Here is a 57671-nt window from a genome sequence, read left to right on the forward strand (position 1 = left end):
TTATTTCAGTGTTATCAGTGCCAACAGCCACATTACCGCTACCCGTCAACTGTGCGGTGAGTAATCTGCTGGCATCAAGTGCGCCTTGCGAGGTTAAGGTTAATGTCTGACCAGAGATCAATGCTAATTTTGTCAGTACCGAGGTAAGGCTTAAGCCGCCTCCTACACCAGATAATGCGTAGTTATAGATGGCTTGCGCTACAGTGTTTGCGTTTTGAGTCACATTCACGGCGGTATCAGTGCCAATGCTATTGCCTAAGGTATCCCGTAATGTCAGCTGCGCGAGTTCTCCCGCCGACAACGTATTAACGCTGCTAATTAACCGAGATGAACTGCCGGTATCTTGATCAAGTAAATTCCCGCCGGTCGTGATGGTGGGATCGACTCTGACGGTACTGTTACTCGTTACCGCCAGCGTACCCGTACTTATTAAACTGCCGTTGACAAAACCAACAGTTCCGCCGTTGAGGGCAAAGTTACCTATCACCTGATTACCGCTATCAACCCCGACCGATGCACCGGTGGACGCGATAAACGAAGCATTGCGCAATGCGCTGGTATTATTGCCGTTCAGAGAAAAGTTACTGTTCCTCATATCAACCGTACCGGCAAATGCCGTGCCGGTGGTGCCGCCAAAATTGAACGTGTTATTGGCGTTATCGATATTCAATAGCCCGTTGCCGGTCAGCGCATTATTCGATGTTGCTACACCGTTCAAGTTTAACGTGCCGTTCAGCGCAATAGTTGTTGCACCCAGCTGATTACTGTTGCTGGCTGTCAGGGCTCCCCCCAGATTAATCTTCCAGTCGCCAGCAAAAGCATTGGCCTGATTTAGTGTTACGTTAGCGCCGTTATTAACGATAGCTGAACCATCACCACCAGCAACATGGCCTAGAGATGCATTCAGGGCGCTATTAAATGTGCTACCAAAAAGCAGCTCACTGCCGCCATCGATATTAATGACACCACTACCCACGTTAGTGCCAGAAACCAATGTTATATGGCTGCCAGTAAGATTGATATTAGCGAAACCTTGCAACGATGTGCTCGCAGCCAGAGCATCGGTTGAGGTATTGAAGTTTAAGGTGTTAGTACCAGAACCGGCATTCAAAGAACCTAAATAAGTGCTTCCTACCGTCATGTTATTGATGTTAAAAGTATCATTACCGGTACCCGTGGTAATGGATGACACTTGAGCACCGTTCTGGATAGTCACGTTATTGCTGCCATCACCCAGATTAATCGAACCGTTACTTTGTGACGTGCTGCCAAGAACCAAAGAGTCATTACCCGAACCGGTGGTTAATGTACCATTCAATATCCCATTGTTATTAATAGTCTTATCAGCAGTTCCGGCAAATATGACCGCACCATTCAGAGTACCGTTATTGTTTAATGTTTTCGCGCCGGTACCGGTGAAGTTGATGGCTGTCGCACCCGCTGCATTGATGTGGGTATTGGCCCCAATCGTGGTAATAGCAGTACCATCGGTTATCAGCAACCCAGTGCCACCGCTGTTAGTGACATTAATATTGAGATTTGCACCTGAGAAATCTACCCCACCGCCGCTGGCGTTTATTCCTGTACCCGCACCTGAAACATTTATATCTAATGCTGCCGGATTCAGTGCGCTCAGAGCCGTGTTAGTGGTGGCAATCCCGGTGCCAGTGCCGGTGACATTAATGGTATTGCGGCCATTAGCGCTACTGGCAAATGTCAGCCCCGCCAGCGTATCTAACGCCGTTCTGTTCGCGGTATTGAGTGTGACGTGGCTTAGCGTCAAATTGGTCGCAGCGGCTTTAGAAAAAGCAAGCCCTGTACCGCCCAGATTGATGATCAAATCAGCCAGAGCATGATTACCGGTGCCCGCGAAAGTTAAGCCATTTGCGGCGTTAGTGATATTGATAGTGCCGCCAACCATATTTAACAGCGCATTCGTCAGAACATTAATACCGGTTCCTGCGGTGGCATTAATTACACCGCCGCTATTATCAACATTAACGATTTGCGTTGAGCTAGAGGATAATGCAATCCCGGCGGTGGTGCTGTTAATGGTGCCTTTGTTCGCAACGTCGATAGTCGCGGTGCCGGTATTGGTCGCTGATATCCCGGTTACCGATGTAATGTTACCCGCGGCTTTATTTTCTAATAGGATCTTACCGCTACCGGCATGTGAGGCTGAAATACCCGCAGTAGCGGCATTAATAGCGGCACCAGAGCTGATATAAATCCCACTGGCATTGCCCGCATTTTTGGTCGCGACAATACCAGAGCCGGTCGCCTGTAAAATAGAACCACCGGCCAGGTTGTAAATCACATCTGTAGTACCCGCAGCACCATTATTGATACCCGCAGTATTCGTGGTGGCGTTATCAATCGCATTACCTGAAATAATACCGCCGCCAGTCGCCCGCGCCTGCAAGATAATTTTTGCGCCAGCACCGAACCCAGTTACAGCATCGTAACTGCCAATTTTCAAGCCTCTATTCGTATTGGTTCCACTGAAAACGTTCTGATTGGCAATGAGTTCGAAGGCAGAATTATCGGCAAAATCGTAGGCAAAGGCATTGGTACCTGTATTTGTCAGGTTTGCAGTTGACCCCGTTCTATCAATTTTGACATCCGCACCACTGAGGAAATCCATGGTTGAGGTATTACTTGCTCCGCTGGCGTTTTGGAAAGATATAGCTCCGCCTAAATGCGTGACATGAAACCGGCCGGTATACCTAAGTTTATTAACTTCACCAATTTCCTGGCCTCTATCGTTAACAACCACATCTGACAAGATATTGCCAAACGTCATCACACTGTTGGTAACCCCACCATTACCGCCCATAAAAATGAGCTGTGACGAGCCAAGATAGCCAATGTTGTCATAAACCACGTTGACCGCAGTACTGCCGCCCGTCAAATAGACCATACTGTAATAGTTAGCAGAATCAATTTTGGACATATTTTGGAGCGTTAATGTCCCAGTACCGGATGATACCGCCAAGCCATTGGTTACGGTATTGGCAACCGTCAAACCGTACAGGCCATTACCATCAATCACGACATTTTGACTCGCCATGTTGACGGTTAATACTTGGGTAAGCGCAATATCTGCACCCAGAATAATCTTATCGTAACTACCATTGGATAAGGCTGCTGAAAGACCGGCTTGGTCTGTGACCGTAATATCCAAGGCAAACGCTGAATGCATTCCAAAGAAACCGAAACTACCTATAGATATGGCTAAAAGATTTTTTCTGAAATTTTTCCAGATTGCATCTTGTTCAACGACGCTTGATTGCCCAGCATTAGTCAATGAATTGCCAGCACTTCTGGTTTTCACTATGCCTTTAGCCAACTCACTCACAACAATCCATGTGTTTAAGGTTGAGTTCCAAATTACTTTAAAAATTGCATTCATATATATACCTTCAATGGAGTCACATATTAATTAAAACGTTAATTATTAGCAAGATTAGCGCTATACAGATTTAGATAGCGAACCCAATGTTATTCACTAATCACTTAATGAATCGCGCCCCATTAAAAAAACGAGCTATCATTAATCATAGTGGCAAGTTGTACTGTCGGTGGATTTTTATATTAATCAATATGATAGCCATCTGAACACATTTAAATAATGATAAATAAGTATCAAAGCACCTCAATTAATTAAGTGGGATTTATACTCATTTATTAATATTAGACAAGATTTATCCGATGGTCGAATATCTTGAACTAATTAAATTAAACAGAATTAAAGACTACAAAAAACATAAAAAGAAAATAAAAAAACCAATAAAATAAGAAAGTAAACACAAAACACCTGAAACAGCAAGGATTGGCAGGCATATATCTTATTTCTTATTACAATCAAAAAAAGAACTCGCCTACAAGATGGTGGGATAAATCCTACAAAATGCGTTATGCAGTCTTAGCTTAATCTCTCATTATAAGAAACAAAGGAGGCACCGAAGCAAATACGGCATTTAGGATTTTTTGCAAAAAAACTAATGGTACTTTTATAGACTGAATGACCGTAATAACACAACGATAGCACCAACTGTACTTACCTGAGTCATGCGAAACTCATTAATTGTTAAAGACTAATATTATTAATCTTTAACTTTATTAATCTACTAGCCTACGAAACGATAATCATTACATTATTTTAATGTTTCGTATTTAGCCCATAAAAAAAACCAGCCGTTAAGCTGGTTTTTTATGGGCTAATATTCACTTATTTTTTTAATTTCAGTGTTGTCATGCAGGTTTGGCTTTCTGCGTGAGTCGCAAAGGGTGACGTAGCTGTCAGCCCTTGGTAAGTCACTTCAAGGGTTCCTTCAATATTGCGGGGCAACCACACGCCAATAAAACCGTTCTGATAGCTAGTGATCTTATCTTGCATAATGATTTGCCCAGTTTTATCAGTAATCTTCACATCGAAAGCCGCATTTGCCAGCTCGCCACGGCATCCAGACAAACTGTGATTAAAGCAAGGATGCGTTTGGTTCACATAGGGGGAAAATGACAAATAGAACTTATCGCCTAGCGGATAAGAGAATACCTGCTGCCCATCAGAGAGTTTTAATTCTGTGCCTGTGACTGATGCGGAATAAGCCAGAGGGCGCTCCTGCTTCGATTGATCGATGGTATCAACCATTTGTTCAGTCGTTTTTCCCACCAAGCCATGTTGAGTCAGGAATTCAGTTTCAGCAGCAGAGATGGGCTGCGCTGAGGCAAACTGGCTGAAGGTGGCTGCGGCCAGAGCAATAATTGCCAGCCGTGCCGCCGATGCGAATATCTTATTCATTGTGATGGTATCCTTTCGATAAGAGTAATAATGTCTATAGAAATAGGAATAATTACGCATAAATGTAAACCCTCCCCTTAGGGAAGGGTCAAAGACAGATTTGAATAGAAAGGTAAACCATTGTATAGAAATACATTTTATTGATCTAAATCAGATTAGAACCAAGCGATGCCCTCCAATCCTGATTAGTTAATGTCAGGATGTTGGGCCGTCAGATTCTTCCTTTTCTTCTCCAGATCCGCTATTTGTTGATCAATATCTTCAATATTCTGTTCGATATGGTCATGGTGCTCCTGCAGTATTTCTTTTGCTTCTGCCCGGTCAGATGCTGCTGGCGTAGCCCCTTTTAGTGGCCTGTTTGCCGTCTCTTTCATAAATATGCCGGTGACTAACCCAATCACTGCGACCACCATCAGATAATAAGCAGGCATATACAGATTCTGTGTGGTTTCAACTAACCATGCCGCAGCGGTGGGGGTCAACCCTGCCACCAGTACAGAGATATTGAAAGCAATAGCCAATGCACTGTAACGAATATGTGTTGGGAACATCGCGGGTAATATTGAGGCCATCACACCGGTAAAACAGTTCAGCAAAATTGCCAGAATTAGCAAACCACAAAATATCAGACCAATAATGCCGCTGTTAATCAGAATAAAGCTAGGAATAGCAAGTAGGAATAGCCCCACACTACCAACAATAACAAAAGGTTTTCGACCAAATCGATCACTCATTAGCCCCATAACCGGCTGAACAAATAACATACCCAACATAATGGCAAGAATGATCAATACGCCGTGATCTTCAGAGTAATGCAGGCTATGCGACAGATAGCTCGGCATATAGGTCAGTAGCATGTAATAGGTGACATTAGTGGCAATCACCATCCCCACACAGATAGTCAGATTCTTCCACTGGTTGGTTAAAATTTCGCGGAAAGAGACTTTCGGGGGCTGGGCAATATTATGGCGTGAATCACTATCAATTTGATCTATATGTTGCTGAAAGGTGGGAGTTTCTTCTAACGCATGACGCAAATAGATCCCAATTAATCCCAATGGGGCAGCAACGAAGAACGGAATACGCCAGCCCCATTCAAGGAAACTCGCTTCACCGAGAATACTGGAGATGAGCAGAACGACCCCAGCCCCAAGGACAAAACCAGCAATCGAACCGAAATCCAGCCAACTTCCCAGGAAGCCACGTTTTCTATCTGGTGAATACTCAGCTACAAATATTGCCGCGCCAGTATATTCACCGCCAACAGAAAAGCCCTGCGCTAGTTTAGCCAGTAACAGCAAGATGGGGGCCCAGATACCTATCGAGGCATAAGAGGGAATTAAACCAATACAGAAGGTGCTGACCGACATAATAATAATCGTGACCGACAAAACTTTTTGCCGCCCATACTTATCACCCAATGCGCCAAAGAATATACCGCCCAACGGCCTGACCAAAAAAGGAACGGAGAAGGTCGCCAGTGCTGCGATCATCTGAATACCAGGATCGGCTCCGGGGAAAAACACCTGGCCCAGTGCGAATGCGACGAAACCATACACACCAAAATCGAACCACTCCATCGCGTTACCCAACGCGGCTGCGGTGATTGCTTTCTTTAGTTTGGCATCATCAATGATAGTTATATCATTGATTTGCATTGGTTTAACACTCTTTCTTCGTAGTCCCATTTTCTCTTCCTTATGTGCTCAATAGCTCCACTGCATAAAGCTTAAAATGATGACGTGCAGTCATACCCGTAATACGTTCAAATTTAGTGAGATATTTACATGAATAGTTGTAATACGGGGAGGTGTGTAGACCAAACTGGCCTACAAACATTAGATATACTAACTGAAAACACTCAATAAATCATATTTACGTGGATAAACCCTGTAAAAAAATTCGCTATTTGCATGATTTTTATATTTAAATTCAGTTATATGTAAAATTAAAACAAACCCTGTTTCAGCCAGCATAAGTGCAGCTTAATATGAGATTTTCTGACATCACTCCCCTTAACCAGCACATGACCGAAATAGCGAAAATCTCGTAGTCGCCAACGAGTCTTTTATGTTCAGGGCTTAATTAAGATAGGGTTTCATCAAGGCAGGGATTAACCATACTCTGGTGCCACGTTAATGTTTTACGGACAAAAACGCCGATTACACCTAATGACCAAAATAATTAATTGAGGTAATAATCTGCGACCATCACCACAAGAGCCAGAGAGAAGGTGGCACTGCCAGGTAATTCAGCGCGTAACTCTGATGATATGATTGAAATCAATCGATATAAGTTTTTAAACTCGCCATAAATACGAAACTGAGTGTAATCATTTATACTTACATTTCAGACAGGATTGGCCGTCGTGGTGGTCATACCTTCAATCCTTATCGTATAGAAATCACTAGTTACTCGGTTATTTAGCCTAAGCTCAGATTATAACTAAACAGATCTATGGTAATTTATATGGCCTCAGAGTCTCACTAACTGCTGATTAAACAGAGACTAAGTCTATCCGGTGTATCAGCCCAATTATGCAAGCGCTAAGGGAATTCACGATGACCGACGCCAACCAGCCAGAAACAACGTCACGCGTGAGAAGGGAAAATCTTTTCTTTGCCAAACGGACGTTGCAGGCTATGGCCTTGCTGATTGGGATTACTATCATGATTGCCGCTATTGGCATTATCTTTATTGCTTCGCAATTAAACGAACAAGCACTATCACAAAGCCGCTTTTTAGTCGAAAAAGCTTGGCACATGCGTCAGGACGCGATAAAAGCCAGAATTAAAGATAATGCTTTTTGGGGCGACGCTTACCAGCACCTCTCTGTCACCGTCGATACTGACTGGGCCTATGTCAGCCAAAACCTGGGGCCATCACTTTATAAAGATTTTAGCTATGAAGGCGTTTTCGTTATTGATGGACGGGGCAATACCCGTTATTCCGTTATCAACGGGCAACTGGTACATACTGACCTGCAAAGTTGGCTAACCCAAGATATTACGCCATTAATTGACACGGCACGCCAGCGCACCTCGATGCAATATATCGCCACACAAACGCTTATGATTTCAGGCCAGCCAACCTTAATTGCCGCAGCGAAATTAACCACTGGAGGCGATCCGCGGGTACAGAATGTTGCTGGCACCGATTCCGTGCTGGTCTTTGTCGATATCCTGACGCAGCCTGAGCTGGGGGCATTGGGCGAAGGTTATGGCATCAATAACCTGCATGCCCAGCAAAACAACAACGAGACCTCGTCAGGTGCCTCAATACTGATTTCTTCCAGCGATAATCGTATTCAGCGTTTAGGTTGGGATCAGAACATGCCTGGCGCGCAACTGCTCCATCTTCTGTTACCCTTATTAGCGCTGATTGCCTTGATTCTTGGGCTGACCGGCTGGCGGGTTATCCGCCGCGCTATCGCTGAGGCTCAGGTCGCGGATGACAATAAAACGGCACTGACCGCCAGCGAAGAGCGTTTTCGCCATGTCGCAGAATCCGCCACTGACTGGTTATGGGAGACGGATACCGAGCTGCGTATCACCTATCTGTCACAGCGTTTTTTAATTATCACCGGGCTGAGTATCGAACATTGGATGGGGCGCAATCTCGACTCACTGTTAAATTGTGACATTATTCCGCTACGATCCTGGTTACAGCACACGCATCTGGCGGAATCCCGCAATGAACTGCAATGCACTTACTTTTCCGCCAAAGGCGACCGACGGATTTGCCGGATTTACGCTAAACCCATTATCAATAATGATGAAACTATCGGCTATCGTGGCACCGCATCGGATATCACCAGCGAAATAGAAGCGCAGGAACGTATCCAGCACCTTTCAATGCATGACGCGCTGACCGGTTTACCCAACCGAATTCGGATGAAAGAATTCCTTGAGAACAAACTGCGAAATCTGTCAGTGGCGCAACATCCGCTGGTAGTCCTAAATGTTGATCTGGATAAATTTAAACCAGTCAATGATACCTATGGTCATGTCACTGGCGATACCGTGCTACATCAGGTGTCCGAACGTTTAAGAAGCTGTTTACGTGATCAAGATATGGTCGCTCGCCACGGTGGGGATGAATTTGTTCTGATTATTACAGGTCTTTCATCAGTGAAAGAGATAGAACAGTTGTGCGCCAGAGTGATTACCCGCATCGAAGCGCCTTATGTGGTAGATGCTCAGGACATCTATATTGGTGCCAGTATTGGCATTGCGCTGGCACCTCAGGACTCCATACAGGCTGAGGAACTATTGCGTTTCGCCGATATCGCCATGTATGAAGCCAAGAGCAATGGCCGTAACTGCTGGAGCTTCTATTCCAGTGAGATGAACGAGCGTCTGATGCAACGCAGTGAATTGGAGCGTTTTTTGCGTCAGGCCGTAAAAAACCGTGAATTCAGTCTTTATTATCAGCCGCGCTATCGCATAGAAGGCATACAACTGACCGGAGCAGAAGCGCTGGTACGCTGGAATCATCCAGTGCTCGGGCTACTGATGCCAGACCAATTTATCGCATTAGCGGAAGAGACGGGTCTTATCACCTCAATAAGTGATTGGACCATGTTGCAGGCATGTAAAGATGCCATTACATGGCACCCTTCTTTGATTGTTTCAGTCAATATTTCTGCCGTTGAATTTAGGAGTCAACACCTGATAGAAAGGGTGCGTCAAGTATTACGACTGACCGGCTTACCCAGCCATCGATTGGAACTGGAAATAACGGAACGCATTATGATTGAAGATGCTGATGGCGCGTTCAAAATCATGACCGCTTTGAAAGCACTTGGTGTCCGTCTGGCAATGGATGATTTTGGTACTGGCTACTCTTCCCTTAATTATCTGCGCCGTTTCCCATTCGATGCACTGAAGATTGATAAAAGTTTTATCGATGAACTGGCCGAATCACACGAAGGTCAGTCAATTGTTGAAGGTATTATCAACCTCGGCCATGCACTCACCATGACGGTCACCGCCGAAGGTGTTGAAACAGCAGAACAACTCGGGTATCTGCGAAACTTAAAATGCGATGAAGTACAAGGCTACTTTCTCAGCAAACCGATGCAATTAGATGATTTATCAGCACTTATGCTCAACGAACGCTACAAATAAAATACCGTTCAGCCCCTCATCTCATTGGCAAAAGAAGCAGAACGGGGGTATATATTTAAGGCGTTGGCTGGCTTTTTGCTTTGAAATTAACAATATCGTAAACCAACGTATCCATTGTACTTCTCACTTCATCAGCCGTAATCGGCTCACCGCTGTTACTGACATCCTTACCGTAAGCCTTGCGCACGACAACAATCACCGGTTTACCGGTATTGGAATCGATAACCTGAACTTCTAAATAAAGTGCCGTCTTTTGTGTGCGATTACCCGTGGCAGCCATCGTGCCAGCAACAACTGCGGCGATGGGGACCATTTCATAAACTTCCAGGTCTTTATCTTCGGCAGAAACTGCGGTAATAGCGGCTCGGACAATCAGTATATTGCGCTTCTTAGGTGAACTGACTAACGGTAATTGTTCACTAACGGCTTCTTTAAGTCGTTTATTGGCGTAAGCTAATATTTGATCTAGCGTTTTCTGGCTTACACGGGGTGTCGGTGTCGGGCCGGGGAAATAAACCAGCGGTTTATAATAAACCCCGGTATATTTGGCGACATTAAAATCAGGCGAAATCCAACGGAGCACCGGCTGACCACTGGCTGACGTCGTTTCTTGTAATTTACTGTAATCAGACAGAAAACCCGAAAACTGCGCGTTAGTTGTTACATTTGACGCACATCCTGCAACTAATATCCCGACGGCGAACAGTGCTGCTATCTTATAACTACTCACTCTAGCCATTAGATTTTCCTATTTATTAGATAATAAAAACGGGGATGTAGAAAACACCGAGAATACCTAAACGCAAAATAGAGCAATAAACGTGCTCTATTTTAAGCGTAAACGATGTAAAAACATTTGCTGAATATAATATTGAAAGAGTAATAGCCTCTGGCAGAAGCCATTAAACATATTTGCTGCGGCTTCAACAACGAAGGTTATACAGACCATCCAGAAAGGCGGGAATAAAGCTCCCCGGCCCGGCAACCTGCTGCGCTACCTGCCCACCAACCTGTGACATCAGCCAGCAGGCGGTGGCAACATGATGCAAGCGATCTCCCTCCAACGCACAAAATGCCGCCACAACGGCAGAAAGTGCGCAACCGGTACCGACCACCCGTGTCATTAACTTATCGCCACCACTCACAGCAAAAACACGTTCGCCATCAGTGATATAATCTACCGCACCGGTAACCGCGACTATCGCCCTGGTTTGCTGTGCTAATTGGCGGGCCGCTGGCAGTGCTGCCCGTGAGTCATCCAGGCTATCAACCCCGCGCCCCATAGCTGTCAGGCCGCTGAGAGCCATGATTTCCGAGGCATTACCGCGTATCGCTGCCGGTTTCAGCACGAGTAAATGGTGGGCAAAATCAGTGCGATAGCTCAATCCACCGACCGCCACGGGGTCCAGCACCCACGGCGTTGCTGATTGATTGGCAGCCGTAATCGCCGCCAGCATGGATTCGGCCCGTGCCCGATACAATGTACCAATATTGATCAGTAAACTGTCAGCCGCAGCACTGAATTGTGCCGCCTCTTGTGCCTCAACCACCATTGCCGGGAAAGCCCCCAATGCCAGCAATACGTTAGCGGTAAACGATTGCACCACCTCGTTAGTCAGGCAATGAACCAACGGTGGCATGAGGTAAAATTGCTGTAAACCGGCTTCGGCCAGTGCATCAGGGAACGGTGTGATTGAAATGTCAGAGTGAGTGGTGTTCATGATATCCCCACCAGCAAACAAGAAGGGGTACCGTTGCTTATGAACTCAACAAGGATACCGCGACTTCCCTCCGCTGGTATAATCCAGATCAGGTAATACGGGTAAGATCTCAGCCATTGCGTTATTTAGCGCCAGGCACCCCGAGTCAACGAGCTTTATTATTAACACAATTAGCAGTAATCAAACACCCTTAGGCATAATCAGCACTTATCGCATTTTGACGCAGCCGCTATCAGTGCCTGCCCCAGTGCCAAGCCACCATCACCAGCAGGCAGGCGCTGGGGCATCAATAGCTGGAAGTCGTGCAATTGTTCGCTAAGTAATTCACGTAGCAATCGGTTATGCAGCACGCCGCCAGAAAATGCAATAGTTTCAATGCCAAAGCGCTGTGCTGCCTGTCGCGCCAAATTAGCAAACCCCTGTGCCAGAGCAAAATGAAAGGCATAAGCTCGCTCTGCTGGAGTCGCATCATAAGCCAGCCATTGCTGCCAAAAGGTGGCTAAGTCCAATTGATTATCGCGCAGCGGCATAGTAACGGGTGGAACTGTTCTGGAACTTTGCCATGCCAGAGCCTCCAACAGGCAAGCAGCTTCTCCCTCCCAACTTATTGACGGCGGTGCAATATTCAGCGCAGCGGCCACGGCATCAAATAACCGCCCCGTTGAGGAGGCCAGCGGTGAATTAATCCCGCGCTCAATAGCCCGTACCAGTACCCTCCCCTGCGACTGAAGGATAGCCGCACTCTCAGGCAAGTTTTGCCAATTCGGGACAAAGCGCTGTAACTGAGCCAGTAAATTACGCCACGGCTGGCGCGAGGCCAGATCCCCACCGGGTAAAGCCACCGCAGGCAGGCCACCAATATATTCACACGTCTTATAATCTACTCGCAAGCATTCGCCGCCCCACAGTTGCCCATTCGCGCCATAGCCCAGCCCGTCCAGCGCCAGGCCGATCACCTCTCCAGCTTGACGCGGCCAACCATGTTCTGCCAGGCAAGCCGCCAAATGCGCATGATGATGCAGCACTTCCATGCAGGGAATATTGCGCTGTGCCGCCCACTCTCGGCCAAATTGGTGACTGACATAAGCGGGGTGCGCATCCACCACCACCGCCTGCGGGGTAAAATGATAAATATCGCAAAACAGCGCGAGTAACTGCTGCTGTTGCTGCGCAATATCGCGATCGTCCAGATCACCCAAATGCTGACTTAGTACCGCATTGCTGTCTCGCAGCAAGCAAAAGGTATTTTTCATATCGGCCCCCAGCGCCAAAATAGCCGGTTGCTGGCTAAACCCTGGCGGCAACTCGAAAGCGTCTGGTACATAACCCCTCGCACGGCGCAGCATGTCAGCCCCGTGCGGCGTCAGGCGCACCAATGAGTCGTCTGCACGTTGCACGATTTCCCTGTCGTGCAGCAGCCAGTGGTCGGCAATTTCACTCAAGGCACTCAGGGCCTGTTGATTACTCAGAGCGGGCGGCTTACCTCTACCATTACCGGAGGTCATCACTAACGGGCGCGCCACCTGTTGCAGCAGCAAATGTTGCAGTGGGTTAGCCGGCAGCATCACGCCAATTTCGGGTAACTCGGGCGCAACCGCCGCACAAAGTGGGCTTTCCGGCTGTTTCGCCACCAGAACTATCGGGGCGGCCGGGCTGCGTAGCAAACCGAGCAACGCAGTATGATCAGCACTTGATACACAGCTTTGCAGCCAATCGGCATCCGGTAACATGACTGCCAGCGGCTTGGACGGCCGATGTTTGCGTTCACGCAAGCGGGCCACGGCGACAGCATTGGTGGCATCCACCGCCAGATGAAAACCACCCAGCCCTTTGACCGCCACAATGTCGCCCGCCAACAGCGCAACAGCGGCTTGCTCTAGTGCGGAGAAACCCTGAGCCATGGTCTGCCCATCAGCTCCTGTTAGCCACAGTTGCGGGCCACAATCCGCGCAAGCATTGGGCTGGGCATGAAAACGACGGTCTGCGGGATGGTCATATTCAGCCTGACAAGCCGCACACAGCGGGAACTTACTCATGGCAGTATAGGGGCGGTCATACGGCATGCGCTGGATAATAGTAAAACGTGGGCCGCAATGGGTGCAGTTGATAAAAGGATAATGGTAGCGGCGGTTGGTGGGGTTATTCATTTCACTCAAGCAAGCATCACAGGTCGCGGCATCCGGCACAATTTGGGTGTCCATCTGCCCAGCCCCGCTGTGCTGAATCACGAAATCCAGCGGCGGCCGTACCCAGTGGTATGGTGTGGTATCAATGCTATCAATGTGCGCCAATGGTGGGCAATCTTGTGGCAACACTTGCAAGAAATCTGCCACCGCCGGGGCTTGCCATAGGTGAACCGTCACCCCCGCACTGTCGTTACTAACATCCCCTTGCAGGCCAAAACGGTGGGCAAGTTGCCAGATATAAGGGCGAAAACCCACCCCTTGCACCTTGCCTTTTATCCGCAGACTGAGACCGTTTTTATCCACAAAAACTCCTTCGCAAGGCTGCCAGCAGCCTGTTTTATAGCTTGGAGATCGCGGGGCGACTGCACCGATGGGCGCTCCGGCAACTTACGTCGCTACGACCCATTCGGCACATTTCCCCGCTTATCAACTTGTTAATCGCCTGTCACTTCCATGACAAATGGGATCCCAAAAGCCATTGGAGTTGCAGGTAGGCAGCAAGTAAACAAATCCCGATGAGCTGACACAAGTCAGTAATTCGGGTGCGCGAACGCAGCTAACACCCCTGCGGCTTCCAAGACGTAATGTGATCCCAAAAGTCATTGGAGTTGCAGGTAGGCAGCAAGTAAGCAAATCCCGATGAGCTGACACAAGTCAGTGATTCGGGTGCGCGAACGCAGCTAACACCCCTGCGGCTTCAAGGACAAATGGGATTAGCATATACGGGGCAATGGCTCATCCAACGGCAAATCCAGTTTACGTGAAACGCCAAATGCGCCACATAACCGCACCTGTTTATTCTCGGTCACTTGCCCGATAACGGCGGCATCACGGCCGAGCGGGTGGCGCTGTAATTCAGCTAAAACAGCATCTTGCGCCTCAGGTGAGACCACCAGCACCAGCTTGCCCTCATTGGCAAAGTTGAGTGCATCCAGCCCCAGTAATTCACAAATGCCGCGTACCGCCGGTTTTAAGGGTAAATCCGCTTCGTTGATTTCCATGCCACAGCCGCTGGCGGCGGCAAATTCGTGCAGAATCGCCGTGACGCCACCACGAGTAGCATCACGCAGCGCCCGCACACCGCTAATATGGCGCAGTGGCGCAATCAACGGTGCCAGCAGCGCGCAATCACTGCTCAGCTCCGCCTCCAGCCCTATGCCTTCACGCAAATTCAAAATAGTTGCGCCATGATCGCCCAAGGTGCCACTGACCACGATCCGATCGCCCGCACGGATCATCGCGGTTCCCCACTGGATATCTGCTGGGATCACGCCGATGCCGGTGGTATTGATAAAGATCTTATCAGCCGCGCCGCGCTGAACCACTTTAGTGTCGCCGGTGACTATCTGAATGCCCGCTTGCTGTGCGGTGGCCGCCATTGAATGCACAATGCGCTCCAGAGAAGCCATCGGTAGCCCTTCTTCCAGAATAAAACCACAGGAAAGATAGCGCGGAGTCGCGCCACTCACCGCCACATCATTGGCCGTGCCGCACACCGCCAGTTTGCCGATGTCGCCGCCGGGGAAAAAAATAGGATCAATCACATAGCTATCGGTCGATATTGCCAGTCGATCCCCTTGGGCCACCAGATCCGCCAACGCAATACGCGCCTGATCTTCGCGCTCATTCAGTGCCGGGTTAGAAAATGCCGTCAAAAACAGCGATTCGATCAAGCTCTGCATTGCCCGCCCACCACTGCCGTGCGCCAGGGTAACCTCTTGTTTATTCATTTAGTTGTGACCTTATTTGTAGCGATGGTAGGCGGCGCAAGCCCCTTCGGAGGAAACCATCAGCGCCCCAAATGCATTATCTGGCGTGCATTCGCCACCAAACAGCGGGCATTGATCCGGTTTGCAACGCCCGGTCAGTACATCGCCGCAGCGGGATCGCGGATCATCGGCCACTTGCTGCTGCTGCGGGGTGAAACGCCGTTCAGCATCAAACGCCTGATAAGCCAGGCTAAGCTGTACACCGGAATCGGCGATTTCGCCCAAGCCACGCCACTCGCTGCGCTCTTTGGTTGCAAATACCTCGGCCAGCGCCTGTTGCGCTAGCAGGTTTCCGCTGTCAGGCACAATGCGCCGATATTGATTTTCCACCGCACAACGCCCACTGACCATCTGCTCCAGCAGCATCACCAGCCCCTGCAAAATATCCAGCGGCTCAAAGCCGGTGACCACCAGCGGTTTATTGAATTGGCTGCATATAAAGTCGTATGGTGTAGTGCCGATCACCATGCTGACATGGCCGGGTGCGAGGAAACCGTCAATGCGCACATCGGGTTGTTGTAGCAGGCTGCGCAAGGTAGGAATGATAGTGATGTGCTGGCAGAACACGGTGAAGTTGGTCAGCCCCAGCCGTTTGGCTTGTTGCAGTGTTAAGGCGGTAGCAGGCATGGTGGTTTCAAAACCGAGGCCGAAAAATACCACTTCGCGATCAGGATGGCGCTGTGCCAATGTCAGGGCATCCAGCGGCGAGTAAACCACACGAATATCTGCCCCACGCCGCTTGGCATCCAGCATTGAGCCATTACGCCCCGGCACCCGCATAGCGTCGCCGTAAGTGCAGAAAATCACCTGTGGGTGAGCGGCAATTTCCAAACAACTGTCGATACGGCCCATCGGCAATACACACACTGGGCAACCCGGCCCGTGAACAAATTCCAAACCGTCTGGCAGCAGTTGATCCAGACCAAATTTGAAGATCGCGTGCGTGTGACCGCCACACACTTCCATAATTTGCAGCGGCAAGCGTTGTTGATCGGCAAGCTGTGGCAGTAAGTTTTCGATCCGCTGTAATAATGCACTGACCAGTGCCGGATCGCGGAATTCATCAACGTAGCGCATCATTAGCCCCGCTGGCGACATCATCCAGATCCAGCCCAACGGCTTGCATATGGGCTAATGCCGCCAGTGTTTGCTGGGCTTCTTCTTCATCAAGCAAGCTCATAGCAAACCCGACATGCACCAATACCCATTGGCCGAGCAGGTCAGACGGTGACTCGTCGCACACCAACGCGATATTGATTTCACGTTTGACACCGCTCACTTCCACCCATGCCAGTTGATGGATATCTTCCCCCACCGCGACTATTTTGCCGGGTACGCCTAAGCACATCGCTGTGCCTCCAGCCATTCAAGCCACAACTCCATTCCCTCACCACTACTGGCTGACAGCGCAATCACCTGAATTTCAGGATTCACCTGACGGGCATAATTAATGCACTGCTCAATATCAAAATCCAGATAGGGCAGCAGGTCGATTTTATTGATAATCATCAGTGTGGAAGCGGCAAACATATGGGGATATTTCAGCGGCTTATCTTCGCCTTCCGTTACCGAAAGCACCGCCACTTTATGCCGCTCGCCAAGATCAAAGCTGGCCGGACACACCAAATTACCCACGTTCTCAATAAACAGCAGGCTGTCATTGCTGAGATTCAGGCGGTGCGCGGCATCATGCACCATCTGCGCATCCAGATGACAGCCTTTACCGGTATTGACCTGAATCGCCGGAACACCGGTGGCGCGAATGCGTTCGGCATCATGAGTCGTTTGCTGATCACCTTCAATCACCGCGCAAGGCACTTGCCCAGCCAGCAGCTGCAAAGTGGTGGTCAACAGCGTAGTTTTGCCCGAACCGGGGCTGGAAACCAAATTCAGCGCCAGAATATGTTGCTCGACAAAATGCTCACGGTTATGGCTGGCTAAATGGTTATTCTTGCTCAGCACATCTTGCTCGATTTGCAACAAACGGCGCTGCCCCATGCCCGGCGCATGGCTACCAGCTTCACCCTGCCCATAATGCAGCCCCAGCTTATCAGCATGAACTTGCGGGGTGAAAGGCTCGGCGGCGGGGGCGTCTGTGTCCTCGGGTTCAGTTGCCGCCATCGGTTCTGGCGCTTTGCCATGATAGTGATGGTGAACATCGCCCTGATGGTAATAGTAGTGGTGGTGAACAATCACCGGCTGCATCCCCTTGGCAACATATTTGTGTTTATGTTTATGCTGAATCTTTTGCGCCGGGGCATCACTTTCGTGATGATCATGGTGGTGGTCGTGGTGGTGATCATCATGTTGATGATTGTCGTCGCCCTCGATCGTTCTCTCGCCGCTGGCGCAACCACAAGTCGTACACATAGGAATTCACTCCTTCAGAATTATTCCACTTCTATCTGTTTCACCTGCAAATTGCTGCCACTCTCTACTTGCAGAGCATGGCTGCCGCAATGCGGGCACCCGGCATCATGCCGTTCAATGGCAACACTGTTACTGCACTCCCAACACCAGGCCACTGCGGGCAAGGTGCTGAGATGCAATTGGCAATTTTCTGCCAGTGTTTTGCGGCTGGCGGCCTCAAAACTGAAGCGTAAGGTGCTCTCTTCAATACAGGAGAGCGCGCCAATTTCCAGCCAGACCGCGGTTATTCGTTTGGCACCGTTAAGCCGCGCCTGTTTTTCAATCAGCTCCAGTGTGCTGAGGCACAAACTGATTTCATGCATGTTGATTCTTTATTTGGCTAACTTTGTTAAACAACGCCCGCCGCCGTGGGTTGGCGGGAGCATCGGCATCCACTACCGGCAGTGAGAGCGCCATACGCGCACTTTGCTCCGCCAGTTGTAACGCCTGCTCAGCACTGAGCGAGGTGTCCAGCGGTGACATCAATGAGCGGCTCAAATACTGGCCGCAACCGGCGATTTCGCTGACGGTAAAATCTATTTCGCTGACAATAAAACCAATGCTGCCGCAAGGAAGTGCCAGCATCAGGCGCTCCCCCACCGCACGACGTTGCCAGATCTGCTGCGGCCCTGGTAATACCACTAAACTCAGCATCCACGGGGTCAATAATGCGCCGATCCATTGCTGCTCAAATAACTGAAATCCGCAGGCGCGCAGCGCAATGTGGTCGCGATAAAAGGGCAAGCCGCGCATCTCATCGGCAGCCACCTGGCCGAAAACCTGTTCCAGCAATGCCGCTGGGTTTTGCTCATGACCGGCAATAACATCAAACATGACTTTCTTCTCGTGCCTTGAGGGTGATCCCACTGGCCTGTAATGCCGCCAGAATCTGTTCCAGTGCCGGTTCAATGGCCCGCGTGACTGTCGGCGTCAGGCCGATATTCGGTGCCAGTGATTCGGGCACAACCCCAACCAGAGTGAGCTGGCGCGGGAACTCATCAGTCAATTGCAGCGCCATCAGCACATCACATAACCCCAACTGATGCGGTGACACTTTGCGGCTAAACATCGCCGGGATCTCTTTATCGCGCAGTACCGTAACACTGCCCGGTGGTTGCCCGGTCAGCACCGCATCAGCCACAATCAAATGTTCGCGATTGGCCATCGCTTCCATCAGTTCCAGCCCAGCAGTGCCACCATCCAGCACGTCAAGCTCCGGTGGGATGTGAAAGCGCTGCTCCAGCGCTTCAACAATTCGCACACCGACAGCTTCATCGCTGAGTAACAAATTACCTATACCTAATACCAAAATCCCCATCACAGCACCTTGACTTTGGTCACTTCGTTGCCCGTTGTATCAACAATATGTACAGCACAGGACATACACGGGTCGAATGAGTGAATGGTTCGCACCACTTCGAGCGGTTTGGCCGGATCTGCAACCGGTGTCCCCACCAGCGCTTGCTCGTATGGCCCCGGTTCATCGTTATAATTGCGTGGGCCAGCGTTCCAGGTTGATGGCACCACCGCCTGATAGTTGGCGATTTTGCCATCCTTGATAACCACCCAGTGCGACAACATGCCGCGCGGCGCTTCTTCAAAGCCCACACCGCGAATTTCGCCGGTTAACGGAATATCCGGCTTGATAAAGGTTTCGACATCACCAGTACCAATATTGGTCACCAGCGCGGTCCATTGCTGGGCCAGGGTTTCATGCAGCACACAGCAATGCACCGCACGGCCAATAATACGCCCCAGAGTCGAGGGTAACTGTTCGGCGGTAATGGCCTGCCCGCTCAGTTTTTGGTAAGCCGCACCGATGTCAGTGAAATGCTGTTTAGTCAGTGTGTGTCCGGCGGCCAGCCCGCACATCAGCCACGCCAGCGGCCCCACTTCCACGGTTTTGCCGTAGAAAGTGGGCGCTTTTACCCACGAATATTTGCCGTCTTCCTGCCAGCCGGTGTAATTCGGGTTGGTTTTCCCCTCCCACGGGGCCAGCGGTTCGTCATCCTGATACCAGGCGTGTTTGCCGCTCTCGGCAATGCCTTCTATCAAATACGGATCGTTGTGATTGGTAATCGGGCGGAAGGTGCCATTTTCCAGATAACCGCCCGGCAGCAGGAAGGTTTCCCCTTTACGATCGGTTGGCAGCTCCGGCACGCTAAGGTAGTCATCCGCCCCTTTGCCCAGATTGAGCCAGTTCGGATAGTGAGCGGCGATCACCGCGGTATCGACCTTATAAACCTGCTCAATAAAGCTGCCCAGCCGGTCAATAAAGGATTTCACCAACATCAGGCGTTCCAGATTGAGCACACTTGGCATATCCAGATTAATGGGGTTGGCAACCCCGCCCACTGCCAGATTCTGAATATGCGGTGTTTTACCACCGAGCACCGCCACTATACGGTTGGCATCACGCTGGCACTCCAGCGCTTGCAGATAATGTGCCACCGCAATCAAATTGACCTCTGGCGGCAATGCCATCGCCGGATGGCCCCAATAGCCGTTGGCAAAAATACCTAACTGCCCGCTGGCGACCAAATCTTTGATTTTCTGCTGCACGCGGGTGAACTCTTCAGCACTGTTCAACGGCCAACTGGACAACCCACTCAGCATCGCGGCCGCCTTTTGCGGTGAGGCTTGCAGCGCCGAGGTGATATCCACCCAATCCAGTGCCGAGAGTTGATAGAAATGGACGATATGGTCATGAATACTGTGCGCGGCCAGAATCAAGTTACGGATATGCTGCGCATTGACTGGCACTTCCATCCCTAGTGCGTTTTCCACCGCCCGCACCGAAGCAATGGCATGAATGGTGGTACAGACGCCGCAAATGCGCTGCACAATCATCCAGGCATCGCGCGGATCATTGCCTTGTAAAATTTCTTCCATGCCACGCCACATGGTGCCGGAGGACCAGGCTTTAATGACTTTGCCGTCCTCAATTTCGCAGTCGATCCGCAGGTGCCCCTCAATACGGGTGACGGGATCAATGGTGATGCGTTGGCTCATGCTTTACCTCTGTCTGATTATTCTTATGTAACTGTCCGTGAGCAGGCAGCACCGGCAACAGTCGAATCAATAAAATGTAGGCACAGACCTCAATGGCAACGAAGCCGATGGAGATCAGGATTTCACTGGTGGTAGGGAAGTAGTTGTAGCCGCCGCCGGGTTGAAGGCCAAGAGTGAGTAATTGAGCCGCCACAGTGCCCCACCACTTATCATGCAAAGCGCCCCGATAAACAGTAAGCGGCTATCTTCTCTGGCCCGCCGAATACGGAAGATCAGTAGTGGCAAGGCCATCAGGACAATTTCAGCCCAGAAAGCAATGGCATAGCGGTCAAAATGCCACAGGTATTCCGTCTTATGGCGCACCATAACTTCACCGAGACGAAGCACGATAAACAGCAGTAAAAAGACGTCGATGATGGTGGTTAATCGTGTGAATAATGGCGCTTCATTGGCTCCCCGTCCCCGTAATCCGGCCTGTACCAGCGAGCCTTCGAAAATAACAATCGAGAAGCCCAAAATGGCGGCGGTCAGTAGGGAGAACAGCGGCAACATCTCGTAGCTTTGCCATAACGGATGGATCTTGGCACCGGCGGCGATCATTAATGATCCCATTGAAGACTGGTGCATGGTCGGCAACAGCGCACCGAGCGCGATCACAAGAAACATCACTTTGTTCAGCCGCTTGAGCGAAACTTTCCAGCCCAAGCGTTCAAACAGCGCCGGAGCAAACTCCACTGCCATCACACCGATATAAATGGTCATACAGACGGCGGTTTCGAATAGCACCGAATTGACGTTGAAATGGCCGGGAATAAAGAAGTAAGGCAAGTTCCAGTAACGGCCCACGTCAATGGTGATGGAAAGCCCACCGAGCGCGTAACCAAACAAACTGGCCAGCAGCGCCGGGCGCACCAGCGGGTGATATTCGCCTCGGTTGAACACGTAAACCGCCCAGGCCAATGCCCAGCCGCCGCACGCCAAACCGGTGCCGACCAGTAAGTCGAAAGCAATCCAGATCCCCCACGGGAAGCCGCCATTCAAGTCACTGACTGACCCCAAGCCCAGCACCAAACGTTTGACAATCAACAGCGCGCACAGCACCACAAAAGGCGCTAACAGCATCACCGGCCAACTGACCAGCCGCCCACCCAGTGGGCTGGATTTATGCATCGTCATCATGGCCGTCCTTTTTATCGTGCTTGTCAGCATCACTGCCTTTGCGCTCATCACGGGTATTGCGATGCACCAACGCGGTAACCCCCGCCAAGACCGCCAGCGGTAGGATCATGCCTTTGTACAAGGTGTGTTGGACATGCTCAGAACGCGCGCCAGTCGCCAGTTCTGCCAGAGGGGGCAAATCAAGTTTCTCGGTCGGAATGCCAGCCAGCACCAATACCTGAGTGCCACCGCCCTCTTTTTCGCCATAAACATGCGGGTCATAGTGGGCAACCGGATGCTCGTAGGTGTCGTTGGCGCTGAGTGTTTGGCGCGGGAAGCGATAATTCTCGCCCGGTTTCAACGTCAGCCGCCGTTGTGCTTCTGACAGCAATTCTTCGCGGGTGCCGAATATCACCGCTCCAGTCGGGCAGACCTCGACACAACCGGGTAAGCCGCCTTTATCAAGCCGCTCGACGCCCTTCTGGTTGCATAATTCACATTTATGAATCTTGCCAAACGGGTTGTGATAATCGTATTTCGGCACATTGAACGGGCAGCCGACCATGCAGTAGCGGCAACCGGTGCAGACATCCGGGTCATAGTGAACAATGCCGGTTTTAGCATCTTTGCGCAGCGCACTAACCGGGCAGACGGAAACACAGTTAGGATCAACACAGTGCATGCATTGCTTTTTGATATAAGCGTAGCCATCTTCCAATTGATCTTTATGAATGCCCGCGCCGCTGGTCCATACCTGAATGATATTGTTGGTGTAGGGGCTGAGTTTGTCGTTGTCTGACCAAAGGGCCTCGCCACTGGCATAGCTTTTACCCTGCTCAAACAATTCACTATGATTGACCTGCTGACATTTGCTCACACAGGCCTGACAGCCCACACATAATGTCGAGTCATACAACATGCCCAGCGCGCCGGGGATCGGTGGTCGATTTTGTACCTCAGCTTTGCTGCTGGGGGAAAGCCCCGCCAACAGCACGCCGCCGGAGGCTAGTTTGAAAAAGTGACGTCGGTTCACGGCTATTCCTCCCGCGATGAGTGATCGTCATCTTTAGGGCGCTGTTTCTGTTGCCGCCCCAGTTCACGTACCGTCATCAGGCTGACACCGGCGACCAATCCCACCACGCCGCCCAGTAGTGCCGTCGCGGTCGTCGAAATCTCGCCGCCTTCTGGATTATGAATGAGGGGCTTTTCAGCACGCGGTGTTGGGTTCTCGACATTCGCCAGTTGGGCGATGCCTTTGGTGAAGCCAATCCCTTCTTCATTGCAGCCATAGCAAGGGTGCCCAATCCCCACCGGCCAAATCCCGCCGCCAACATCGCAAAACTCCAGTGTTGAGCAGTTGCCGTAGGTCTCCGGCCCTTTGCAGCCGAGATGATAAAGGCACCAACCCTGCCGATGACCTTCATCGCCAAACTGACGAGCAAAACGGCCCGCATCAAAGTGGGGTCGGCGCTCACAGTTTTCATGGATCAAGCGGCCATAAGCAAAGGTCGGACGGTTTTTGCTGTCCAATGCCGGTGGCCGCCCGAAGGTAATGATATGGGCCACTGTTGCCAGGAAATTATGTGGATTGGGTGGACAGCCGGGGATATTTATCACGGTTTTGCCCGGTAGTGCTGCTTGCAAACTCACCGCACCAGTCGGGTTGCCACCAGTCGCTGGCACACCGCCCCAGGCGGAACAGGAACCAATGGCTATAATCGCCGCCGCATGTTCTGCAGCTTCACGGATATGCTCGACAATCGGTTTACCCGCCACCATGCAGTAAATTCCACCGTCTTTCAGTGGAATCGACCCATCCACCACCAGCACATATTTTCCTTTGTACTGCTCGATGGCCCGGTGTTTATTCTCCTCCGCTTGCTCACCAAAGGCAGCAGAGAGCACTTCGTGATACTCCATCGAGATAACACTCAACAGCAGGTTCTCAATGGTCGGGTGAGTTGAACGTAACAGTGATTCAGTACAACCGGTACACTCCTGAGCGCCAATCCAGATAACCGGCGGGCGCTGAGGTGAACTGACTGTATTGGCAATTTCAGCGGCAGCCTTGCTGCTAAGACCCATGGTGGCCGCCAATGCGGCACAAAGCTTCATAAAATCACGACGGTTAACGCCATGCTGGGAAAGCATGTTTTTTTCCCCTGTATTATTATTCTATTGTTCACATACCCGAGATTCACAACGGGTATATCCCCATAAAAAACGTGGCTTTCTGTTAATAGTTTGTAACTCTGCAACTTTAATTAAGTTGATCTTTATCAATGGAAATTGATTGAATTAGCACGGGGGAAATATCTGTGAACTAAAACCGTTTCAGCAACTATTTCATTTGCCAGAAATTTAAAAATCTGTCAGGTAGCAATATGACGCGGGTTAATACAATTGAATATCATTAGGCCAAAAAGTGTGATTCGCTATAATGAATTTAATTAATTATTAGTTTTTTTAGTTACTTAACTAGAAACAAAAATTTCACTTTCATAAAAAATGAAATGATAAAAATTCGTAAATATAAATCTGACCTGGCAATTTATAATTAATTTTACAGCGGCACTAATATGAATTGTTAAATCTGGCAGCCATCAGATTTTTATCAATTTCATTCAGTTTAAAGATTTCTAACCGTTGTTTAACCACATATCTTGATGTTAAAAAATGGATCATGCTGAAATGGCGCATGAAATATAATGGGTTAATTATGCATTTTGTACATGATCAATTTATGGCTAAACAAGTCGTGCTATGCTTAATTTACTGGTCAATATTCAATCAGTTATATACTAAAAGGGGTGACCCAGCTCCATGCGAGTCAACGGGTTACGATCACAACACAAGGTAATACGGTCACTATCACACCATGCTGATATTTTAGTCGCACAAAAACTACCGCTCAATCTGTAAAGTTCAAGGGCAGATCAGACCGGACGGTGAAAATAGCTCTCTGACATTTTTCACCACATCCTCTTGATTAACAAAAAAAGGATTAAGGTGACTCCCGGCTATCTCTAGTGATTACTGGAACACCATTCGGCTGATTACTACACCGTCAAATGGCATTTCTGAATTTAAATATTCAAATTCTTTTCTATATTCGTCCATTAGCTGGCGGCGCAAATCAGTAATAGATATTTGACGAACTGTCTGATAATCGCGATTGGAAAGCAAACTCACCGTCGCTGCACGAATAACCGGCACCATCGCGATCACTCTCTTAACATCATCATCATCACCAGTGGCAATCCCTAATTCCAACTGCAAATAACGCTCCGATTTATTATCGTCCAGCGTAATGATCATGTTCTTAATTTCGACAAACTGAACCGTTTTTTCGCCTCGAACAAAAGACTTGCCAGTCGTTACTAACTCACGGTTTAACTTCGCCCAGAACGTATTACACCCCAACAAAGTTATAGTGGCTAATATGGCTAACAATAGAAACAACCATATTTTCAACGGAAATGTTACTTTCTTCCTGTTCATTGATAGTCCTTTATACAGTTATTAGAACCGAACTGTCATCACCTACAGTATTTGGCAAGATGTGTGCCAATACTTAACAAATTGATAATAAAAAATATTTTAAAACAACCGAAAATGGCCCTCTCAGCAGCAGAGATTGGCAGAGAGATACCCGCTAAAATATTTCCACATGATCAATATCACCGATAGAACCAACAACTTCTCCAGTTTATTAAAGACACTTTAAGCCACCATGATTTATTCTTTACTTTTCACAAAATGAAAACACATTTAGCCCCCGATAATGATGAGCATTTCTACAACTATTTACCTTGGGATGGTGCAAAGAATAATATGAAAAACGTCACTTATATCATTAATCACTGGTCAATTGACTTGACTTCAGGTTTTATCACTCACCAAGTGACACAAGAACAGAAACGCTTGGGTGAATACCAATTAAAACTGATCTCTGTGCTGCTGGAACATGCCGGTCAGATTTTATCCCGCGAACAATTAACCACTTTAGTATGGAAACGCCGGGTTATTGGCAATAACAGTTTGCCGAATGCTATTCACACTTTACGTATGGCACTGGACGACAAAAATAAGCAACAGCGTATTATTCAAACTATTCCTAAAATGGGTTATCTATTGGACACCTCCTTTTGCGAACTTATTGAAAAAAGCGCCGAAGCAGAACTTGAGTCTCCCACAGAACCAATGACCGGCGATCAGGCGCTATTTTCCTCCACCGCTCCACGACAAATAGTGGAAGCAGCAGAGCTGGCGGTTAATTCGCCTAAAAATGAACAGACTGCGACAGCACAAGTGACAATACTAGCTCAGAATAATCACGCTGTGGTGCCTATACCAGGTGTAACCCATTGCCTACAACGCATTTTTAACAGCAGACGTCTGTCAGCCAGTTTGTTGTTAGTTATCATAATTATTACCAGCTTCAGCTATTTATTACTGCAACAACAAGAGAGGCCACAATATCCCACTATCGAAAAAAAACAGGAGATGTATAACAACACCGTCTGTTCTAGTCAGCCGATATCCGATGTACGCTGAATACCACTTTTCAGATTGCCCCTTGTGTTAAGCGGCAGTGAATAATGACAATTTATCACTAGCATCAGAGTATTCAGCGCGATAGAGAGAAAAATGGTTACTGCACGTAATTGCCTGTCGATATTGTAGAGAAAACAATATCAGGCAATTACATAAATAATGTTAGAGATTTGACTTACTGAATTTATCAGCTATAAAATCATCTATCTTGGTGGCAAAAACATGATGCAACTCTTGTGATGGATGTGAGTTATCATTAAAAGAAAAATCATGCTGAATATTCAACTTACTTTTCCTCCCGAATTCAATATATCCCGAGTGATATGATATTTCATTCTCATACCCCAGCTCTTCCGCTTCAGCCAAGATATCAATCAAGTCTTTATTAATATCATAAAAATATATATTTAAATCCTTATTTTCAATATTAAGTCTATCAACCAAGAACTCCAATCTAAAATTATGAGATTTAGCGATATTTGAAATATCCTTTTGGAACTGCTTATCTTTTATCTTTTTTACACCTGGCGTAACTGAAGGGTCAGGCATCCCCATAACCACTATGTTTTTTGCTCCTTTTTTTATCATTCTATTAATATTTTTTCCTGACTACGGATAACTTTGTCAACATCTCGCTTATGGAATGTCATATAATCGTTTGAACCAAGGGATATGATAGCTAAATCATTATTTTTAAACTTAACCCCTTTAATTTGTTTAGATAAATTAGACATAAAACAGAACGTTGGATTTAATTTACTGTAGCTTGCAGAAACAGCACCACCTTCAGCTTTATTGATAACTTCAACATTCATATATAGCGGTGACGTCAGAAAATCAACCCACGTAAATCCATTGGTGAATCTGCCTTGATGATATTGCGATGCAGATGGAAGTAAACCAAAAGTTTTATTTAACATTCTGCCCTTGGAGTCAGAAAGACTATCACCAAAAACGAGCACTTTTTTAATATCCGTGGGATCACGCAGTTGAAGATGAGCATTAGTTGCTGCTATCATTTTTTGAGCTAAGGGGAATTTTTCTTTAGTCGGATTTTGTAATGCAGAACCGTCAATAACATCTTGACTATTTATCTCATTCTGATGCTGACACTGATGAGCAAAAATACGCGCTTCGTTTAAATTAATAAATCTCATAATCCCCTCAACTATTTATAGAAAAACCAGGATTGTTAATTAATAACACACATTAAGATACTGATACATATAAATAAATAAATACAACAAGACAAACATAACCCTGCTGAATACAAAATCACTTAATATATATTCATTATAGTTAGGGAATTATGGCATATACTTACAATCTATCTTTCATATTTCGCGTTTGATATTACATTTATATCTAAAATGATTCGAGTTGCAGGAGGTCAGCAACTCGGATCATTTAGGATATATTTCTATTTATTATTAAAATAATCTCAATAACTCAAAATTAATCGCAGATTTAGATCACCATTAAGCGACTTGCTTACTATCCGATAGATTAAAAACAGAAACAGCCTCTGTCAGTTGGCGAGCCTGTTCTTCCAACGAAGCGGCGGCAGCAGCAGACTCTTGTACTAATGAAGCATTTTGCTGGGTAACACTGCAACCGCCTGACCAATCTGGCTGATACCACGACTTTGTTCATCTGAAGCAGAGGCAATCTCTCCCATAATATCCGTTACATTAGTCACTGCCTGGACGATGCTGTTCATCGTTTCTCCTGCTTCAGCAACTTGTCGTAAGCCAACATCAACCCGCAACACCGATCACTGATCAGCCCTTCAATTTCCTTAGCAGCCTGCGCACTGCGTTGTGCCAAATTACGTACTTCACTCGCAACCACAGCAAAACCACGCCCCTGCTCGCCGGCTCGAGCAGCTTCAACTGCGGCATTCAACGCCAGAATATTTGTCTGGAAGGCAATACTGTTTATTACGCCGATAATATCTGCAATACGGCGTGAGCTTTCGGTAATGCTGCTCATGGTTGCGACCAAACTCAGCCATTGGCCGGCCTAACTGCCCTTCAGCCAAACGTTTAAAATGTGTTTTAATCAAATCCAGTGGACGCACCAGGAAATTAACCCAGTAACGGTCCGTTAGAAATAGAATAATAATGCCTGCGACCAATGCCGCCAGTAGTGCCTGCTGACACCATGTAACCAATAATGCGACCCGCACGGTTGCTTTATCGACGGCGGAATTGTCCCCCTCTACTGCACTACCAAACTCGCGGCTAAGGGAACGATAGTCGTGGTTAAACACACGTTGAAAATCTTCATAGCGATCTTCTTTGACCGCCTTAAACATAGGCTCTACCCCTTTACTTAATAATTCAGACCAACTTTGGATCGCTTTATCTGCCAGTAAGGGGTCTATCGCTACATGGGATTGCAGCTTAAATCTTGCTAAATCCTCTTGGGTATTTTTAAGCGCCGCACCTGCCGAAGTCAGTTCACGATCAGCATCTGCCTTTGCCCCATTTTGACGATATATTGCCGCTCGGATTAAACGAGTAGCCACACGAAAATATTGGTCATTCCCTTTATTAATAATACTCACACTCTTCTGTTGATTGGAGCTTACCTGCAAAGAATGAGTTAATTGATTAAGTGAAAATAATGTAAATATTGAGACGCCGCCCCATAACAACAAAAATATAACAAGAAATAATAACGCCATCCTGATGGTGATATGTTTTAGGAAACTCATGGGAATACCCCTACTTCTTATTTTTTAATTTATTTCCCTAATAATTCAAGGTGTTTATCGTTGATAATCTCTATGCAAAAGTCATTAATTACCAAGACTAACTGCAAAAACAGCATAAAACCACAGTAAAAGATCAGCACAACCGAGCGATAATAATAAATTGATTGATCTAGTCTATTAAAGTGTAAAGAACGATCACTTTATTTGATAGATAAATGATTAACAACTCTCGCTAGTTTCAATTAGATATGTATTTATTCTGAATATAAATACGGCATAACCTTTCCCATTAGCGGGTGGAATTACAAGCTAAAAAATCAATCTATTTACAGAACAGAGATTACCAAAAATTGCAATAACATAATTAAATCCCTCATTAAATGAGATTTGACGTAAAAAATAAAATAATAACCAAAATTCATATCAAACCATCATTAGGTGATTTACTACAAAACTTATCTACTTATCTTCTTTTATTGCTCATCTCTTGCTTCATCCGAAAAAAAGGGTGAGTGAGGATCCGTTTTATTCATAGAATACCGCGGGTATTTTGCATAACTGGCAATGGGATACGGAGCAGTCAGGAACCGTAACTTTTTTCATCATAAAACAGTGGGAAAGAGTGTAAATGCAAATAATAATTACTACCATTTAATGTTTGGCGTGATAAATTACGTCTCAGTATTTTTAAATTAGGAAGAGAACACGTCGTTATGCTCCTGATCTCGCATAAAACATCATGTTTCCTACTCACCACATTCGCCTGCCTGTGCCTTATTTTAGGGTTATCCGGCTGTAAACCAGCGGAAGAAAGCAGCATCTCTACTGCGAGCGAAAACACATCAGCCTGGTCGCGTACGGTTGAAACAGCCAAAGGGCCGGTCACACTCACTCATCAGCCGCAACGTATTGTTTCTACAAGCATTACCATCACTGGTACCTTGCTGGCGATTAACGCCCCCATCATTGCCAGTGGTGCCACTATGCCTAATACCACGGTGGCCGATGCTCAAGGGTTCTTTACGCAATGGTCAGACGTCGCACAAGCCAGGCATCTGGTTCCTATTTATCAAACGGAGCCGAATGCTGAAGCAGTTGCCGGAATGAATCCTGACTTGATTATTATTTCCGCCACCGGGGGAGATTCCGCGCTGAAGTTGTACGAACAGTTATCTGCCATCGCGCCGACGCTGGTGATAAATTACGATGATAAAAGTTGGCAGCAACTGGCGATATTACTGGGGCAGGCCACCGGTCACGAGGCCGATGCTGAACAAGTGATAGCGAAATTTACTCGTCGGGTGAATGAAGTGAAGCAAAATATTACTCTGCCACCACAGCCGGTTTCTGCTTTCGTTTATCAGGCCGCTGGTAGTACCGCCAACCTGTGGACTGACAGCTCGGCACAGGGAAAACTGCTGCAAGAATTGGGTTTCACGCTAGCCAATGTGCCGGATGCCGTAAAAGGAAATACCAGCATGGGGCACCGTAAAGATATCATTCAGTTGGGCGGGGAGAAGTTGGCTGAGGGGTTGAATGGTGAAACTGTTTTACTGTTTTCAGGTCAGCAACCGGCTGTTGATGCTTTGAAAAGTAATAAGTTTCTAGCCCATATTCCGGCCATTGAGCACCACCGTGTCTACGCGGCCGGTTACGATACTTTCCGCCTGGATTATTACAGTGCGAGTAATTTTCTCACCAGGATTGAGAGGATGTTTAAAGGCTCACAGTGAGGTTGGTCTGGCTATAGTTTAAAACCAGGCCAGCCCCCTGCTTAGGTTAAGGCGAGAATCAATCTGGCAATAAAAACAATGATCTAGCCCCGATAAAGGTAGATTTTTGCCGATGCATTCTCGTCATAATTTGTGCTAATATGCTTTGAATTAATAATGATAATCATTTACTAAAACGCGTTCACTAAAAACACGTATTGATTAAAAAAGAGTTACGATGCCAGCAACTTACTCCTCAAATTCATCGTCAATAAAATCGCCGTCATCAGCAATCATTTCAGGTGCTCAAACAGTGCGCAGGCGTGGTTTTTTACTGTTACTCAGCGTGGTAGTACTGTTATTTGTTATGGCTGCCAGCCTGGTACTCGGTGCCAAAGCGATTCCCTTTTCAGTGGTTTGGCAGAGCTTACTGGGTGAACACAGCAATGCAGACAGCATTTTAATTCTGGAATCACGCCTGCCCCGGACACTGATTGGTATACTCGCGGGGGCGGCATTGGGGTTATCGGGTGCCGTGATTCAGGCATTGACCCGCAACCCGCTGGCCGACCCCGGTATTCTGGGTGTCAATGCTGGAGCCAGCTTTGCTGTGGTTATCGGTATCCTCGTTTTCGGCGTTAATGCCATTTATGGTTATATGCTCTCTGCTTTTATCGGCGCAATGGTCACGACCTTAGTGGTGTATTGGGTCGGTTCACTGGGCGGTGGCCGGGTAAACCCTTTACGTCTGACCCTCTCCGGTGTCGCCATCGGCGCGGTGTTGATGGGGATCTCCTCAGGGATATCGCTAACTCATCCACAGATCTACGACAGTATGCGTTTCTGGCAAGCGGGTTCACTGGATATCAGAAGTATGTCCGTGGTGTTGGCTGTAGCACCGGCTATCCTTATCGGCTGCCTGATCGCTCTGTTACTCGCCCGGTCACTCAATGCCATGCATATGGGTGATGATTTAGCGGCAGCTATTGGTGCCCATATTGGGCGCACTCAATTCTGGTCGGTTATCACTATAACCCTACTGTGCGGTGCCGCTACCGCTGCGGTTGGCCCTATCGCTTTTGTTGGCCTGATGGTTCCCCATATTGCTCGCTGGATTGTCGGCCCGAACCAATGCTGGATATTGCCCTTCACCCTGGTTTTGACACCTATTTTATTACTGGTATCTGACATTATTGGCCGTTTTCTGGTGCCGGGTGAGTTACGCGTTTCTATCGTCACCGCGTTTATCGGTGCGCCGCTACTGATCTGGTTAGTTCGAAGTCACAAAAGGATGAGTGCATTATGAAACCAGCGGCGGCCACCGCATGGCTATTGGGTCGGTCAAATGGCGCGATAAATTTGCGCATCCAGCCACGCAGCCTGATTGTCAGTGGATTACTCCTGCTTGCCTGTTTGTCAGGCGCGCTGCTGGCATTAATGATTGGTACTCTGACACTATCCCCTCAGCAGGTGCTCGCGGCATTGTTTGGCCAAGTGAACGGTGCGGCGAATATTATCGTCAATCAATGGCGGCTCCCCCGTGCAGTGATAGCATTGCTATTTGGTGCCGCACTGGGAGTCAGTGGCGCAATATTTCAGTCGTTGGTACGTAACCCACTGGGTAGCCCAGATATTATCGGCTTCAATACCGGTGCTTATACCGGTGCTCTGGTGGCGATCATTTTATTTAATGGCAGCTATTTTGAGATTGCCAGTAGCGCCCTGGGAGGAGGATTGCTGGCAGCCATCGCCGTTTATCTGCTCGCTTATCGTCAGGGGATTCAAGGGTTTAGACTGATTATTGTCGGTATTGCGATAGGTGCTATGCTAACCGCATTCAATACCTGGCTGACCATCACCGCCTCTCTGGAAGCCGCGATGACAGCTGCCGCTTGGGGTGCAGGTTCGCTAAATGGCATGACCTGGGCTAAGGCTATACCCTCGCTGATTTTTATTATGATTGCGACGCTGGTTGCCCTACTGCTCAGCCGTCGTATGCCATTGTTGGAAATGGGCGATGATGCCGCCGGTGCTTTGGGTGTTCCGGTGGAGAAAACACGCCTGAGCCTGATGGCCGTTGGTGTGATTCTAATCGCAGCAGTGACGGCAGCGGCTGGGCCAATATCCTTTATTGCACTGGCAGTACCACAAATCGCACGGCGGCTAACCGGAACCTCGTCAGTCACACTCACAGCTTCTGCACTGATGGGCGCATTGCTGTTAACCGTAGCTGATCTTGGCGCACAACATCTTTTCTCACCAAATCAGTTACCCGTCGGGGTGGTCACGATCAGCATCGGCGGGCTGTATCTTATCTGGCTTTTAATCCGGGAATCTGGTCGTTCATGAGTATTGTTAATTCCGCCGCCACACACTCGCCTCGCCTGCGAGCCGATGCGCTGACCTTGGGCTATGACGGTAAGATAATCAGCAAGAATCTGAGTGTTACAATCCCTGATGGTGAGTTTACGGTGATTGTCGGCCCTAACGCCTGCGGTAAATCGACCCTGCTACGCGCGCTAAGTCGTTTGATGAAACCGCTGGCCGGTCAGGTAATTTTAGATGGCAAAAACATTACCCGCTATGACACCCGTGAAGTAGCACGCAACTTGGGCCTATTGCCGCAAAGCTCCCAAGCGCCGGATGGCATCAGTGTGTTGGATCTGGTTGCCCGTGGCCGCTACCCTCACCAAAAGTTATTACAGCAATGGACCCAAGCCGATAAACTGGCGGTGAACCATGCAATGCAAGCCACTGGAATCAGTGAACTGGCCGACAGATCCGTCGATGCATTATCAGGTGGGCAGCGCCAGCGGGTGTGGATAGCAATGGTGCTGGCGCAGCAGACACCGTTGCTGCTGCTGGATGAACCTACGACCTACCTGGATATCGCCCATCAAATTGATTTACTTGAGTTATTCAGCAATCTTAATCAGCAACATAATCATACTCTAGTGGCAGTGCTACATGACCTTAATCATGCCTGCCGTTATGCCACTCATATCATCGCCATGCGCGATGGCAAGATAGTGACACAAGGCCACCCCAGAGAGGTGATCACCGCTGATCTGGTGGAACAGGTGTTTGGAATGCCCTGTTTAATTATTGACGATCCGGTTTCTCATACGCCGTTGGTGATCCCAAAGGGGCGGTTTTAATTTCAGATCAAACAAAATCGGAGCAGGATTTTGGTTTATAACCCGCTCCCAGCAATCTATCCCCCCAACAAACACGCTAATCCATCAATCAATCCACCCCGCCAGCACAGTGAATCATGTCCACCGGCATAAACCCGGTAATGAAGTCGGTGGTCAGAGTGATGTAGCGCCTGACTCATCGCCTGATTCACTTGATAAATTACATCTTCTCGGCGGCCTGCCTCCATAAAGATATGCAACGGATGCGCAGCGCCCAATCCCTGATAAACCTGCTCAGTCAGCCACCCCTGACGTTCGGCAGTGCCTGCCGTCAATGCCTTGAAATTATCAACATCCGGCCACCAGAATGATCCGGACTGACTCAGCACGCAGCCAAATCGCTGCGGCCAGTGTAACCCGGCATATAAGGAAGCCAGGCCACCGAAACTCTGCCCTGCCACTACCGTGCGCGATGCCTGATCCGTAAATGGCTGTAAATCAGATACTTGAACTAATAGCTCGGTTTGCAGCGCTTGCCAGAAATCTTGATTGCAGGGCAGTTCCTCCGAGCGATGCGATTGGTCAATAATATCTATTAAGACATATACGCTGGCGGGCAACTTACCGGCGGCAGTTTCGTTATCCAATACACCCAATACCGGCTGATGTTGCGCCCAATACTGACCATCCAACAGAATAACCAGCGGGCGATTAGCTAAATCCTCCGTACCCGCAGTGTGATAAATCCATACATTGCGACTATTACCCAATAACAGGCTATTCCAGCGAATGAGTTGCAGCCGCCGGGGATCAGTTGGCAGAGGTTTGCCGCTGTCGGCAGACTGCCAGGCAGGTTGAGGCAAAGCATCAGCTAAATGAATGGCAGAGAGCGGCATCCCGCGATAACTATGATGAGCTGCCGTGTGATTCAACGGATCGCTTTCTGCCAGCCCCATCAGTGAGATCCACCAATTGCGTTGAGCCAGATACTGCTCTTGTGGGCTACCCGGCCGCAGCCGTAAGCAGTTTTCGGCTGTCGCGGGAATAAAGCTGTAGCTGCCGCGAAAATCAGATTCCACCTCAGTCTGCCAATACCAGATATCACTCTGGCCCAATCGCTGGAGTGTTTCAGGGTTAATACTGTGATGGTCCGTTACACCGTTGACATCGATATAGACTCGACTATAAACCGAATCACACGCTTTGCCCTGCCGGTCGCGCCATAGAAATGTCAGCTTTACTTTGCCAGTACCCATTGGCTCCATTAGCGGTGTTCCCCATTGTGCTATTTGCTGCCACCATTGTTCATGGCCCGCCGATGGGTCTTGTAACAAACGCTGGCTATCTGGATATTCACTCGCAACTGTCACTTCTGCCTCTTCATTTTATCACTCAGGCCAACGAACGACTGACCATAACAGCCTGTTTATCACTGATGGCAGCCCGATACAAAAACTCCATGTATTTAAAATTAATACACGAAAGCGAATAGTATTGAGAAGTATTACTGTTTGCAATAACATGTTTCGCGCACAAACAATTAACGTACAAATAGTTCAATAAGCCATACCGTGGCAAACACTAAGTCCGGGTGGCATCAAGAACTTGCCTTTATCAAGTTCCGATATTTTTCATTACTGTGTTCTCAGGTAGGGATAAATCATGTTTGATATTTCTGGCAATACCTTGCCAAGGAAATTGCCATTTTGCACCACAGCCTCAAAGACCTTATTATTGACCTCCACACTGATATTAATACCGGTACTGCCTGCCTCTGCTGCCACCACAGCTAAAGAGACTCATGCGGCGAAAGAAGACAAATTAGTCGTTGTCGCGAAGCCTGGTAACGGGCAGCAAGATGAAGGCTTCGTCGCCAAAAAAAGTTCCACTGGCAGCAAAACAGATACGCCGCTGATTCGAACGCCACAATCAGTTTCAGTCATCACCCGCCAGCAAATACAAGATCAAGCCGCAACCTCGGTGGCACAAGCGCTGCGCTATACCGCAGGCGTGGTACCGGAGTATCGCGGCGGCTCCAATATGAATGATGAAGTGATCATTCGTGGCTTTGGCTATGCCCCCCGTTTTCTTGATGGCCTAAGCTATAATTCTCTGGGCGGGGCGCGGCGCGGCGGCCAAATTGCCCCTTGGTTGTTGGAGCGGGTTGAAGTAGTTCGTGGTCCAGCGTCGGTATTATATGGGCAGGTAAATCCCGGCGGCCTGATCAATATGGTCAGTAAACGCCCAACAGCAGAAAGCATTCATAAGGTGCAGGTAAGTGCCGGTAACAATAGCCTGGCAGCTGCCACTTTTGATTTTGGTGGCGTGCTGGATGATGAAGGTAAAGTCCTTTATCGCCTGAACGGACTAGGCAGAACACAAGATGACGCCGTTAATAGCTTCAAACAGGAACGTTTTGCTATTGCACCGGCATTGACCTTTATTCCCAATGAAGACACCACGTTCACCTTACTGACCAGCTACCAGAAAGAACCGCAAGCAGGTTCACGTAATTTTCTGCCAGCCACCGGTACCGTATTTGGTACTGCTTATGGTTATATTCCATACGATTTTAACGTCAGTGATCCGTCATTTGACCACTCAGAGCGCGAGCAGACCTCAGTCGGTTATGCGCTTGAGCATTACATCAATGACACCTTTAAATTCCGCCAGAACCTGCGCTACAGCTACAACAAACAAGATTATAGCTATCTGGTGTTTATGAATTTACTGGCTGATAACCGTACCATGACCCGCCGCCCACAAATCGAACGCCAAACAACGGCTGAATTCGCCGTTGATAATCAGCTACAAGCCGATTTCTGGACCGGTCAACTGAACCATACCGTGCTGACCGGGTTGGATTACAAACGCAGCCGTATCGACAGTCAGTTCTATATGGGTACCGTGCAAACTAAATATAATCTGGATTGGGTGTCACCGGTTTATGGCCTGAACATTCGGGAAAGTGATTTATCACTTAACAGTAATGATCTGACCAAACTTGATCAGGTGGGTGTCTATTTACAAGATCAGATCGAACTGGATAAGTGGAACTTCCTGTTATCCGGCCGATACGACTGGTCACAGTTGAAAACCCTGAGCCGCAAAAACGCCATGCAGGATCAACAAGACGATCACGCTTTCACAGGGCGCGGTGGCATATTGTATGCTTTTGATTCTGGCATCTCGCCTTATGTCAGCTATAGCACCTCATTTGAGCCAAGCACGGCCAAAGGCGCACCAGGAACCGGCGCACTGGACCCAGTCACGGCCCGTCAGGTGGAGATCGGCGTCAAATATCAGTCGCCGGGAAGCAGCACCTTGCTGACCACTGCGCTGTATGATTTGCGCCAGAAAAATATCAGCCAATATGATCAGATTCTGGCCTATAACGTGCCAATCGGGGAAATACAATCTCAGGGTATCGAAAGCCAATTAAACAGTGAGATTAACGATAATATCAACCTGATTGCCGCTTATACCTACACTATTGGTAAAGTACGCGAAACCAAAACAGCAACTGAACGGGGTAAAATGCCCGCGCGGACACCAAACCATTCGGCTTCGCTGTGGGGTATGTATACCTTTGATAAAGGTGTGGTCGATGGCTTATCCACCGGTATTGGTGTCCGTTATATCGGTACCAGTTGGGGGGATGCGAAGAACAGTTTTAAAGTCCCGGCGGTTACGCTGTATGACTGGATGATGCGCTATGAACTCGGCCAGGCATTGCCTTCACTGCAAGGCACCAGCTTACAAGTTAACGTCAACAACCTATTCAACAAGGAATATGTTGCCAGTTGCGCCCAGACAGCGGCTTGCTTCTACGGCAGTGGCCGTGTCGCTACCGCCACAGTCAGCTACTCCTGGTAAGTACCCTGCGGTTTAATATCACTACCGCGCCAGTTTATTGGGCTGGCGTGGGTTTTAACCCAATAACGTGCAAATGATAAATTAAAGAAAAGTAAATTCTCGCCTCAATTCGGCTTGCTTTAAGACTTACCTTTAAAATTAATCAAGTAAACTCAGCGAACTAACCCTTATTGACTCCTGCGTAACTCCACGAAACCACTCTAAAAACAGAGAGATGGTCCTATACTCGTTAGCTGGTCATTTAACACTATTTTTTATCCAGGTAAAAACATGCCAGCGTTTATAGCGACATCTGGCCAAACCTCAGTATAAAGCTGAACGATACAGCAGATGTTCGCACTTTTAAGGGTTACCAACGTATTGCTGCGCCGATGATCGACGGGATGCCCAGCGTGTCGCTATTTTCAATATTAGTTAGCCCAGCAGGATATATGTTGCTGCATAAAAAAGAGGCTTAGCAACGGTAAACCTCAGCAACATCACTCTAGCCTGTTTTCCTGACTGACTTGATTGAGGGCTTTCTTATTAGAATCTCATATTTTCTTAATGTACCCAAGGTTAAGTTAACCCAATGTACCGCCGCCTCACTCACGCCAAGCAGTAGCATACCGTGATAACTCAAACGAAATGCCCCTATCCCCTACACTTTTGCACCAGGGCATATTGGGCTGCTGAGTAAATAAACCCAGCGTTATACAATATATCCCCCCAAGCCATCCCCTTTAGCGATTAAGAATCTTACGGTTAACTCAGTACTTACCTGGAACACAGACCGTCACTCGTTCTCAAAGCATATCGATTAACAGAATATCTATAACGTAAGTTGATAAACTCTACACTGCTAACCTGTTGTTTATTGCCCACTATTTGCAATAAAGTAAATATCATATTTAACAAGACAAACACATAAATATAAAAAACAATGAATAAAAACAGAAGAATGTGAACCTAAAGAATGAATTTAATATTTTTAAAGTTAATTAAGCATACATTGAACATAAGGGCTAATAATGAAAAGTAATAAACAATACTACAACAAAAACAAATAACCGCTTGTTAAGAATAATTGCTAAATGCAAAAATAGTCACGAATAACCTTTAACGAAGATTAAGGGATCAAATAAAGACAAAACACGTAAATCTTAATAATCTTACAACTATCATTTCATAGCAAAGAATTTACATTAAGCACTAGCAAGGTCAAAACCTAAAACATCATGTGATATAAACAGGGTTTAATCATAGCAGAAAAATTTAAAACAATTTAAGAATAAACAGACACATTATACAAGACAGGTAGCCACCAATATGGAGATAAATGAGATTGTGTTTAAATTAGAAGGAACGGTGCTATTCTCTCCCGCACAACGTTGTTTAAATGGTCCTAACGGTTCAATTGCAATATTAACTGAAAATAATCTTAGATTTTTACAGTTGTTGCTTAATGGTGTGACGGAAAAAGAACAAATTATCAATCAGGTCTGGAAAGAGCAGCGCGGAGCCATCAGTGAAAGTAGCTATTATGGGCAATTGTATATGTTGCGTAAGGCCTTTGTGCAGGTAGGGCTGAAAGAGTCACTTATTCATACCATTCCACGCAAGGGTGTGCGCTATACCGGTTCAGTCACTCAAGTGACTATTAACCAACAACCTGAAATACAGCAGCACAGTAAAGAGCAAAAAACTATGGAACCAGATATGCATCAGGTTGGTGTAGCAACCGCCCCCTTCAATAGCACAGTTATACCGGTGTCAAAGCGGGTAGTTAGGCAAAGCTTTCTGCAAAGCTATCGCTGGAAGAAATTGATTTCTTTATTAGCATTTTTCTCATTCTGTTGGCTCTCATTCCTCTCAGCATTGATCATTATAATATTATTAAACGGTGATACCCCGTAGTCTTAATACTAAAATTAAGCTGAGAGTAATTTAAAAAGACTAAATGATAACGAAAAAAGGATTTCCTACCTGATAAACGGTTTAATAGCTACCACTACGAACGAGGCGATGAGTTAATAATTCAATTCGGAAAGTAGCAATATAAAGACTAAATATCTTAATAAAAATGGGAACAACTCCCAATAATCATTGAAAAGGAAACTCTATTATGATGAACAAGATGACTAAAGGTTATGTAACTGTACAACTTAAAACCCAAGAATTCCTGAAAGATAATCGAGGTTCAGTTATTGAATATGTAATGGTCATCGCGTTAGCAGGTATTCTTGTTGCGTCAGTTCAATCACCATTAAATGGCCTTGTAACTGAACTAGTAGCCGCGGCTAAAAAATCCGTAACTGGAGCGTAAACTTAAATAATAATTATGGCAACATTAAGTTGCCATAATTAAGATAGACTATCAGGATTTCAAATTGGACATCCTTAAAATACTACTAACCACATTGTTAGTATTTCAATTTCTTTTAATATGTTATACCGACATTCGCTATAGGGTTATCAGCAATGGAATTATTATTACGATTGCACTCAACAGCATCGGTCTGGGATTTGCAGTTAACAATACTGTTAACGTCATAATTCCACTATTTTCGTTACTGATCGGCTATATTATTTTTCATTTAAAACTTATTGGAGGCGGCGATGTAAAGTTAATCACCGTATTATTATTGGCACTAACTGCCACACAATCACTGGATTTCATTCTCTATACCGCAATTATGGGTGGCGCAGTGATGATAATAGGCCTGTTTGTTAACAAAAAAGATATTCAACAGAGAGGTGTCCCCTATGCTGTTGCGATCAGCTTGGGATTTTTGTTAGTAAAAATCACTTAAAAAAGTCACCATAAAAGTAATAGCATAAAGGTTATTTTAATGAATCGTAAGTTTCTCCTGTTATTTTCACTTTTGATTGTCGCAATAGGAGCTACCGGAATTCTGATAAATATCGGAGATGATAAAGATATTCCCAATGGTTTTGTCGATATGAAAAAAGAAAAGGAAGTCAGCATCGTGCTGGCACAATCAACCCATGATATTGCCTCTGGAACACTACTGACCCAAGATGACTATAGTTTAAAAACAATCATCGTACCTGAGTCAAGCACACTAATAAGAAGTGATATATCAAACAGCACCAATATTAATAATAATTTATTGAAAAGTAATCTTCTGGCTGGATCTTATATAACAAAAGATCTCCTGGTCTCACCCGATAGTGATGAGTTTCTTCGTCTAAATTTAAGTAAAGGTGATGTTATTTATAAATTTAATATTAAAAAGCATAATGAATACTTATTAGATACATTACAGGTCGGTGATGTACTTGCATTTCAATTGAGGCTGCTTGAAACAGATAAAAAGAGTGGAATGGACAATGGTATATCAATCAATACCAAGGACATAAACGATAGAAAAAACCAAATATACTCGTTAAATAAAATAATCCCCGCAATGAGAATTGTAAGAATAAAAAAGTATTTAGAAGATGAATTATCAGAAAAAAACAAAAAAAACCAAAAGACGGAAGAGTTATTAACTGGTTTTATCGAAGTCATAGTTAAAAGAGATGAACTTGACATCATACATATAACAGAAAAGTCCGGTGATACCTTTCTGACACCAAGTTCGAACGACGAAAAAAACAAAATTATAAATTTATATGATGTTATACCCAAACTACGTACAACAAGAGAGCTAAGAGGATGATAATACTCTGGACAGGATATACCAAATGGAATGTCCTATTCTTTTCACTTATAATTATAGTTATACAGGTTACAGTTAATCACTGCCATGCCAAACCTGTCTATTTATCCGCAGGTGAATCTTATATTCTAAAGACACCCGAAGAGATTGACACTGTTTTTGTCTCCGCCGCAGCCATTGCAGATTATGAACTGGTTGGTAAGAATAGTGTAATCGTTTACGCTAAACAGGAAGGGATAGCTGAATTTATTTTGTTCAATAGAAATAATCAACCGATGATAAAAACAGTGGTTCTGGTCAATAACATCATCAATCTTGTGTACCAAAGAATAAAAGTAGAATATCCTGATAGTAACATAGAAATCAATAAAATAGGTGACAGCTACATTCTAACCGGGCAAGCAGAATCAGAAGAGGCTAAAGATACTATTGCCAGTATGGTTGGGGAAGCAGTAAACAATAGAAGAGAGATAAAACATAAAGACCAATATCTTAACAATCATAACTATTTAGGCATCATTAATAAGATTAAATTACCTCGACCTAATCAAGTCAATGTAAAATTAACCATAGCAGAGGTTACCAAAGATTTTAGTGAAAATATCGGAATAGATTGGAGCAGCATAGGAGAGTCTGTTGGCTCCTTTCAGTTTTTAAAGTTTAATGCCTCAGGGATTAGTACACTAGTTCATGCAATTAATGATGACTCTATTGCCCGTATTTTAGCAGAACCTAATCTATCAGTCTTATCCGGTGAAAGTGCCTCATTCTTAGTCGGTGGTGAAATACCTTTATATAATACGACACAGAATAGTACTATTATTAAATATAAGCCATACGGTATCAAACTTAGCATTTCTGCCAAAGTCAATGAGCATAGTAAAATACGAATTAAAGTAGATGAAGAAGTCAGTAATATAGGTAAGAGATTTAATGTTGAAGGGGGAAATGCCTATCCAACACTGGAAACACGTAAAGCAGCGACTACATTAGAATTGGCTGATGGTGAGAGTTTTATTCTTGGTGGTTTGATCACTAAATCGGAAAGAGAGTCGCTTAAAAAAATCCCATTTATTGGTGACATTCCAATTCTGGGTGCATTTTTTCGTAATGCACAAACTGAGAACAAACAAACTGAGTTGGTAGTGGTAGCAACGGTCAGCCTGGTAAAACCGCTAGCTGGAACAGAAGTTGAATTACCTGACTTCATGAACACTTCAACGTTAGAGCGTTTGTTTAATTTCACCCGAATTATTGAAGTAAAAAGAAAGAAGGTTGCAAAAGAATTCTTGCGTAAAGGAGGTTTTATCAAATGAAGTTATTAACTCTCTGGTTAGTAAATCTATTTTTTATATCTACTTTTTGCCATGCCACACTCATTATCGAACCTAATAATAAAGATCGTGCCTACCTTTTAAAAACACAAGATGCAAACAGTAGTTTGACATATAAAGAAAAACCTCAGAAGAAAAAAGAAATACATTGCAGATATCAGCTCATTGATTATCGCACTGAGAGAAATAACGAAGTGGGGTGTGCTATAAATAAAAATGAAAGAAATTCAAAACAGTATAATTAAAACAAATAATATATTTACATGGTGATATATGCAATTAATTCTCAACAAAGATATAATAAACAAAAAAGATAATAAAACAAAAAATACCATTGCTATAATTTCCGACAGAAAATGGTTATCTAATGATACCTCGGAGAAAGTGCGTCTGGCCGATATTAATGATATCAAAGTAATTGAAGAAAATATCTTCACCATGTCAAAGATAAACTTATCTGATCAAATCATCGGAGCTATTATTGACATTGGAAGTAATGATGAAATCATAAGTACATTGAACGTAATAAAAAGTCATGTACCTCGGAATTGTTGGTGTATCCTAATCGGAGATATTGACTCAATTAGCATAGCTCAACAATTTATTCACCGCGGAATATTATACTTAAACATACAATCACAACTCTCTGAACTGACACAACACTTACTTAAAGGTATTAATATAGAGTCAGAGCGAAAAGCATTCTTCATCAGTATATTGGGCTGCAAAGGAGGTATTGGGACAACGTTGCTTAGCTATCATCTAGCCAGCACAGTAACTCAGATCAAACAATTACCCACACTGTTATTACAAGGTAATCAAGGTTCTCAGGATCTTGACCTTGTCACAGAAAAAAAAATGGTTACAGATATAACCGAATTACAAAAGAATTTTTTTATCATGTTCTGTAAAGAGAAAGAAATAAATAACATTGATGTAAATATAAATAATAAACATAACTTTATTGTATTTGATCAACCTATCCACAACACATCAAAAGAAAGACTCACTGACTATATTGAGTATTCTAATTGCATTATATTATTACTTGACAATAGTATGATGTCAGTACGTGTCGCCAAAAACTTCATTGACATATATGATCGTTTTAAGCGAGATAATAGACAAGCCACCAGGTTATTAGTTTGTCTAAATGAAAGCAGGCCGATAACAAGAGATATGCTGGATACTTCAGACATTCCCTCATTACTGGGGCGTAAGATAAATATACGCATCCCTTACATGCATAAAACAAAAGAATCATTAAGTGACCAAAATTATTTTGGCCGAAAGAAAACTATAATCATCGAGTTAGCCAAGCATACCTTAGGTATCAGTATTGATTTATCCCATAATAGGGGGTCATGGATTAGTAAAATCATAAAGACAAGAGGTAAAATATGAAAGTATCATTAGCTATACAGGAAAACATTCGAGAGAAAATGCTCGCCAATATTGATATAGATAAGGTTGAAGACTTAGTTGATGATTATGTAAAACTCATCAGTCTGTTGTCACAAACATATTACTCTTTATTCAATGATAACGAATATAAGTTAACTACTCAGGATCAGAAATATATTATTTCAATGATAGCTGATGAAATCACTGGTTTTGGCCCATTAAGAGAACTAATGGAAGATGATTCCATTAGTGACATTATGGTTAATGGCCCTGAAAAAATATTTGTTGAACGCTATGGGTTACTGACATTAACTAAACATCGTTTTATCAATAATAGTCAATTGACAGATATTGCCAAACGCCTAATGCAAAGAGTCAATCGCCGTATTGATGAAGGTAGGCCGCTAGCAGATGCACGTTTAATTGACGGTAGTCGAATCAATGTTGTAATTAGCCCCATAACTTTAGACGGCACAGTACTTTCTATCCGAAAGTTCAGTACTAACAAACGAAAACTAGAAGATCTGGTTGATATGGGAGCAATGAGTAGCGATATGGCTAATTTTTTAATCATTGCCGCCTGCTGCCGAGTCAACATTATTATTTCCGGTGGTACTGGGTCAGGAAAAACAACGCTATTAAATGCCTTATCAAAATATATCTCTGAAACCGAAAGAGTGATTACTCTGGAAGATGCCGCAGAATTAAATCTGGAGCAACCACATGTTGTTAGAATGGAGACACGATTAGCTGGATTGGAAAATACTGGGCAAATTACTATGCGTGATCTAGTGATAAACTCACTGCGAATGCGCCCCGATAGGATCATTATTGGTGAGTGCCGGGGTGAGGAAACATTTGAAATGTTACAGGCCATGAACACCGGCCATAATGGCTCAATGTCAACCCTACATGCTAATTCCCCCCGTGACGCAATTGCTCGACTTGAAAGTATGATTATGATGGGCCAAGTAAACATGCCTTTATTTACCATTCGCCGCAATATTGCATCTGCGATTAATCTGATTGTACAAGTTTCTCGTATGAGTGATGGCTCTCGTAAAGTACGCTATATCAGCGAAATTATGGGAATGGAAGGTGAGAATGTGGTACTACAAGACATATTTTCATTTGAACCATCAAAACAACGCGATGAGCAAGGGAAAATTCAGGGTGACTTTATTAATCACGGTTTATTTAATCGTTCCTCAGTCAGGGTAAACTCTGATATATACGGTTTATCAACTGAGTTAAATAGCATTTTTTCTGTGGTAAAATAATGATTTATTACATAATACTTTCATCCGGGCTACTACTACTTTTACTCATCAATATGAAATGGATAAAAATTAAAAAATCCATTAATACAACAAAAAAAAGACAGATTAACTACGATTTATTTCTTACATATACTACAAGAAAAATATTTAATGAATGGGTAAGTTATTTTATAACCATAAATAAAAACAAAAAATATATAGTTATATCTATAATTTATGCCATATGTGTTTATATAGCAAATAATATCTGGTTCAACATAAATATTATTGCCGTACTGACCTTCATTTTACTCAGCATCCTCGCTTACCAAATACGCTTTGCCAGAAAGAATCATCATACACTTTTTAAAAGAGACTTCCCTGAGGTGCTATTGATGATAAATATGGCGGCCAGCAGCGGTGCAAGCATTCATCAAATATTAGAACGTTGTGGAAAAGAAGTCAGTGGCCCGCTAGGCAATGAGCTAAACCTGATTTGTCGTCGCTTAAATGTTGGTGAATCTCCTGAAACTGTTTTTTATGATTCTTATCAAAGATTTAATTTTCCTGAGTTCTATTTTTTGATTACTATTATTTTACTTAACCTACAACAAGGAGGGCAACTAAGAGAACTCACCAGCCGTCTTTCTCAAGTGATAACGAAAAGCAAAACCTCCGAACAGAAAAAAGCCGTTATGACGGCTCAAACAAGAATGTCAGTAAATATCATATCTATTATGCCGTTTGCATTCTCTCTTTTGCTTTATTTTATGGACCCCACAGTTATGGAATCCATGTGGAACCATCCTATAGGTAGGAATATTTTTTACTATATTCTTGCAAGTGAAACTACTGGGATAATCTTAATAAGATCAATGCTAAGGAAAGCACTATGAGTATAATACTATTTATGGTAGTAGCTCTATTTGGCCTGAGCACTTTTCTTATAACCAATAAAAGATCAAATAAAACCATTATATACAAAAAAATAAATGATAAAGATGTATCACAAGATAGTCATGAGAGTAAAAAAATAAAGACAAAAAAAGAAAATAATTTATCTTGTTTTATAAAACTACCTTATATAATTCATAATATCATTTATCTCAGGATGCTATTATTTATGATACTCTTCACAATTTCATGCATATTAATAGCAACAGATGTTATAGCCACTAATTCTGTCACCTTACTTTACTTTTGTTTTATTATGCTAATAGTAGTTATATACTTCCCTCGAGTTATAATAAGAAATATTGTAAGTAAAAAAATAAGAACCTTACTGCAATCGCTACCTTTTTTTATTGACATTACAGCTGCATGTGTTCAATCAGGGATGACAATTGACAGTTCATTGAGTTATACAGCTAAAAAGTTCAAATTAATCAACGCTGATCTTAGTCTAATAATGTTAAAGATTACCAAGAGAGCGGAAATCAATGGCTTAGAAAATGCAATTAAGGAGTTTCAGCAATACTCTACGGAGACAGAGATAAAAATGTTCTGTAGTGCACTTCAATACAGTATTATTTTCGGTTCTACCGTTTATGATCAGCTGATTAAGTTATCTCAAGATATGAGAGAAATGCAGTTGTTAGTTACAGAGGAAAAAAATAGTAAATTGTCTTCAAAGCTTACTTTGCCCTTATTCGTTTTTATTCTTATCCCTTTTGTTGCGTTGGTTATATCACCTAGTGTTTTGGAGTTACTTAAGTATGTACAAACAATTTAATGCAAATATTACTGTTTTAATTTTTATTTTCGTTATCAGCGGTTGTTCTTGGAATAGTAGAATTGGTAACAAGGATTTTTATTATCGTGAAAGTATTTTACTAAAGGCGAATAATCATGCAGGTTTAATTACCTTATATCGGGATAAATTGAAGCAAAAAGAAGATGATGCCGTTAGGCTAAAACTGGCTAACGCCTACTATCTTACGGGTGACACTAAATCATCTTTGTATTATTTGCAGCCAATCGCGCACAAAGACGATGAATCAATCTATATATTGCAGGCAAAAAACTTGATTAATAAAGATGACAATATAGGTGCGGCAGCAGTTATTAATAAGTTATTGGCTATCTCACCAAATAATGCTGAAGCATATAATTTGATCGGTATTGTATTCGCTAATAATGGTGAAATTAGTAATTCTGAAACAGCTTTTGAAAAGTCACGAGCCTTGTTTATACCCGATGAAATAGCAATGAATAATCTCGCTGTTGCTGCAATGTTTGATGATCGCTATAGCGATGCTATAAGAATACTATTGCCAGACTATCTGGCGGGAAAACGAAATCCTTTAATGTTGCATAATCTGGTTTTTTCGCTAATTCAATTAGGTGATAAACAGTATGCTAAAAAGATTATTATTGCGGAAAAAATGGCAAAAGATCCAGATGAGTTAATATTAGCACTAAGTCAGGTAGATAATCTTAGTCAGCAGAAACTACCAACAAGGGAAAATAATGAGTAGAGTGAAATTATATTTTATTCGTTCAAATAGAGGGGCTATTCACATTGAGTTTTCAATTGTAATCATTTTATTCTTATTTACCTTACTATCTTGCGCGGAAATAGCACGTTTGCTATATATCTCTGCCAGTCTGGATCTGGCCGTTTCGGAAGCTGCCAAGTCGGCTAAAAATAAAGAGAAAGATGATAACACAACTTATCAAGAGGCATTCCAGGAAAAGTTAATATCTCAACAAGGGGTGTTTGGTTCATTTATAACAAACAATAACTCTGCCGTCATCGATATTAATTTTAGTAACAGTATCACAGGAATAATCAACTCCAATTCAAATACATCCGTTAATAGAGTAAATACAATATACAACAATGAAATATTGGCTCGCTATACAGTGAATTATACTTACCAACCTGTATTTCTTCCTTTTAATTCTATTTTCACTGATACTTTACTGCGGCGTGAGGTGATCTTTGTACAGGAAAATAATTATAATAATTTTATAAAGAACAATAACGGTCAGATTATTATCGAGTTTATACTTGTTGTTTCAATTATTGCACTACTTATTAAATTATTGATTTCAATAACACAATACCAGTCAACTGTCGGTAAATTAGATCGTATTTCATATTCAATTGCTGGAATCGTACGGGAACGAGAGAGATTATATGATAACAGCACTCTATTAACACAAAATAACGTTAATGAGTTAGCAAGTTTAGCGAACCACATGCTATCCGGTTCAGGTGTATCTGCTAGAGATCTGGCGATAACTATAGAAACATTACATTTTAACCCAGTAAGTTCTGCTGCATCTGGGGATAAAACTATCGATAATGCTCATAGCTTGGAACTTAGCGTCGGAACCTGTCACCCAGCCAGATCATTACGTGAAATGGCCAATTTATCGCCCTACAGTAATCGTGGCCGCTGGATGCCGCTATATCAGGTGACATTATGCTTACCTGCACCTGAGTGGTATCGCCTGGGAGGAACAATTCCCACGATGACATCATCTGCTATAACTATCGAACGATCATCAGTCAGGAATACTGATTAGATAATCCATGATTAAAGGGAATTTATGTTCAAGAATAAGGCTGTTCGTTTTAAACAATATTCAGTGGGAATATTTATAAAAGATGAAATAGGTGCCATTTTATGGCCATTTATTATATTTCTACCACTTTTTATTGGGCTATTATACTTATCTTTTGAGATTTCACATTATTTGCAAAAAGCAGCTAAGCTTTCAGATGCTATTGAGCAAGCAACATTAGCACTAACAATAGAGAATAACACTAATAATCCAGATGAGACTCAAACTGAGAAGAATATTTCATTGGTAAATGCTTATGCTAGAGCTTACCTTCCATCTGAAAGCTTCTCTGCTCCGGTGATTGATATCATTTCTCACCCCAATTATATAGAATATCGGGCAGCAACCACCCTGAATTATACACCTAAATTCTTGACCAAAGAACTTATTACTAATATTGATAGAAGAATTATCGTGTCAGATAATGGTGTAGCCATAAAGAATAAATTCACATCGCCTGGAGAAATAACTGATGTGGTTTTTGTCGTGGATTACTCCGTCTCAATGGATGGTAATTTTGGTGATGAAAAAAAAACAACTAAAATACAAGAATTAAGAAGAATATTTGAAGATTTAAATAATACTATATTGAAAAATAATAATACTCACACTATTGGATTTGTTCCTTTTTCATGGGGAACGAAGAAGATAATCGGGAAAGGTATACATAGAAAAATATATTGTCACTTTCCTTTTGTTCCTAAAACACCCATGCCACCTAGCTATTATCTGGGAGATTTAAAAAGTTATAACCCAGCGAAAGAATTGACCGACGCGGTAAAAAACAATATTGATTATGATGAAACCATTAAGTCTATAACTGCAAATTATAACTTTATTAACATACCTATAGATGACATTAAACCTAGTTCTTTTTGTTTAAAAGGTTCTGATGCCTACACTTTAAGATCTGATGATATAACAAATGATAATATTCAAGAAAATATAGAACATGAGGTCAATGGGTTGACATTAATAAGTTCAGGAATATTAGTTGCGAATGACATATTTAGAAAAGACAGTAAGAATAAAGATAAACTAATGATTATTATCTCTGATGGTAATGATCAGGAAATTTCTTCAGACCTTACTCAAGAGAAAATAACCAAAACACTTATAGAAAAAGGCATGTGTGAAAGAATAAAGGAAAATAATATCAGAATGGTATTTATTGGCATTGCGTATACCGTTAAAGAGATTAAGTGGGAAGACTGCGTCGGTAAGAGGAATTATTATGAGGCGCAAAATGCCCATGAACTGGAAGCTGACCTACGGCAAGCATTAGGGACAATAGAAGCCAGTGAGGTGGGCCGCAATATCCCTAAGAATTAATGTCAGGCGCGGTTGTCACAACCGCACCTGTTGCAGACTATTTTGCACCGCCCGCTTCCATTCCGACTAATCCAACCTTGAGATAACCCGATTTACGCAGTGCATCCATCACACTCATCAGTGTCTCATAATCCACCACTTTATCTGCCTGGAAGAAGATGGTGGTTTCTTTATTAGAGTGAGTCGCCTTGTCCAGCATAGCAGCCAGTGAGTCGCGATCCACCGACTGGTCACCGACGAACAACTGGTTATCAGCTTTAACTGTCAGAAATACCGGTTTCTCTGGCCGTGGTTGTGGCACCGCAGAGGATGCAGGTAAATCGACTTTAATATCTACCGTTGCTAATGGTGCCGCCACCATAAAGATAATCAACAGCACCAGCATCACATCGATAAAGGGGGTTACATTAATTTCGTGCAATTCACCGCTTTCATCGAGGTTGTCATTCATCCGCATGGCCATAAATTACCCCGCACGCAATTGGTGAGGATGTTTTGATGATGACTTTGCTTCTGCACTGCTGCACAAATCCAGATCACGGCTCAACAGCAGTAACACCTGAGCCGCAACATCCCCTACTTGAGCGCGGTAGCTGCCAATCAAGCGGGCAAAAATGTTGTAGATAACGACCGCTGGGATTGCCGCAACCAAACCTAATGCGGTTGCCAGCAGAGCTTCAGCGATACCCGGAGCGACGACAGCCAAATTGGTCGTTTGTGAATGAGCAATACCGATAAAGCTGTTCATAATGCCCCAAACCGTACCGAACAAGCCGACAAATGGTGAGATGGCACCGATCGTAGCCAAGAAACCATTGCCTTTGCCCATTTGTCGGCCAATTGCCGCCACGCGGCGTTCTAAACGAAACGCGGTACGTTCTTTAATACCATTATTGTCGTCAGACTCTGCCGATAGCAGACGCTCATTTTGTGCTTCACGCAGTAGCAATCCGCTGATGCTATCTGCGGTAAACGCCTCAGCACGTTCTGAAGCAGTATCAAGATCGGTAACCGCACCAATCACTTCGTGTTCTTGCTGCAAACGGCGGCGCGCGCGGAACAATTCAGTGCCTTTTGAGAACAGAATGGTCCAGGTCACGATGGATGCTAACACCAAACCAATCATTACCCCTTTAACCACAACGTCTGCGTGCTGATACATACCCCAGACAGATAAGTCCATCGCCAACCCTTGTGGCACAGATTGAATCATCGGTGCCGGGCTTGCCGGTGCGATTGCCTCGGCTGATGTAATCTCTGGTGCAGGTAATGGTGTTGAAGTTGCCGCTGTTGGTGCGGCAACTGTGGTAGCAATGCTGTTGCTATTACCCGGTGCGGCCTGTACCTGACCGATTAAACCGGCCACCAGTAACAGTGCCATCGCACCTTTTATCATCCGATTCTGTGCGAATGATTTATCTTTAATTTCTTTGCCAGCTATTTTCACGCTGTGCCTCCACCCTAATGTATATTGCAATTTAAAGACCAAATCAGTTGCTGATCATATCAAACAAATGGCGGATTGATAGTAATTATCATTAGTATTTGGGCTGATTTTTTAAGCAAATTGACTAATTATTCCTGATGAAACAATTGTGTAACCTAATGGAATAGATAATAACTTCCGCCGTGTAACAGAAGTCATATGAAATATGAGGATAAGAAGTCATTGATTGAGCTGAATAACTCATTTTTTATTCCTTAATATATTCCTCGTTTCACGGCTTAAACAGAATTTCTCCAACGCTAACCGGTGGAAAACAGCGGGTCACCCTCTTTAGTTTTTTTCATGATGAAAGCAGCCCCCACACAACAACCATCATGCTAACGTAAGGAATATATCCCAAAATGCATCTGGCTAATGAACGATAGGCCAGGCTTATAAAAAGGTGACAACGCTATATGTCTGCAAACAAAAAAAGCACAGAAAAGCTGGAAACTACATTAGTGACTGCGGGTAGACGTAAGAAATTCACCCAAGGCTCGGTGAATAGCGTGATCCAACGGGCATCATCGATCGTTTTCGTCTCACTTGAAGCGAAAAAACAGGCCACCATCAATCGCGGAAAAGGTGAACTGTTTTATGGCCGCAGAGGCACGCTGACCCACTTCTCCTTACAAGAAGCAATGACTGAGCTGGAAGGCGGAGCGGGTTGTGTGCTCTATCCTTGTGGAGCCGCCGCGATCAGCAATGCGATTTTATCGTTTGTCTCCGCAGGCGACCATGTGCTGATGACCGGTTCAGCTTATGAGCCAGCACAGAGTTTCTGCGACAAAATTTTATCGCGTCTAAATGTCACTACCACCTATTTTGATCCGATGATTGGGGCTGAGATAGCCTCCCTCATCACGCCGGCAACTCGCGTGGTATTTCTTGAATCTCCCGGCTCCATCACGATGGAAATACAAGATATTCCCGCAATAGTGAACGCTATCCGTGGGGTTGCGCCGGAAGTGATTATCATGATGGACAATACCTGGGCGGCAGGTGTGCTGTTTAAAGCGCTGGATTTTGATATCGATATATCTATCCAATCAGGAACGAAATATATTATTGGCCATTCCGATGCCATGCTGGGGATAGCGGTTGCCAATGCCCGCTGTTGGGAGCAACTGCGGGAAGACTCTTATCTGATGGGGCAAATGGTTGATGCGGATACCGCCTATCTTGCCAGCCGCGGCTTGCGTACTTTAGGCGTCCGGCTGAAACAGCATGAGAAAAGCAGTCTCGAGATTGCCCAGTGGCTCGCTCAACGCCCTGAAGTCGCGGCGGTTTACCACCCGGCATTGCCCGATTGCAAAGGTCATGAGTTCTATAAACGGGACTTCAATGGTTGTAATGGTTTATTTTCGTTCGAGTTAAAAGAAACATTGAGCCAGCAGCAGCTCGAGGCTTATCTTGATAACTTCACTCACTTCAGTATGGCCTTCTCATGGGGCGGTTTTGAATCATTGATTTTAGGCTATCAACCCAAAGACATCCGAGCTATACGCAAATATGACCGTGCTGACATCAAAGGAACATTAATTCGCCTACATATTGGTCTGGAGAATGTGCAAGACTTGCAGAGTGATTTAGCTGCTGGATTTGAACGTATCCAAAGCGCCAAAAACTAAGCAGCAAATACCTTGAATGCGCGGCAACACTCCCCGCGCATTTATTACTGCTTACATAAAAACATCAACCGCACGTATATAGCCCCGCAAAAATTTGGTTAATGAGGATAAGATCAATGTGGATTGGCGCCATTGCAGATACACTAGCAGCAGTTCCGACCAACGATATCCTCACACGATAGGCACACAGGAAGAGAAATGGATGTATTACGCGAAATCCTTCATGCCCTTTGGCAGCAGGATTTTAGTAAACTGGCAGACCCCAATGTGATTTGGGTCATTTACGGCATACTTTTTACCACGTTATTTTTAGAAAATGGCCTGCTCCCCGCCTCTTTTCTTCCCGGCGATAGCTTGCTGTTATTAGCCGGAGCATTGATAGCCAAAGGTGTGATGAGCTTTTTGCCGACGATAATCATTCTAACCGCGGCAGCCAGCCTGGGCTGTTGGTTAAGTTACCTGCAAGGGTTGTGGTTAGGGGATACCAAAGTGGTCAAAAAGTGGCTGTTGCAGCTCCCTCTTCAGTATCGGCAACGCGCCCATACCCTCTTTGTGCGCCACGGGTTAGCGGCTCTGATCATTGGCCGTTTTCTGGCATTTGTACGCACCTTACTGCCGACGCTTGCCGGTATCTCCGGTCTGAATAGTGCGCGGTTTCAATTCTTTAACTGGCTCAGTGGGCTGTTATGGGTCGGTAGCGTCGTTGGGTTAGGCTTCGCCCTCAGCCATATTCCACTCGTTAAACACTATGAAAATCAGGTAATGACAGTATTGATGATTTTGCCTCTCGTGTTACTGTTGGCAGGCTTGATCGGCACACTGATTTTAGTGTGGTGCAAACGTAAAAGCGTGACAGAGTAGGCGGTCTTTCCGATCCCGATACTTACCGTTATTCAAGCAAAAACGGCGTTCAATACGCCGTTTCGTTGCTGAAATTAAACGGTATCACCAATCAGTTGGTTCTCAACTTGGCAACTTCCTCACTCGGTGTATGGCCGAAATAACGTTTAAATTCTCGGCTAAACTGTGATGCACTCTCATATCCTACTTTAATAGCAGCCGTACTGGCTTTTAGCCCATCATGTAACATCATCATCCGTGCACGATGCAGCCGATAAGACTTAAGATATTGCAACGGTGAGGTATTGGTTACGGCTTTGAAATTATGGTGGAATGCAGAAATACTCATATTGACATCAGCGGCTAACTGCTCAACAGTCAAGTTATCTGCAAAATGGTTTTCGATTCGCCGTAACGTTTTGGTGATTTGATTAAAGTGCCCGTGGCGGTTAACCAGCGCCTGCAATGCCCCGCCGCATTGGCCACATAACACGTAGTAGATAATCTCTCTTACAATTTGTGGCCCGAGCACTTTTGCATCGCGCGGTTTGGACATCACATCCAGCAACCGTTCAGTGGCACACAGCATCTCGTTGGTGAGGGCAGCAGAGTTCACACCTGATGAATTGCCCAAAGGTTTACCCACTTCATCATCACCAATATCTATTAGTAAATCCTGTAGCATTTGGCTGTCTATATGAATGGATACTCCTGCCAGTGGAATCTCAGGGCTGGCAAAAGTTTCACATTCAAATGGCAGCGGCACCGTCAGGATAAGATAATTTTTCGGGTCATACTGAAACACTTTACTGCCCAGATAACCCACCTTATGTCCCTGAAATATAATCACCACACTCGGGGTATACATTACCGGAGTACGCGGTTGATGCACCGTGGAATAAAAAACTTTTACCCGCGGTACAGCTGAAGGCGTTACGCTATTGCCTTTAGCCAATCGGGTAATCTTCGCGGCCATCTGCGCCTGAATATCATTAGCCTCAACCATTATGCCCCCAATTTCCCCTGCCAGCCTGAAATCTGGCTTATCATATATTTTGCAGAATAATCTGACATAGATTGTGCCTTATTTATCGAGTTTCCTACAGTATTTTGGATAAATAGGCAAGATCAAGGCAGGAATGTGCCTATTGACGACAGAGAGATTGAGTTTTAGTCGATACCTGTCTGCCTGTACGGCTCATAATAAATACCAATTATAAATCAATAAGATAGATCAAATAAAGAACATTAATAATCGCTTTATGATATTAATAATATTAATATATAATTATTATCTATCAAATGATTTTTCTGGATCGGTTTTACATATACGTAAGCACTTATCGTAACGTTTCGTGAATTTATGAACATGCCCTAGTCCATAGGCATGGTATTACGCTCATCGAGAATTTTAGGATTGGAGGCCGCCAGAAAAAATACGTTATATTTATTTGATAAGGAAGCAATGAAGTGAAGTATTCCAGAACGTTATTAAGCTTAATGATTACAGGAGCGCTATCTATTACATCATTCAGCGCCAATGCGGTAGGCCAGAATTGTGCGGGGGAAACAATACCAGCGTTAAGCGGTATTGTACTGACATGTTCCACCGACTTGGGTATTAATCCTAACCAAGGGATAGATCTATCAGCTGAAGTCAGTGCTGCGCTATCTGATGGCAAGTCTCTATTCTTGCCAGCCGGTAGCTATCTTATTGGTAGCGATATCGTATTGAATGAAAAAATAGTTTGGTGGGTTCTGAGTCTGGCGTAACGATACTTCGCGGTGTAAAACCGGATGGATCAATATCTATTGGTAATAAAACCTACGGAATTCCTGTCAATCAATTAACAATAAAAAATATTATTTTTGATAATGCAACAGTTAATTTTTATGGTAATAAAAAAATATATTAATCACAAATAATGCCTTTATTAATACAGTATCTGAAAAAGAGCAACTGACTGTATCACATCATCCTTTTACTATTCATGGTAATGTCTTCCTGCGGGATAAAAACCATCCAGGGCTAGGTATTAGCACCTACAGGAATACTAAAACAAAAGTTGAGAACAATGTCATTGGTGATATTTCTGACGAAAATATGCTTTTGACCATGAATTATTATGATATTGGCACCTTTAATATAATTAATAAAATTAAAAGGTCAGCCCAAGAAAATAATTTATCCGTTTCAGATAAGCAAGGATACTTTGTCGCCGGTTGGTATGCGACTGATGGGTTAAAAAATTCTATTTTCCGTAATAATATCGTTTCGGGTAATACTCTGGATTGCTTAGATATTAATGGCGAAACTGATAAAGCTAAATGTTCTAAAAACATGACTAGAGACCATGCCATCTATATAAAACAATATAATAATGTTGAAATTGTCAATAATTACTTCAGCGGTTGGCCACTTGATGCAGCCGGAAATTTGAAATTCCGTAATGCATCGCATCTTTATTTTGTTGGTAATTATCTCAACAAAACCGAATTCAATGCCAGACCCTATGATGGAAACGAGACATTAAATATGGATAATACATTCATATTTAACAATACATTGCAAGATACCATGATCGGTTATTGGCAGAATTTTACAGATACCGATGACAAGTACATTAATGCTAATAACTTTGTGGTCTTCAATAATTTATTTCTCGCTGATGACCAGTCAGCTAAACGTATCAGTAGCACCTTGCGTAGTACACACGGTGAATTTTTAGAAGCAAATAATCGCTATGCTGATCAAACGCCGGTGGTGACTCAAGAGTTTCAGTCAGTGGATATTGCCACCGCCAAAGAACGTTTGCCGGTTGAGAAAATAGCTTTATTAGCACTAAAACCGATTCCGTTGTGGAAAAAGTAGGCAATGTCAGTGGCCCAGATCTGCAAGATAACCAACTGGCGCGGTTAGATATTGAAGTTGAAGGTTATCCATCTCAATTCGTGGTT

The 57671-nt window shown here is 44.7% G+C and carries 47 protein-coding genes, 5 pseudogenes and 1 riboswitch (1 of these 53 running past the window's edge); of the genes and pseudogenes, 26 read left to right on the plus strand and 26 right to left on the minus strand.

The window, feature by feature from the left end; all coding sequences use genetic code 11:
* The 3 genes from YALDO0001_RS10775 to proP form a co-directional block, all read right to left on the minus strand.
* The coding region (locus YALDO0001_RS10775; protein WP_042839795.1) for an autotransporter outer membrane beta-barrel domain-containing protein at nt 1–3412 on the minus strand (3412 nt) is incomplete at its 3' end.
* Nucleotides 3413–4231: 819 nt separating this feature from the next.
* Nucleotides 4232–4804, minus strand: coding sequence for a copper-binding periplasmic metallochaperone CueP (gene cueP / locus YALDO0001_RS10780; protein WP_004702990.1), 573 nt, complete (start codon nt 4802–4804; stop codon nt 4232–4234).
* A 185-nt stretch (nt 4805–4989) separates the two neighbouring features.
* Nucleotides 4990–6492, minus strand: coding sequence for a glycine betaine/L-proline transporter ProP (gene proP, locus YALDO0001_RS10785; RefSeq protein ID WP_042839797.1), 1503 nt, complete (start codon nt 6490–6492; stop codon nt 4990–4992).
* Nucleotides 6493–7365: 873 nt separating this feature from the next.
* Here proP and YALDO0001_RS10790 point away from each other — a divergent pair.
* The gene (locus YALDO0001_RS10790; RefSeq protein ID WP_004702995.1) at nt 7366–9933 is read left to right on the plus strand and encodes a bifunctional diguanylate cyclase/phosphodiesterase; all 2568 of its coding nucleotides are present in this window, start codon (nt 7366–7368) and stop codon (nt 9931–9933) included.
* 55 nt (nt 9934–9988) lie between these two features.
* On the opposite strand, the gene YALDO0001_RS10795 is transcribed toward YALDO0001_RS10790, so the two are convergent.
* From YALDO0001_RS10795 to YALDO0001_RS10865, 15 genes and pseudogenes are all read right to left on the minus strand, one after another.
* The gene (locus tag YALDO0001_RS10795; protein WP_042546944.1) at nt 9989–10672 is read right to left on the minus strand and encodes a DUF3313 domain-containing protein; all 684 of its coding nucleotides are present in this window, start codon (nt 10670–10672) and stop codon (nt 9989–9991) included.
* A 184-nt stretch (nt 10673–10856) separates the two neighbouring features.
* Complete coding sequence (gene thiM / locus YALDO0001_RS10800) at nt 10857–11627, minus strand: hydroxyethylthiazole kinase (protein WP_042839830.1); 771 nt, start codon at nt 11625–11627, stop codon at nt 10857–10859.
* Nucleotides 11628–11702: 75 nt separating this feature from the next.
* A riboswitch (TPP riboswitch) is annotated at nt 11703–11807 on the minus strand.
* 47 nt (nt 11808–11854) lie between these two features.
* Nucleotides 11855–14143: a carbamoyltransferase HypF gene (gene hypF, locus YALDO0001_RS10805; protein WP_004703000.1), complete on the minus strand. Its 2289-nt coding sequence runs from the start codon at nt 14141–14143 to the stop codon at nt 11855–11857.
* 410 nt (nt 14144–14553) lie between these two features.
* Nucleotides 14554–15570 carry a hydrogenase expression/formation protein HypE gene (gene hypE, locus YALDO0001_RS10810; protein WP_004703002.1) on the minus strand — a complete coding sequence of 339 codons (1017 nt, stop codon included), beginning with the start codon at nt 15568–15570 and terminating at the stop codon, nt 14554–14556.
* 12 nt (nt 15571–15582) lie between these two features.
* Nucleotides 15583–16686 carry a hydrogenase formation protein HypD gene (hypD, locus tag YALDO0001_RS10815; protein WP_042839798.1) on the minus strand — a complete coding sequence of 368 codons (1104 nt, stop codon included), beginning with the start codon at nt 16684–16686 and terminating at the stop codon, nt 15583–15585.
* Nucleotides 16673–16957: a hydrogenase maturation factor HybG gene (gene hybG, locus YALDO0001_RS10820; RefSeq protein WP_042839800.1), complete on the minus strand. Its 285-nt coding sequence runs from the start codon at nt 16955–16957 to the stop codon at nt 16673–16675. Before hybG ends, hypD begins: the two co-directional genes overlap by 14 nt.
* Entirely contained in the window at nt 16948–17979 is a 1032-nt protein-coding gene (gene hypB, locus YALDO0001_RS10825; RefSeq protein WP_042839802.1) for a hydrogenase nickel incorporation protein HypB, read from the minus strand. Before hypB ends, hybG begins: the two co-directional genes overlap by 10 nt.
* Nucleotides 17980–17999: 20 nt before the next feature.
* Nucleotides 18000–18341 (minus strand): hydrogenase maturation nickel metallochaperone HypA, encoded by a 342-nt coding sequence (gene hypA, locus YALDO0001_RS10830; protein ID WP_042839803.1) that lies wholly within the window; start codon nt 18339–18341, stop codon nt 18000–18002.
* A complete protein-coding gene (hybE, locus tag YALDO0001_RS10835) occupies nt 18334–18852 on the minus strand; it encodes a hydrogenase-2 assembly chaperone (protein ID WP_042839805.1) in 519 nt (172 codons plus the stop codon). Before hybE ends, hypA begins: the two co-directional genes overlap by 8 nt.
* Nucleotides 18845–19336 (minus strand): HyaD/HybD family hydrogenase maturation endopeptidase, encoded by a 492-nt coding sequence (locus YALDO0001_RS10840; protein ID WP_042839806.1) that lies wholly within the window; start codon nt 19334–19336, stop codon nt 18845–18847. The genes hybE and YALDO0001_RS10840 overlap by 8 nt, the downstream gene beginning before the upstream one ends.
* Nucleotides 19336–21030, minus strand: coding sequence for a hydrogenase 2 large subunit (hybC, locus tag YALDO0001_RS10845; RefSeq protein ID WP_004703021.1), 1695 nt, complete (start codon nt 21028–21030; stop codon nt 19336–19338). The genes YALDO0001_RS10840 and hybC overlap by 1 nt, the downstream gene beginning before the upstream one ends.
* Nucleotides 21008–22206 (minus strand): annotated as a pseudogene (gene hybB, locus YALDO0001_RS10850) (Ni/Fe-hydrogenase cytochrome b subunit). The gene hybC and the pseudogene hybB overlap by 23 nt, the downstream one beginning before the upstream one ends.
* Complete coding sequence (hybA, locus tag YALDO0001_RS10855; RefSeq protein WP_042839808.1) at nt 22193–23221, minus strand: hydrogenase 2 operon protein HybA; 1029 nt, start codon at nt 23219–23221, stop codon at nt 22193–22195. Before hybA ends, hybB begins: the two are co-directional and overlap by 14 nt.
* 2 nt (nt 23222–23223) lie before the next feature.
* Nucleotides 23224–24339, minus strand: a complete 1116-nt coding sequence (hybO, locus tag YALDO0001_RS10860; protein ID WP_004703028.1) for a hydrogenase 2 small subunit — start codon at nt 24337–24339, stop codon at nt 23224–23226.
* Between the two features lie 882 nt (nt 24340–25221).
* Nucleotides 25222–25689 (minus strand): flagellar basal body-associated FliL family protein, encoded by a 468-nt coding sequence (locus tag YALDO0001_RS10865; protein WP_042839809.1) that lies wholly within the window; start codon nt 25687–25689, stop codon nt 25222–25224.
* Nucleotides 25690–26022: 333 nt separating this feature from the next.
* Between YALDO0001_RS10865 and YALDO0001_RS22520 the strand changes: the two are divergent.
* Nucleotides 26023–26442, plus strand: a pseudogene (locus YALDO0001_RS22520) (winged helix-turn-helix domain-containing protein); the annotation flags it as partial.
* 465 nt (nt 26443–26907) lie between these two features.
* On the opposite strand, the gene YALDO0001_RS21915 reads toward YALDO0001_RS22520, so the two are convergent.
* From YALDO0001_RS21915 to YALDO0001_RS22210, 4 genes and pseudogenes are all read right to left on the minus strand, one after another.
* On the minus strand, nt 26908–27333 hold the full coding sequence (locus tag YALDO0001_RS21915) for an SGNH/GDSL hydrolase family protein (RefSeq protein WP_071986398.1): 426 nt from the start codon (nt 27331–27333) through the stop codon (nt 26908–26910).
* A complete protein-coding gene (locus YALDO0001_RS21920) occupies nt 27330–27902 on the minus strand; it encodes an SGNH/GDSL hydrolase family protein (RefSeq protein WP_004703037.1) in 573 nt (190 codons plus the stop codon). The genes YALDO0001_RS21915 and YALDO0001_RS21920 overlap by 4 nt, the downstream gene beginning before the upstream one ends.
* Nucleotides 27903–28223: 321 nt before the next feature.
* Nucleotides 28224–28749 (minus strand): annotated as a pseudogene (locus YALDO0001_RS22525) (methyl-accepting chemotaxis protein); the annotation flags it as partial.
* Nucleotides 28634–29464, minus strand: a complete 831-nt coding sequence (locus YALDO0001_RS22210; protein ID WP_071986399.1) for a Tar ligand binding domain-containing protein — start codon at nt 29462–29464, stop codon at nt 28634–28636. The gene YALDO0001_RS22210 and the pseudogene YALDO0001_RS22525, both read right to left, overlap by 116 nt.
* Before the next feature lie 713 nt (nt 29465–30177).
* On the opposite strand from YALDO0001_RS22210, the gene fepB reads away from it, so the two are divergent.
* The 4 genes from fepB (at nt 30178) to YALDO0001_RS10900 (ending at nt 34334) form a co-directional block, all read left to right on the plus strand.
* Nucleotides 30178–31197, plus strand: a complete 1020-nt coding sequence (gene fepB, locus YALDO0001_RS10885; protein WP_004703044.1) for a Fe2+-enterobactin ABC transporter substrate-binding protein — start codon at nt 30178–30180, stop codon at nt 31195–31197.
* A gap of 217 nt (nt 31198–31414) precedes the next feature.
* Nucleotides 31415–32482, plus strand: a complete 1068-nt coding sequence (gene fepD / locus YALDO0001_RS10890) for a Fe(3+)-siderophore ABC transporter permease (protein WP_042839811.1) — start codon at nt 31415–31417, stop codon at nt 32480–32482.
* A complete protein-coding gene (fepG, locus tag YALDO0001_RS10895) occupies nt 32479–33525 on the plus strand; it encodes an iron-enterobactin ABC transporter permease (RefSeq protein ID WP_042839812.1) in 1047 nt (348 codons plus the stop codon). The genes fepD and fepG overlap by 4 nt, the downstream gene beginning before the upstream one ends.
* Nucleotides 33522–34334 carry an ABC transporter ATP-binding protein gene (locus YALDO0001_RS10900; protein ID WP_042839814.1) on the plus strand — a complete coding sequence of 271 codons (813 nt, stop codon included), beginning with the start codon at nt 33522–33524 and terminating at the stop codon, nt 34332–34334. Before fepG ends, YALDO0001_RS10900 begins: the two co-directional genes overlap by 4 nt.
* Before the next feature lie 56 nt (nt 34335–34390).
* Here the strand turns inward: YALDO0001_RS10900 and fes are convergent, their stop codons facing one another.
* A complete protein-coding gene (gene fes, locus YALDO0001_RS10905; protein WP_004703052.1) occupies nt 34391–35683 on the minus strand; it encodes an enterochelin esterase in 1293 nt (430 codons plus the stop codon).
* Between the two features lie 292 nt (nt 35684–35975).
* On the opposite strand from fes, the gene YALDO0001_RS10910 reads away from it, so the two are divergent.
* From YALDO0001_RS10910 to YALDO0001_RS10980, 15 genes and pseudogenes are all read left to right on the plus strand, one after another.
* Nucleotides 35976–38189: a TonB-dependent siderophore receptor gene (locus YALDO0001_RS10910; RefSeq protein ID WP_004703054.1), complete on the plus strand. Its 2214-nt coding sequence runs from the start codon at nt 35976–35978 to the stop codon at nt 38187–38189.
* Nucleotides 38190–39497: 1308 nt separating this feature from the next.
* On the plus strand, nt 39498–40085 hold the full coding sequence (locus YALDO0001_RS10915; RefSeq protein ID WP_004703055.1) for a winged helix-turn-helix domain-containing protein: 588 nt from the start codon (nt 39498–39500) through the stop codon (nt 40083–40085).
* Nucleotides 40086–40293: 208 nt separating this feature from the next.
* Nucleotides 40294–40494 carry a hypothetical protein gene (locus YALDO0001_RS10920; protein WP_042546965.1) on the plus strand — a complete coding sequence of 67 codons (201 nt, stop codon included), beginning with the start codon at nt 40294–40296 and terminating at the stop codon, nt 40492–40494.
* A 64-nt stretch (nt 40495–40558) separates the two neighbouring features.
* Complete coding sequence (locus YALDO0001_RS10925; protein WP_042546966.1) at nt 40559–40981, plus strand: A24 family peptidase; 423 nt, start codon at nt 40559–40561, stop codon at nt 40979–40981.
* Between the two features lie 39 nt (nt 40982–41020).
* Nucleotides 41021–41854 carry a hypothetical protein gene (locus tag YALDO0001_RS10930; protein ID WP_004703058.1) on the plus strand — a complete coding sequence of 278 codons (834 nt, stop codon included), beginning with the start codon at nt 41021–41023 and terminating at the stop codon, nt 41852–41854.
* Entirely contained in the window at nt 41851–43170 is a 1320-nt protein-coding gene (locus YALDO0001_RS10935) for a type II and III secretion system protein family protein (RefSeq protein WP_042839815.1), read from the plus strand. Before YALDO0001_RS10930 ends, YALDO0001_RS10935 begins: the two co-directional genes overlap by 4 nt.
* A complete protein-coding gene (locus YALDO0001_RS10940; RefSeq protein ID WP_042839817.1) occupies nt 43167–43433 on the plus strand; it encodes a hypothetical protein in 267 nt (88 codons plus the stop codon). The genes YALDO0001_RS10935 and YALDO0001_RS10940 overlap by 4 nt, the downstream gene beginning before the upstream one ends.
* Before the next feature lie 28 nt (nt 43434–43461).
* The gene (locus tag YALDO0001_RS10945) at nt 43462–44592 is read left to right on the plus strand and encodes a CpaE/TadZ family protein (RefSeq protein WP_004703062.1); all 1131 of its coding nucleotides are present in this window, start codon (nt 43462–43464) and stop codon (nt 44590–44592) included.
* Nucleotides 44589–45872 (plus strand): TadA family conjugal transfer-associated ATPase, encoded by a 1284-nt coding sequence (locus YALDO0001_RS10950; protein ID WP_042839819.1) that lies wholly within the window; start codon nt 44589–44591, stop codon nt 45870–45872. The genes YALDO0001_RS10945 and YALDO0001_RS10950 overlap by 4 nt, the downstream gene beginning before the upstream one ends.
* Entirely contained in the window at nt 45872–46747 is an 876-nt protein-coding gene (locus tag YALDO0001_RS10955; protein ID WP_042839820.1) for a type II secretion system F family protein, read from the plus strand. The genes YALDO0001_RS10950 and YALDO0001_RS10955 overlap by 1 nt, the downstream gene beginning before the upstream one ends.
* On the plus strand, nt 46744–47583 hold the full coding sequence (locus tag YALDO0001_RS10960; RefSeq protein WP_042839821.1) for a type II secretion system F family protein: 840 nt from the start codon (nt 46744–46746) through the stop codon (nt 47581–47583). The genes YALDO0001_RS10955 and YALDO0001_RS10960 overlap by 4 nt, the downstream gene beginning before the upstream one ends.
* Nucleotides 47567–48328: a tetratricopeptide repeat protein gene (locus YALDO0001_RS10965; protein WP_042839823.1), complete on the plus strand. Its 762-nt coding sequence runs from the start codon at nt 47567–47569 to the stop codon at nt 48326–48328. Before YALDO0001_RS10960 ends, YALDO0001_RS10965 begins: the two co-directional genes overlap by 17 nt.
* A pseudogene (locus YALDO0001_RS22530) lies at nt 48321–48809 on the plus strand (TadE/TadG family type IV pilus assembly protein); the annotation flags it as partial. The gene YALDO0001_RS10965 and the pseudogene YALDO0001_RS22530, both read left to right, overlap by 8 nt.
* A gap of 21 nt (nt 48810–48830) precedes the next feature.
* Nucleotides 48831–49385 (plus strand): annotated as a pseudogene (gene tadF / locus YALDO0001_RS22535) (tight adherence pilus pseudopilin TadF); the annotation flags it as partial.
* Nucleotides 49386–49409: 24 nt separating this feature from the next.
* The gene (locus YALDO0001_RS10980) at nt 49410–50756 is read left to right on the plus strand and encodes a TadE/TadG family type IV pilus assembly protein (protein WP_004703072.1); all 1347 of its coding nucleotides are present in this window, start codon (nt 49410–49412) and stop codon (nt 50754–50756) included.
* A gap of 37 nt (nt 50757–50793) precedes the next feature.
* On the opposite strand, the gene exbD is transcribed toward YALDO0001_RS10980, so the two are convergent.
* Both exbD and exbB read right to left on the minus strand, forming a co-directional pair.
* Nucleotides 50794–51219 (minus strand): TonB system transport protein ExbD, encoded by a 426-nt coding sequence (exbD, locus tag YALDO0001_RS10985; protein WP_004703077.1) that lies wholly within the window; start codon nt 51217–51219, stop codon nt 50794–50796.
* 3 nt (nt 51220–51222) lie between these two features.
* Nucleotides 51223–52203 (minus strand): tol-pal system-associated acyl-CoA thioesterase, encoded by a 981-nt coding sequence (exbB, locus tag YALDO0001_RS10990; protein ID WP_004703086.1) that lies wholly within the window; start codon nt 52201–52203, stop codon nt 51223–51225.
* A gap of 455 nt (nt 52204–52658) precedes the next feature.
* Between exbB and metC the strand changes: the two genes are divergently transcribed.
* Together metC and YALDO0001_RS11000 are read left to right on the plus strand one after the other, a co-directional pair.
* Nucleotides 52659–53873, plus strand: a complete 1215-nt coding sequence (gene metC / locus YALDO0001_RS10995) for a cystathionine beta-lyase (protein WP_004703088.1) — start codon at nt 52659–52661, stop codon at nt 53871–53873.
* A gap of 198 nt (nt 53874–54071) precedes the next feature.
* Complete coding sequence (locus YALDO0001_RS11000) at nt 54072–54734, plus strand: DedA family protein (RefSeq protein ID WP_004703090.1); 663 nt, start codon at nt 54072–54074, stop codon at nt 54732–54734.
* Between the two features lie 91 nt (nt 54735–54825).
* On the opposite strand, the gene YALDO0001_RS11005 is transcribed toward YALDO0001_RS11000, so the two are convergent.
* Nucleotides 54826–55719, minus strand: a complete 894-nt coding sequence (locus YALDO0001_RS11005; RefSeq protein WP_004703092.1) for an AraC family transcriptional regulator — start codon at nt 55717–55719, stop codon at nt 54826–54828.
* Nucleotides 55720–56183: 464 nt separating this feature from the next.
* On the opposite strand from YALDO0001_RS11005, the gene YALDO0001_RS21935 reads away from it, so the two are divergent.
* The 3 genes from YALDO0001_RS21935 to YALDO0001_RS21945 all read left to right on the plus strand — a co-directional run.
* Nucleotides 56184–56486, plus strand: a complete 303-nt coding sequence (locus YALDO0001_RS21935; protein WP_042839824.1) for a hypothetical protein — start codon at nt 56184–56186, stop codon at nt 56484–56486.
* A 343-nt stretch (nt 56487–56829) separates the two neighbouring features.
* Entirely contained in the window at nt 56830–57585 is a 756-nt protein-coding gene (locus tag YALDO0001_RS21940; protein WP_004703095.1) for a hypothetical protein, read from the plus strand.
* Nucleotides 57573–57671: the start of a hypothetical protein gene (locus tag YALDO0001_RS21945; protein ID WP_042839828.1), read on the plus strand. Its footprint extends 558 nt past the window's final position; only the first 99 of its 657 coding nucleotides appear in the window; its start codon is at nt 57573–57575; its stop codon lies off the right edge, out of view. The genes YALDO0001_RS21940 and YALDO0001_RS21945 overlap by 13 nt, the downstream gene beginning before the upstream one ends.

The organism is Yersinia aldovae ATCC 35236, assembly GCF_000173735.1.
Lineage (GTDB): Bacteria > Pseudomonadota > Gammaproteobacteria > Enterobacterales > Enterobacteriaceae > Yersinia > Yersinia aldovae.

Bases quoted from the DNA above. Each gene is read 5' to 3' on its own strand.
- cueP (WP_004702990.1), bottom strand. From the start codon at position 4,804: ATGAATAAGATATTCGCATCGGCGGCACGGCTGGCAATTATTGCTCTG.
- proP (WP_042839797.1), bottom strand. From the start codon at position 6,492: ATGGGACTACGAAGAAAGAGTGTTAAACCAATGCAAATCAATGATATA.
- YALDO0001_RS10790 (WP_004702995.1), top strand. From the start codon at position 7,366: ATGACCGACGCCAACCAGCCAGAAACAACGTCACGCGTGAGAAGGGAA.
- YALDO0001_RS10795 (WP_042546944.1), bottom strand. From the start codon at position 10,672: ATGGCTAGAGTGAGTAGTTATAAGATAGCAGCACTGTTCGCCGTCGGG.
- hypE (WP_004703002.1), bottom strand. From the start codon at position 15,570: ATGAATAAACAAGAGGTTACCCTGGCGCACGGCAGTGGTGGGCGGGCA.
- hypD (WP_042839798.1), bottom strand. From the start codon at position 16,686: ATGCGCTACGTTGATGAATTCCGCGATCCGGCACTGGTCAGTGCATTA.
- hybG (WP_042839800.1), bottom strand. From the start codon at position 16,957: ATGTGCTTAGGCGTACCCGGCAAAATAGTCGCGGTGGGGGAAGATATC.
- hypB (WP_042839802.1), bottom strand. From the start codon at position 17,979: ATGTGTACGACTTGTGGTTGCGCCAGCGGCGAGAGAACGATCGAGGGC.
- hypA (WP_042839803.1), bottom strand. From the start codon at position 18,341: ATGCATGAAATCAGTTTGTGCCTCAGCACACTGGAGCTGATTGAAAAA.
- hybE (WP_042839805.1), bottom strand. From the start codon at position 18,852: ATGTTTGATGTTATTGCCGGTCATGAGCAAAACCCAGCGGCATTGCTG.
- YALDO0001_RS10840 (WP_042839806.1), bottom strand. From the start codon at position 19,336: ATGGGGATTTTGGTATTAGGTATAGGTAATTTGTTACTCAGCGATGAA.
- hybC (WP_004703021.1), bottom strand. From the start codon at position 21,030: ATGAGCCAACGCATCACCATTGATCCCGTCACCCGTATTGAGGGGCAC.
- hybO (WP_004703028.1), bottom strand. From the start codon at position 24,339: ATGCTTTCCCAGCATGGCGTTAACCGTCGTGATTTTATGAAGCTTTGT.
- YALDO0001_RS10865 (WP_042839809.1), bottom strand. From the start codon at position 25,689: ATGAACAGGAAGAAAGTAACATTTCCGTTGAAAATATGGTTGTTTCTA.
- YALDO0001_RS21915 (WP_071986398.1), bottom strand. From the start codon at position 27,333: ATGATAAAAAAAGGAGCAAAAAACATAGTGGTTATGGGGATGCCTGAC.
- YALDO0001_RS21920 (WP_004703037.1), bottom strand. From the start codon at position 27,902: ATGAGATTTATTAATTTAAACGAAGCGCGTATTTTTGCTCATCAGTGT.
- YALDO0001_RS22210 (WP_071986399.1), bottom strand. From the start codon at position 29,464: ATGAGTTTCCTAAAACATATCACCATCAGGATGGCGTTATTATTTCTT.
- fepB (WP_004703044.1), top strand. From the start codon at position 30,178: ATGCTCCTGATCTCGCATAAAACATCATGTTTCCTACTCACCACATTC.
- fepD (WP_042839811.1), top strand. From the start codon at position 31,415: ATGCCAGCAACTTACTCCTCAAATTCATCGTCAATAAAATCGCCGTCA.
- fepG (WP_042839812.1), top strand. From the start codon at position 32,479: ATGAAACCAGCGGCGGCCACCGCATGGCTATTGGGTCGGTCAAATGGC.
- YALDO0001_RS10900 (WP_042839814.1), top strand. From the start codon at position 33,522: ATGAGTATTGTTAATTCCGCCGCCACACACTCGCCTCGCCTGCGAGCC.
- YALDO0001_RS10910 (WP_004703054.1), top strand. From the start codon at position 35,976: ATGTTTGATATTTCTGGCAATACCTTGCCAAGGAAATTGCCATTTTGC.
- YALDO0001_RS10915 (WP_004703055.1), top strand. From the start codon at position 39,498: ATGGAGATAAATGAGATTGTGTTTAAATTAGAAGGAACGGTGCTATTC.
- YALDO0001_RS10920 (WP_042546965.1), top strand. From the start codon at position 40,294: ATGATGAACAAGATGACTAAAGGTTATGTAACTGTACAACTTAAAACC.
- YALDO0001_RS10930 (WP_004703058.1), top strand. From the start codon at position 41,021: ATGAATCGTAAGTTTCTCCTGTTATTTTCACTTTTGATTGTCGCAATA.
- YALDO0001_RS10935 (WP_042839815.1), top strand. From the start codon at position 41,851: ATGATAATACTCTGGACAGGATATACCAAATGGAATGTCCTATTCTTT.
- YALDO0001_RS10940 (WP_042839817.1), top strand. From the start codon at position 43,167: ATGAAGTTATTAACTCTCTGGTTAGTAAATCTATTTTTTATATCTACT.
- YALDO0001_RS10945 (WP_004703062.1), top strand. From the start codon at position 43,462: ATGCAATTAATTCTCAACAAAGATATAATAAACAAAAAAGATAATAAA.
- YALDO0001_RS10950 (WP_042839819.1), top strand. From the start codon at position 44,589: ATGAAAGTATCATTAGCTATACAGGAAAACATTCGAGAGAAAATGCTC.
- YALDO0001_RS10955 (WP_042839820.1), top strand. From the start codon at position 45,872: ATGATTTATTACATAATACTTTCATCCGGGCTACTACTACTTTTACTC.
- YALDO0001_RS10960 (WP_042839821.1), top strand. From the start codon at position 46,744: ATGAGTATAATACTATTTATGGTAGTAGCTCTATTTGGCCTGAGCACT.
- YALDO0001_RS10965 (WP_042839823.1), top strand. From the start codon at position 47,567: ATGTACAAACAATTTAATGCAAATATTACTGTTTTAATTTTTATTTTC.
- YALDO0001_RS10980 (WP_004703072.1), top strand. From the start codon at position 49,410: ATGTTCAAGAATAAGGCTGTTCGTTTTAAACAATATTCAGTGGGAATA.
- exbD (WP_004703077.1), bottom strand. From the start codon at position 51,219: ATGGCCATGCGGATGAATGACAACCTCGATGAAAGCGGTGAATTGCAC.
- metC (WP_004703088.1), top strand. From the start codon at position 52,659: ATGTCTGCAAACAAAAAAAGCACAGAAAAGCTGGAAACTACATTAGTG.
- YALDO0001_RS11000 (WP_004703090.1), top strand. From the start codon at position 54,072: ATGGATGTATTACGCGAAATCCTTCATGCCCTTTGGCAGCAGGATTTT.
- YALDO0001_RS11005 (WP_004703092.1), bottom strand. From the start codon at position 55,719: ATGGTTGAGGCTAATGATATTCAGGCGCAGATGGCCGCGAAGATTACC.
- YALDO0001_RS21940 (WP_004703095.1), top strand. From the start codon at position 56,830: ATGAATTATTATGATATTGGCACCTTTAATATAATTAATAAAATTAAA.